The organism is Caulobacter sp. Root343 (assembly GCF_001425745.1).
Lineage (GTDB): Bacteria > Pseudomonadota > Alphaproteobacteria > Caulobacterales > Caulobacteraceae > Caulobacter.
The window spans coordinates 278,210-333,523 of the sequence record NZ_LMDF01000005.1; the positions used below are offsets into that span (position 1 = coordinate 278,210).

General features: G+C 67.5%; 52 protein-coding genes and 3 pseudogenes (2 of these 55 only partly in view). 33 read left to right on the forward strand and 22 right to left on the reverse strand.

The window, feature by feature from the left end:
• From ASC70_RS05365 to ASC70_RS05380, 4 genes are all read right to left on the reverse strand, one after another.
• On the reverse strand, positions 1 to 47 hold the start of the coding sequence (locus tag ASC70_RS05365) for an efflux RND transporter periplasmic adaptor subunit (protein WP_056047186.1). Its footprint begins 1,060 nt before the window's first position; 47 of the gene's 1,107 nt are visible here — the first part of the coding sequence; it begins with the start codon at positions 45 to 47; its stop codon lies beyond the left edge, outside the window.
• Positions 44 to 1,495, reverse strand: coding sequence for an efflux transporter outer membrane subunit (locus ASC70_RS05370; protein WP_056047189.1), 1,452 nt, complete (start codon positions 1,493 to 1,495; stop codon positions 44 to 46). The genes ASC70_RS05365 and ASC70_RS05370 overlap by 4 nt, the downstream gene beginning before the upstream one ends.
• A gap of 186 nt (positions 1,496 to 1,681) precedes the next feature.
• Positions 1,682 to 4,168, reverse strand: coding sequence for a TonB-dependent receptor (locus tag ASC70_RS05375; RefSeq protein ID WP_235519267.1), 2,487 nt, complete (start codon positions 4,166 to 4,168; stop codon positions 1,682 to 1,684).
• Between the two features lie 625 nt (positions 4,169 to 4,793).
• Positions 4,794 to 5,144 carry a hypothetical protein gene (locus tag ASC70_RS05380; protein WP_056047192.1) on the reverse strand — a complete coding sequence of 117 codons (351 nt, stop codon included), beginning with the start codon at positions 5,142 to 5,144 and terminating at the stop codon, positions 4,794 to 4,796.
• Between the two features lie 225 nt (positions 5,145 to 5,369).
• Here ASC70_RS05380 and ASC70_RS05385 point away from each other — a divergent pair, with 225 nt between their 5' ends.
• Complete coding sequence (locus ASC70_RS05385) at positions 5,370 to 6,053, forward strand: TetR/AcrR family transcriptional regulator (protein ID WP_056047197.1); 684 nt, start codon at positions 5,370 to 5,372, stop codon at positions 6,051 to 6,053.
• Positions 6,054 to 6,222: 169 nt separating this feature from the next.
• On the forward strand, positions 6,223 to 6,912 hold the full coding sequence (locus tag ASC70_RS05390; RefSeq protein ID WP_056047200.1) for a TetR/AcrR family transcriptional regulator: 690 nt from the start codon (positions 6,223 to 6,225) through the stop codon (positions 6,910 to 6,912).
• A 5-nt stretch (positions 6,913 to 6,917) separates the two neighbouring features.
• Here the strand turns inward: ASC70_RS05390 and ASC70_RS05395 are convergent, their stop codons facing one another.
• On the reverse strand, positions 6,918 to 8,456 hold the full coding sequence (locus tag ASC70_RS05395) for a hypothetical protein (RefSeq protein ID WP_235519269.1): 1,539 nt from the start codon (positions 8,454 to 8,456) through the stop codon (positions 6,918 to 6,920).
• A gap of 424 nt (positions 8,457 to 8,880) precedes the next feature.
• On the opposite strand from ASC70_RS05395, the gene ASC70_RS05400 reads away from it, so the two are divergent.
• Positions 8,881 to 12,252: a glycosyl hydrolase gene (locus tag ASC70_RS05400; protein WP_235519271.1), complete on the forward strand. Its 3,372-nt coding sequence runs from the start codon at positions 8,881 to 8,883 to the stop codon at positions 12,250 to 12,252.
• 215 nt (positions 12,253 to 12,467) lie between these two features.
• Here the strand turns inward: ASC70_RS05400 and ASC70_RS25250 are convergent, their stop codons facing one another.
• The 3 genes from ASC70_RS25250 to ASC70_RS05410 all read right to left on the reverse strand — a co-directional run bounded on the left by ASC70_RS25250 (position 12,468) and on the right by ASC70_RS05410 (position 16,922).
• The gene (locus ASC70_RS25250; protein WP_164468825.1) at positions 12,468 to 12,611 is read right to left on the reverse strand and encodes a hypothetical protein; all 144 of its coding nucleotides are present in this window, start codon (positions 12,609 to 12,611) and stop codon (positions 12,468 to 12,470) included.
• A gap of 248 nt (positions 12,612 to 12,859) precedes the next feature.
• Positions 12,860 to 15,943, reverse strand: a complete 3,084-nt coding sequence (locus ASC70_RS05405) for a TonB-dependent receptor (RefSeq protein ID WP_056047203.1) — start codon at positions 15,941 to 15,943, stop codon at positions 12,860 to 12,862.
• Between the two features lie 700 nt (positions 15,944 to 16,643).
• Entirely contained in the window at positions 16,644 to 16,922 is a 279-nt protein-coding gene (locus tag ASC70_RS05410; RefSeq protein WP_047407482.1) for a DUF1272 domain-containing protein, read from the reverse strand.
• Between the two features lie 274 nt (positions 16,923 to 17,196).
• On the opposite strand from ASC70_RS05410, the gene carA reads away from it, so the two are divergent.
• Complete coding sequence (carA, locus tag ASC70_RS05415; protein WP_056047207.1) at positions 17,197 to 18,363, forward strand: glutamine-hydrolyzing carbamoyl-phosphate synthase small subunit; 1,167 nt, start codon at positions 17,197 to 17,199, stop codon at positions 18,361 to 18,363.
• Positions 18,364 to 18,480: 117 nt separating this feature from the next.
• Here the strand turns inward: carA and ASC70_RS05420 are convergent.
• The 3 genes and pseudogenes from ASC70_RS05420 to ASC70_RS05425 form a co-directional block, all read right to left on the reverse strand.
• Positions 18,481 to 18,891 (reverse strand): annotated as a pseudogene (locus ASC70_RS05420) (DUF559 domain-containing protein); the annotation flags it as partial.
• A gap of 165 nt (positions 18,892 to 19,056) precedes the next feature.
• Positions 19,057 to 19,130, reverse strand: a pseudogene (locus tag ASC70_RS25905) (hypothetical protein); the annotation flags it as partial.
• A 95-nt stretch (positions 19,131 to 19,225) separates the two neighbouring features.
• Positions 19,226 to 19,465 (reverse strand): flagellar basal body rod C-terminal domain-containing protein, encoded by a 240-nt coding sequence (locus ASC70_RS05425; RefSeq protein WP_047407490.1) that lies wholly within the window; start codon positions 19,463 to 19,465, stop codon positions 19,226 to 19,228.
• A 397-nt stretch (positions 19,466 to 19,862) separates the two neighbouring features.
• Here ASC70_RS05425 and ASC70_RS05430 point away from each other — a divergent pair, with 397 nt between their 5' ends.
• The 4 genes from ASC70_RS05430 to ASC70_RS05445 all read left to right on the forward strand — a co-directional run bounded on the left by ASC70_RS05430 (position 19,863) and on the right by ASC70_RS05445 (position 23,856).
• On the forward strand, positions 19,863 to 21,569 hold the full coding sequence (locus ASC70_RS05430; RefSeq protein ID WP_056047210.1) for a M20/M25/M40 family metallo-hydrolase: 1,707 nt from the start codon (positions 19,863 to 19,865) through the stop codon (positions 21,567 to 21,569).
• Positions 21,570 to 21,875: 306 nt separating this feature from the next.
• Positions 21,876 to 22,523: a DUF998 domain-containing protein gene (locus tag ASC70_RS05435; protein ID WP_056047212.1), complete on the forward strand. Its 648-nt coding sequence runs from the start codon at positions 21,876 to 21,878 to the stop codon at positions 22,521 to 22,523.
• A 29-nt stretch (positions 22,524 to 22,552) separates the two neighbouring features.
• Positions 22,553 to 23,110 carry a hypothetical protein gene (locus ASC70_RS05440; protein WP_056047215.1) on the forward strand — a complete coding sequence of 186 codons (558 nt, stop codon included), beginning with the start codon at positions 22,553 to 22,555 and terminating at the stop codon, positions 23,108 to 23,110.
• Between the two features lie 62 nt (positions 23,111 to 23,172).
• Positions 23,173 to 23,856 (forward strand): FABP family protein, encoded by a 684-nt coding sequence (locus ASC70_RS05445; protein WP_056047219.1) that lies wholly within the window; start codon positions 23,173 to 23,175, stop codon positions 23,854 to 23,856.
• Between the two features lie 133 nt (positions 23,857 to 23,989).
• On the opposite strand, the gene ASC70_RS05450 is transcribed toward ASC70_RS05445, so the two are convergent.
• Entirely contained in the window at positions 23,990 to 24,562 is a 573-nt protein-coding gene (locus ASC70_RS05450) for a YbhB/YbcL family Raf kinase inhibitor-like protein (protein WP_056047221.1), read from the reverse strand.
• 243 nt (positions 24,563 to 24,805) lie between these two features.
• The gene (locus tag ASC70_RS05455) at positions 24,806 to 25,426 is read right to left on the reverse strand and encodes a TIGR02466 family protein (RefSeq protein WP_056048447.1); all 621 of its coding nucleotides are present in this window, start codon (positions 25,424 to 25,426) and stop codon (positions 24,806 to 24,808) included.
• Between the two features lie 76 nt (positions 25,427 to 25,502).
• Between ASC70_RS05455 and ASC70_RS05460 the strand changes: the two genes are divergently transcribed.
• The 3 genes from ASC70_RS05460 to uvrC are packed head-to-tail and all read left to right on the forward strand — an operon-like array spanning position 25,503 to position 28,012.
• Positions 25,503 to 25,793 carry a hypothetical protein gene (locus tag ASC70_RS05460; RefSeq protein ID WP_056047224.1) on the forward strand — a complete coding sequence of 97 codons (291 nt, stop codon included), beginning with the start codon at positions 25,503 to 25,505 and terminating at the stop codon, positions 25,791 to 25,793.
• A gap of 3 nt (positions 25,794 to 25,796) precedes the next feature.
• On the forward strand, positions 25,797 to 26,078 hold the full coding sequence (locus tag ASC70_RS24355) for a type II toxin-antitoxin system RelE/ParE family toxin (RefSeq protein ID WP_082547409.1): 282 nt from the start codon (positions 25,797 to 25,799) through the stop codon (positions 26,076 to 26,078).
• Positions 26,079 to 26,095: 17 nt separating this feature from the next.
• On the forward strand, positions 26,096 to 28,012 hold the full coding sequence (uvrC, locus tag ASC70_RS05465) for an excinuclease ABC subunit UvrC (RefSeq protein ID WP_235519289.1): 1,917 nt from the start codon (positions 26,096 to 26,098) through the stop codon (positions 28,010 to 28,012).
• A 3-nt stretch (positions 28,013 to 28,015) separates the two neighbouring features.
• On the opposite strand, the gene ASC70_RS05470 is transcribed toward uvrC, so the two are convergent.
• Together ASC70_RS05470 and ASC70_RS24810 are read right to left on the reverse strand one after the other, a co-directional pair.
• Entirely contained in the window at positions 28,016 to 28,453 is a 438-nt protein-coding gene (locus ASC70_RS05470) for a type II toxin-antitoxin system VapC family toxin (protein WP_056047230.1), read from the reverse strand.
• A 9-nt stretch (positions 28,454 to 28,462) separates the two neighbouring features.
• On the reverse strand, positions 28,463 to 28,642 hold the full coding sequence (locus tag ASC70_RS24810) for a hypothetical protein (RefSeq protein ID WP_156396128.1): 180 nt from the start codon (positions 28,640 to 28,642) through the stop codon (positions 28,463 to 28,465).
• A 218-nt stretch (positions 28,643 to 28,860) separates the two neighbouring features.
• On the opposite strand from ASC70_RS24810, the gene ASC70_RS05475 reads away from it, so the two are divergent.
• The 6 genes from ASC70_RS05475 (at position 28,861) to ASC70_RS05500 (ending at position 35,409) form a co-directional block, all read left to right on the forward strand.
• Complete coding sequence (locus ASC70_RS05475; protein ID WP_056047233.1) at positions 28,861 to 29,583, forward strand: hypothetical protein; 723 nt, start codon at positions 28,861 to 28,863, stop codon at positions 29,581 to 29,583.
• A gap of 55 nt (positions 29,584 to 29,638) precedes the next feature.
• Positions 29,639 to 30,829: an ImmA/IrrE family metallo-endopeptidase gene (locus tag ASC70_RS05480; RefSeq protein WP_082539857.1), complete on the forward strand. Its 1,191-nt coding sequence runs from the start codon at positions 29,639 to 29,641 to the stop codon at positions 30,827 to 30,829.
• A gap of 51 nt (positions 30,830 to 30,880) precedes the next feature.
• On the forward strand, positions 30,881 to 31,954 hold the full coding sequence (locus ASC70_RS05485) for an abortive infection family protein (protein WP_369815107.1): 1,074 nt from the start codon (positions 30,881 to 30,883) through the stop codon (positions 31,952 to 31,954).
• Between the two features lie 185 nt (positions 31,955 to 32,139).
• Positions 32,140 to 33,549: a family 43 glycosylhydrolase gene (locus ASC70_RS05490; protein ID WP_056047238.1), complete on the forward strand. Its 1,410-nt coding sequence runs from the start codon at positions 32,140 to 32,142 to the stop codon at positions 33,547 to 33,549.
• Positions 33,550 to 33,622: 73 nt separating this feature from the next.
• Positions 33,623 to 34,759 carry a TonB family protein gene (locus tag ASC70_RS05495; RefSeq protein WP_056047242.1) on the forward strand — a complete coding sequence of 379 codons (1,137 nt, stop codon included), beginning with the start codon at positions 33,623 to 33,625 and terminating at the stop codon, positions 34,757 to 34,759.
• 80 nt (positions 34,760 to 34,839) lie between these two features.
• Entirely contained in the window at positions 34,840 to 35,409 is a 570-nt protein-coding gene (locus ASC70_RS05500; protein ID WP_056047245.1) for a sigma-70 family RNA polymerase sigma factor, read from the forward strand.
• Positions 35,410 to 35,533: 124 nt separating this feature from the next.
• Here the strand turns inward: ASC70_RS05500 and ASC70_RS05505 are convergent, their stop codons facing one another.
• On the reverse strand, positions 35,534 to 36,715 hold the full coding sequence (locus ASC70_RS05505; RefSeq protein WP_056047247.1) for an aminotransferase class V-fold PLP-dependent enzyme: 1,182 nt from the start codon (positions 36,713 to 36,715) through the stop codon (positions 35,534 to 35,536).
• The gene (locus tag ASC70_RS05510; protein ID WP_056047252.1) at positions 36,691 to 37,482 is read right to left on the reverse strand and encodes a tryptophan 2,3-dioxygenase; all 792 of its coding nucleotides are present in this window, start codon (positions 37,480 to 37,482) and stop codon (positions 36,691 to 36,693) included. Before ASC70_RS05510 ends, ASC70_RS05505 begins: the two co-directional genes overlap by 25 nt.
• A 104-nt stretch (positions 37,483 to 37,586) precedes the next feature.
• Between ASC70_RS05510 and ASC70_RS05515 the strand changes: the two genes are divergently transcribed.
• The 3 genes from ASC70_RS05515 to ASC70_RS24815 all read left to right on the forward strand — a co-directional run bounded on the left by ASC70_RS05515 (position 37,587) and on the right by ASC70_RS24815 (position 40,905).
• Positions 37,587 to 38,045 (forward strand): Lrp/AsnC family transcriptional regulator, encoded by a 459-nt coding sequence (locus ASC70_RS05515; protein ID WP_056047255.1) that lies wholly within the window; start codon positions 37,587 to 37,589, stop codon positions 38,043 to 38,045.
• Between the two features lie 218 nt (positions 38,046 to 38,263).
• On the forward strand, positions 38,264 to 39,844 hold the full coding sequence (locus ASC70_RS24360) for an AAA family ATPase (RefSeq protein WP_162247184.1): 1,581 nt from the start codon (positions 38,264 to 38,266) through the stop codon (positions 39,842 to 39,844).
• Complete coding sequence (locus ASC70_RS24815) at positions 39,844 to 40,905, forward strand: hypothetical protein (protein ID WP_156396130.1); 1,062 nt, start codon at positions 39,844 to 39,846, stop codon at positions 40,903 to 40,905. Before ASC70_RS24360 ends, ASC70_RS24815 begins: the two co-directional genes overlap by 1 nt.
• A 47-nt stretch (positions 40,906 to 40,952) precedes the next feature.
• Here ASC70_RS24815 and ASC70_RS25255 read toward each other — a convergent pair whose 3' ends face one another.
• Entirely contained in the window at positions 40,953 to 41,342 is a 390-nt protein-coding gene (locus ASC70_RS25255; RefSeq protein ID WP_200939241.1) for a hypothetical protein, read from the reverse strand.
• Between the two features lie 118 nt (positions 41,343 to 41,460).
• Between ASC70_RS25255 and ASC70_RS25910 the strand changes: the two genes are divergently transcribed.
• The 4 genes from ASC70_RS25910 to ASC70_RS05540 are packed head-to-tail and all read left to right on the forward strand — an operon-like array spanning position 41,461 to position 43,833.
• A complete protein-coding gene (locus ASC70_RS25910; protein WP_369815106.1) occupies positions 41,461 to 41,568 on the forward strand; it encodes a hypothetical protein in 108 nt (35 codons plus the stop codon).
• Between the two features lie 50 nt (positions 41,569 to 41,618).
• On the forward strand, positions 41,619 to 42,659 hold the full coding sequence (locus tag ASC70_RS05530) for a glycosyltransferase family 2 protein (protein WP_056047260.1): 1,041 nt from the start codon (positions 41,619 to 41,621) through the stop codon (positions 42,657 to 42,659).
• Entirely contained in the window at positions 42,656 to 43,120 is a 465-nt protein-coding gene (locus tag ASC70_RS05535; protein WP_056047264.1) for a GtrA family protein, read from the forward strand. Before ASC70_RS05530 ends, ASC70_RS05535 begins: the two co-directional genes overlap by 4 nt.
• Positions 43,108 to 43,833, forward strand: coding sequence for a bifunctional 2-polyprenyl-6-hydroxyphenol methylase/3-demethylubiquinol 3-O-methyltransferase UbiG (locus ASC70_RS05540; protein WP_056047268.1), 726 nt, complete (start codon positions 43,108 to 43,110; stop codon positions 43,831 to 43,833). Before ASC70_RS05535 ends, ASC70_RS05540 begins: the two co-directional genes overlap by 13 nt.
• A gap of 33 nt (positions 43,834 to 43,866) precedes the next feature.
• Here ASC70_RS05540 and ASC70_RS05545 read toward each other — a convergent pair whose 3' ends face one another.
• Positions 43,867 to 46,026 (reverse strand): DUF6311 domain-containing protein, encoded by a 2,160-nt coding sequence (locus ASC70_RS05545; protein WP_056047271.1) that lies wholly within the window; start codon positions 46,024 to 46,026, stop codon positions 43,867 to 43,869.
• Positions 46,027 to 46,260: 234 nt separating this feature from the next.
• On the opposite strand from ASC70_RS05545, the gene ASC70_RS05550 reads away from it, so the two are divergent.
• Complete coding sequence (locus ASC70_RS05550) at positions 46,261 to 46,797, forward strand: hypothetical protein (protein WP_056047274.1); 537 nt, start codon at positions 46,261 to 46,263, stop codon at positions 46,795 to 46,797.
• Positions 46,794 to 46,980 (forward strand): annotated as a pseudogene (locus tag ASC70_RS24820) (hypothetical protein); the annotation flags it as partial. The gene ASC70_RS05550 and the pseudogene ASC70_RS24820, both read left to right, overlap by 4 nt.
• Here ASC70_RS24820 and carB read toward each other — a convergent pair.
• Entirely contained in the window at positions 46,973 to 50,263 is a 3,291-nt protein-coding gene (gene carB / locus ASC70_RS05555; protein ID WP_056047278.1) for a carbamoyl-phosphate synthase large subunit, read from the reverse strand. The pseudogene ASC70_RS24820 and the gene carB overlap by 8 nt on opposite strands.
• Before the next feature lie 240 nt (positions 50,264 to 50,503).
• Here carB and ASC70_RS05560 point away from each other — a divergent pair, with 240 nt between their 5' ends.
• From ASC70_RS05560 to ASC70_RS05580, 5 genes are all read left to right on the forward strand, one after another.
• Entirely contained in the window at positions 50,504 to 50,812 is a 309-nt protein-coding gene (locus ASC70_RS05560; protein WP_056047281.1) for an autorepressor SdpR family transcription factor, read from the forward strand.
• The gene (locus tag ASC70_RS05565; protein WP_056047284.1) at positions 50,809 to 51,444 is read left to right on the forward strand and encodes a hypothetical protein; all 636 of its coding nucleotides are present in this window, start codon (positions 50,809 to 50,811) and stop codon (positions 51,442 to 51,444) included. Before ASC70_RS05560 ends, ASC70_RS05565 begins: the two co-directional genes overlap by 4 nt.
• 113 nt (positions 51,445 to 51,557) lie before the next feature.
• The gene (locus tag ASC70_RS05570) at positions 51,558 to 51,962 is read left to right on the forward strand and encodes a metalloregulator ArsR/SmtB family transcription factor (protein WP_082539855.1); all 405 of its coding nucleotides are present in this window, start codon (positions 51,558 to 51,560) and stop codon (positions 51,960 to 51,962) included.
• Entirely contained in the window at positions 51,959 to 52,444 is a 486-nt protein-coding gene (locus ASC70_RS05575; RefSeq protein ID WP_056047286.1) for an SRPBCC domain-containing protein, read from the forward strand. Before ASC70_RS05570 ends, ASC70_RS05575 begins: the two co-directional genes overlap by 4 nt.
• Positions 52,441 to 53,115, forward strand: a complete 675-nt coding sequence (locus ASC70_RS05580; RefSeq protein WP_235519275.1) for a glutathione S-transferase family protein — start codon at positions 52,441 to 52,443, stop codon at positions 53,113 to 53,115. Before ASC70_RS05575 ends, ASC70_RS05580 begins: the two co-directional genes overlap by 4 nt.
• 125 nt (positions 53,116 to 53,240) lie before the next feature.
• Here ASC70_RS05580 and ASC70_RS05585 read toward each other — a convergent pair whose 3' ends face one another.
• Positions 53,241 to 53,450 (reverse strand): cold-shock protein, encoded by a 210-nt coding sequence (locus ASC70_RS05585; RefSeq protein ID WP_047407565.1) that lies wholly within the window; start codon positions 53,448 to 53,450, stop codon positions 53,241 to 53,243.
• 279 nt (positions 53,451 to 53,729) lie between these two features.
• Here ASC70_RS05585 and ASC70_RS05590 point away from each other — a divergent pair, with 279 nt between their 5' ends.
• Both ASC70_RS05590 and ASC70_RS25260 read left to right on the forward strand, forming a co-directional pair.
• The gene (locus tag ASC70_RS05590) at positions 53,730 to 53,909 is read left to right on the forward strand and encodes a hypothetical protein (RefSeq protein WP_047407568.1); all 180 of its coding nucleotides are present in this window, start codon (positions 53,730 to 53,732) and stop codon (positions 53,907 to 53,909) included.
• Positions 53,910 to 53,999: 90 nt separating this feature from the next.
• Positions 54,000 to 54,146, forward strand: a complete 147-nt coding sequence (locus ASC70_RS25260; protein WP_200940379.1) for a hypothetical protein — start codon at positions 54,000 to 54,002, stop codon at positions 54,144 to 54,146.
• Positions 54,147 to 54,277: 131 nt separating this feature from the next.
• On the opposite strand, the gene ASC70_RS05595 is transcribed toward ASC70_RS25260, so the two are convergent.
• A protein-coding gene (locus ASC70_RS05595) for an SLC13 family permease (RefSeq protein WP_056047293.1) crosses the window boundary here: on the reverse strand, positions 54,278 to 55,314 show its 3' portion. The gene runs 745 nt beyond the window's last position; only the last 1,037 of its 1,782 coding nucleotides appear in the window; the start codon falls outside the window, past its right edge; its stop codon occupies positions 54,278 to 54,280.

The window sequence follows — 55,314 nt, forward strand, 5'->3', positions numbered from 1 at the left end:
GCGGCGACGAACAGGGTCGCCGCCAGGAGCTTCTTGCAAGAGGTCATTTCGAGCTCGCGACAGACGAATAGCGATCGACGGGCCAGCCGCCGCCAAGGGCCTGATAGGCCTGCACCGCCCGCCGGACGGCCTGCACCTGAGCCGAGGTCAGCTGGGTGCGCGTCGTCCGCCAGGCCTGCTCGGCCGACAGGGTGGATTGAAGATCGGTGAGGCCGCGGCCGTAGTTGGCGCGGGCGGCGCGATAGGCCCGCGCGGCGCGGGCCTCGCCGTCGGCCAGCAGGGCGACTTGGCGCCGGTCGGCGTCCAGCCCAACCAGCGCGGCCTCTGAGTCCTTGAAGGCCTGGCGCAGCGTCCGCTCGTAGGCGATCGCCGCCTGGGTGGCCTGGGCCTTCTGAACGCCCGCCTGCGACAGCAGCCTGGGCATGTCGAACAGCGGCTGGCTCAGGGCCAGGCCGAGGCTGGTGGTGGTGGTCGCGCCGCCGGTCGAGGGGCGCGAATAGCCGAGGCCGGGAATGAAGCTGACCGTCGGCAGCAGCGCCAGCCGGGCCAGGTTGGCGCGTCCGGACGCGGAGGCCAGGCGCGCCTGCGCTTCGCGCACGTCGGGGCGGCGGGTCAGCAGGTCGCCGGGGACCAGGGCGGGCGGGGCCGGCGCGACCCCGACATCGGCGGCGACGGCGATCGAGGCGGTGGGATCGACCACCCGGCCGACCAGGATCAGCAGCGCCCGCTTCTGGGCCTGCAGCTGGGCCTCCAGCGACGCCACCCGGGCGTTGGACTGCGAGAGGTCTCCGGCCACCCGGTCGGCGTCGGCGAGCGCCGACAGGCCCGCCCGCGCCCGCCGCTCGGTCATGTCGTAGAGCTCTTTCTGGACCCGGGCGCTCTCGTGCGCGTCCTGCAGCTGGATGGCCAGACCGCGAGCCTGGAAGTAGCTGTCGGCGACCTCGGCGGCGATCGAGGCGCGGGACCCTTCATAGGCGAACCGCGCGGCGGCGAAGTCGGCCTTGGCGATCCGGCTGGCGGTGGGCAGCCGCCCGAACAGGTCGACCTGCCAGCTGACGTCGAAATCACCCGTTGTGATGCGCAGGTCCGTGGCGGCGCCGCCGGTCCTGGTGCGCTGCTTCAGGTACGAGGCGCTGGGATCGCCTTGCGGCAGGAAGCTGGTCAGGGCCCCGGACTTGGTGGCGCGCGCTTCAGCCAGGCGGGCGGCGGCGTCCCGGGCGTCCAGGCCGGTGGCCAGCGCCTCGTCGACCAGCTGGTCCAGCAGCGGGTCGCCGAACCGGGTCCACCAGCGATCCAGCGAGGCCGGGGCCGCCGCGTCAGCCGAAGGGCCTTCATAGGCGACCGGCAGCCTCAGGTCGGTCTTGGGCGCTGCGGCGCATCCGGCCAGCGCCAGGCCGGCCATCAGCGCCGTCAGCCGCACGGCGGCGAGGCAGGCGTCCGGACGTCGCGACGAAGCGCGTCGCCTCGTGCCGCCGATCAATGGCGCGCCGTCCATGGTTTCCTCCCGACCGTTCCGCGAGACCGTAATTGAACGGTACCGTTCATTTATCTGATCGTCGAGCGGGCCGGTATTGTCAAGCCTCGGTTTCGATATGCGGCGGCGACGTTCCTGACGGTCCGCCCTCAACGAAAAAGGGCCGGCGAAGCGCCGGCCCTTTCCGATCCTTTGAGCGTCGCCCGATCAGCGCGCGCCGAAGGCGTAGCGCAGCGACACGCCGATTTCCCGCGGCGACGTGTAGCTGGTCCAGCGATAGCCGCTCTGGCCGAAGAAGGTGGCCACCCCGCCGGCCGGGGTCGTGTAGTCCACGTCGCGGCTGGTCTCGACGCCCGTCTTGGTCAGGTTGCGGGCGAAGACGTTGAGGTCCCAGGCCCCGTCCGGCGAGCGCACGCCGGCGAAGACGTTCAGCAGGCCGTAGTTGGGAACCGTGTAGCCGGCGTTCCGGCGCTTGTTCTCCGGATAGTAGCTGAGCAGGCCCCGGACATAGGCCTCCACCCCGCCGACCGGGCGCCAGTATTCGCTTTGCAGCGTCCCGCTCCACAGCGGCTCGCGCGAGGTGGCCTGGTCGGACTTGCAGGTCGCCACGTGGATGTTGCGCGACCGGAAGTCGCTCAGGGTCGGGACGCCGGAGTCGGGCACGCCGTCGAAATTGCCGTCGCGGCACGGCACGGTGTCGTTGTCGACCTTGCCGTCGGCGTAGCTGATCCCGCCGTTGACGCTCCAGTTCGGCGTGACCTGGAACGCGCCGTCGAAGTCGAAGCCCTTGACCACCGAGTCGGCGCCGACATTGAACGTCGAGTTCGACACCGACACGGTCGCGCCGTTCGCCTGCAGGTAGGGGATCGAGGTCACCTGGAACAGCAGGCCGTCGTACTTCTGGTAGAAGGCGGCCAGGTTCAGGCGCAGGCGACGGTCGAGCCAGTTGGTCTTAATCCCCGTCTCGAACGACTTGGACTTCTCGTCCGGCAGGAAGATCAAGCTGGACAGGACCGGATCGTTCTCGGCGTTGGCCAGGGCGAAGTTGTTGGCCCCGCGCCGCCACGAGGTGGCGAAGGTGCCGTAGGACAGCACCTGGTCCGAGAAGCGGTGCGAGATCGACAGGTTGTAGACCGTCGGCTTCTCGGTGTTCTTCTGCGAGCTGTTCTGGACCGGCGTCGTGCCGGCCGCGATCGGGATGTCGCAGAAGCCGCCGCCATAGCTGCTGGCGAAGCCGGCCGCCGAGCACGGGAAGCCGATGGCGCGCGAGATCATGCCGGCGCCCAGGAACACGGTCTGGACGTTGTCGACCTTGGAAACGATGTGGCGCACGCCGCCCGAGATCTCGGTCGCCTCGCCCAGGTGTACGCGCACATTGGCGAACACCGAGTTTTCGGTCGCGTTGTTGTTGACGGTGATCAGGGTCGGCAGGCTGTAGCGACTGTCGAGCACGCGCGGATTGGCCGGGGCGCCGGGCGAGCCGAACGATCCGGCCAGGAACGAGGCGACCTGGGTGCCGCCGGTCTTGCTCGGCGCCTTCGAATAGAAGTAGCCGACCGTGTAGTCGATCAGGCGGTCGCTGCCGACCGACGACAGCCGGATTTCGTGCGTCGTCTGCGAGTTCTTGGTGTTGAGGTTCTGGAAGTAGCTGCGCCCGATCAGCACGTTGCCATAGTCCAGCGCCCCGACCGTGGTGGCGTCGCCCTTGGTGTAGCCGCCGACATAGCTGAGGCGCTGGCCCAGGACTTCCCAGTTCAGCTGGGCGCTCAGGAAGTCGTTGTCCGTGTAGTTGAAGCGCGGCGAGTCATCGACGTCCAGCCGCTGCGAGGCGGTGATCACCGGGCCGTTGTAGCCCGCCGGCGCGGCCGCCGAGACGCCGCCCGGCGCGCCATTGCCCTCGATCTGCGTGAACTGGCGCTTGTGGCTGTTCAGCTTCTGATAGGTGACCGTGGCGTCGAAGGTTTCGGTCGGCGTGAAGTTGACGCTGATCCGGCCGCTGCGCGTGCTCTTCGCCGGCAGGAAGGCGCTGTTGAGGCTGGTGACGAAGTCGCCCTTGTTCTCGTCGACGACGGCGGCCAGGCGCACGCCCAGGACGCTGTCGATCAGCGGGATGTTCGCCGCGCCCTGCAGGTTGCGACCGCCGTGGTCTGTGGCCTGGGCGCTGACATAGCCGCCGTAGTCGTGGGTGTCGGCCCGGCGCGTGGTCAGGGTGATGGCGCCCGACGGCGCGGTGCGGCCGCGCAGCGTGCCCTGCGGGCCGCGCAGCACTTCGATGGCCTGGATGTCATAGACCGCCTGGAAGGCCACCGTGCCGTCGATCGGCACGTCGTTCTGGTAGATGTCGACCGTCGGCGAGGCCTGGGTGCTGGCGTCGTAGGAGACGCCGCGGATCGACGGCGCGGGCGAGCGGCCGGCGGTGACGCTGGACGTGCCGAGGCTGAGGCCCGGCACCAGGGCCGCGACGTCCTGGAACTGGGTGATCGCCAGCTTCTTCAGCGAGTCGCCGCTGACCGCCGAGACCGTCGTGGGCACGTTCTGCAGGTTTTCCGATTGCCGGCGGGCGGTGACGATCACCTCGCCCACCATCAGCGGCTCCGCGGCCGCCGGCTTGGCGACCGTCTGCGCCTGGACCGCGCCGGCGCTCAGGGTCAGAACGCTGACCCCCGCGAGCATCATGATCCGAGTGTTGTTCATCTCACCCTCCCTGTTCTCGCCGGCCCGACGCCCGGCGATCGCCGCGCATGCCGATGGGCCGGCGACCTGTTTTGTTTTTCGAAGACGGCCACGAGCCTTCGCGCCCGGACCTGGCTCGCCCGCGCCCCCTCGGGCAAGGCGAACTCGGCGGTGGGCCGGACGGCGTTCACCGTCCACGAAGCGCGGAAGCACCCGTTCGTCTCCGTCCACTCGCGCCGGCCTTTAGAAGCCGGTCTCACCTTTGTCGTCGCGCCCGCACTGTTTGGACCGGCGAGAAATCCGCCCACGAACGTTTTTCGCGGGGCGTTCGCGGCGCCTGAAAGCTAGGCCGGCGCCGCTGACTTGCGTTGTAAACTGTCCTGACCAGTGGTCAACCAAAAAGAGACGGAACCGTTCAATAAGGTTCCGTAGACCCACTCGCCGACAGGGCGCGGGCCTGCGCGGCCCGACGAGACCACGCGAAAACACGGGCGTCAGGGCGACAATTTGACGCTGATGTATGATTGATGGCGACCGGCGCCCTGGCGACGGTCGCGGCGCGGTCAGCCGCAGGGGCGCCTGACCCGAGGACGGCTCGTGAAGACGCCCCGGCGATGCGATCGCCGAGGCGTTGGTCGTTAAGGTCCTACTTCGCGCCGAGCTTGGCGAAGTCGGTGTCGATCGCCGTGAGCTTCTGATCGGTCACGGTGTCGGCGGAGTACTGCTGGATGGCCTTCAGGGTCATGCCGCGCGCCATGTTGATCTGCTCGTTGGCGACCAGCTCAGGCAGGTGCTTCTTGACCACCGCCGTCGCGGCGGGGTTGTCCAGGATGTCGCCGACCGTGGTCTCGCCGGTCTTGAACTTGGCGGCCTGGGCCGCGCCCGGCAGGCTGGCGGGATCGGCGGCGGCCGCCGGCGCGGTCGGAGCGGCCTGGGCCAGGACGGTCGCCGGCGCGACCAGCAGCGCGGCGGCGAGGGCGAGGGAAGCTAGACGCATGGGGGTTCTCGTTGTTGTGGACGTTCCTCGGCGGCGATCATGGCAAGGGTCCGGACAAAGGCAACCGCAATTGTACGACACCGGTCGATTTTCTCGCGGAATGTTGTACGATCGCGGCTCGATGGCCCGGTCGGATGAATCGGGTTGCCCCACCCGCGACAATCGTGAGAGCTGGACTCACGGCTCGCGCCGAAAGATTTGGATACCGACTTGCCTAGAAGGTCCATGACCGCCGCGCTCCCGCAAGACACCGAAGGCCAAGACCCGAAGGACGCCGCGCCGCAAGCGCCGCTGCGCCCGGGCCGCCCGACCACCGCCCGCTCCGAGGCGATCAACCCGGCCATCCTGGCGGCGGCGCGAGAACATTTCCTGGCCCTGGGCTTCGACGCCACGCCGATGGAGTCGGTCGCCGCGGCGGCCGGGATCGCCAAGGGCACGCTCTATTCGCGCTATCCCACCAAGGAAGCCCTGCTGCACGCCGTGGTCGCCGACCGGGTCCAGGCCTGGCAGGCCGCGGCCGACGCCCGCAACGGGCCGATGCCGGCCGACCTCAAGCAGCGCCTCAACCATATCGCCCGCTCGATCCTGGAATCGCTGGCCTCGGAAGAGATCCACGCCTTCCAGCGCGTGCTGACCAGCAGCGCGGACGCCGGCGGCGAACTGGCCCGCGCGCTGCACGAGGCCGGCCATCGCAGCGCCATCGACCTGCTGACCCGCGGCCTGGTCGAAAGCACCAGCAACTTCCCCGCCCCGCCCCGCGATCCGGCCCGGGTCGCCGAGATGCTGATGGCCATGCTGACCGGCTGGTACGACACTCATCAGCGCGTGCGCGAGATCAGCCACGAGGAAGCGATGGCCTATGCCGAGCACGCGGTCGACGTGCTGTTCCACGGCCGCATGGCCTGGTAGCCGCGATTTAGACGTCTACGTCGAATTCGTTCGCTTTCTGACGCGCCGGCTCGCCCGAGCCGCACAATGCGCAAATTGGTCAGGCCAATTTCGGAAGCGCGACGCCGACAGCCCGGGTGACTCCCCTTCCCCGAGCCGCTAGCAAGAAGCAGGCGAGGGAGCGGGCGACATGGGCGCGGGTGACGAACAGGCGGGCGCGGCCGAGGCGAAGACGCGGTTCACGGCCCGGCGCGGGCGCCCCAGCGCCGCCCAGCTGGCGGCGATCGCCGACACCATCCTCTCGACCGCCCAGGCCTTGTTCCTGTCGCAGGGCTACGCCAACACCTCGATGGAGGCCATCGTCGCCGCCTCCGGCGTGTCCAAGGCCACCCTCTACGCGCGGTACGCCAACAAGCATGCGCTGTTCCAGGCCATCGTCGAGGCGCGGATAGAGGCTTGGCAGGCGGCCGCGGCGGCGGACATCGCGATCGAGGACGAACGGCTCGACGAGGATATCGCGGCCTGGCTGCGCCACCGCGCCGTCTCGATGCTGCGGGCCCTGAGGCAGCCGGAGATCCGCGCCTTCGACCATCTGGTCGTGTCCGAGGGGCCGCGCTTTCCGGAGCTGGCCCGCCTGTTCCACGAGATGGGCTACATGCTGAACGTCCGGGCGATCGCCACGCGCCTGTCGCGGGCCGACGGACAGGCCGCGCCGACCGAGCGGACCCTGCTGGCCGCCAAGCTGTTCGCCTCTGGCCTGGTCGGATGGATCCGCCAGGAGTCGGGCGTCGGCGAGGTGACCGACGCGGCCTGCGAGGCGGCGGCCGAGATGATGGCGCGCCTGCTGATCGACGGACAATCAGCCTGGCGCGCCGGCTAGGGCGGTCAAGCCAGCTCCAGCAGGGCCACGCCCTCGGGCGGCAGGTCGATGACCAGCTCGCGCGTGGCGCTCAGCTTCAGCACGTGCGGGGCCGGCAGCTCGGCGGCCGCGCGGATCTTGGCCAGCTGCTCGCGGGTGGGATACTGCGGCGAGCCCAGCGCGCGCCAGGCCGGATAGGGCGAGCCGCGTTCCATGTCGACATAGCTGACCTTGACGGCCTGGCCCGGCTTGGCGCCCTTCAACCGCACGCGATAGCGCTTGGCCTCGCCGACCACCTTGCGCACGCTGTTGGCGCCGGGGATGCCGCTGGCCTGCGGCGCGTCGGCCAGGTTCCAGACCATGACCGCGCTGCCGCCGCCCGTCCGCCGCGAGGCCAGGGCCGGCCCCTCGGCCTTCAGGCGCCGCGCGCCCAGCCTGTTGAGCAGCTTGAACGTGTTGAAGGTCGGGCGCGCGACGTTGCGGGCCGAGAACAGCCCCCAGGCGTTGTCGCCCTCCTTGAAGATGAAGTTGGGGACCAGCACTTCCTCGAACTTGCTGACCTGCCAGTAGGACATGCCCTTCAGATAGGGCAGGCAGCCCTTGATGATGTGGGCGATCATCGCCGGGCTGTCCGACGACCACTCGCCCAGCCACAGCTCGGCGTTCTTGTAGGCGCTGGCGGCGATCTGGTCGCTGACCTGTTTCATGGCCGCGGCGTAGATCTCGTTCTGGGTATATTTGCCCGCTTGGCCGAACACCTTGACCTGGTTGTCGCCGGCATAGAGGTGGGTCGAGACGAAATCGACCGGCAGGCTGTTCTGGGCGCAATAGGCCAGGAACTCGGGGATCCACTGGACCTTCGAGGTGGCCGGGCCGCCGACCTTCAGGGCCGGATCGACGCTGCGCACCGCCTCGACCGAGGCCTTGTAGAGCTCGAAATACTGCTGCTGGGTCCCGCTCCAGAAGAAGCCCAGGTCGGGCTCGTTCCAGACCTCGAAATACCACTGGCGCACCTCGGCCGCGCCATAGCGGTCGACCAGGTGGCGCACGAACAGGGCGACGAAGGCCTTCCAGTCGTCCAGCGACGCCGGCGGGGTGATGTTGCCGCGATAGGTGCCGAAATTGGCGGTCCCGCTGGCCAGCTTGCTGGGCATGAAGCTGAGCTCGACGAACGGCTTCATGCCGGTCTCGAGCACCCCGTCATAGACGGTGTCGACGTTCTGGAAGTTGAAGCTCTGCCCCGCGGCGCCGATCGCGCCCTTGGGCCGCACGGCCATCTCGTCGTCGTTGAAGATCCCGTGGAAGCGCACCCGCTTGATGCCGGCCTCCTTGCAGGCGCGCTTGGCGTCGAGCCGCCATTCCTCGCGCATGGTCAGGCCGGCCCGGTCGGAGCCGACGCACTCGGACCAGATGTGGGCCAGGGCGCCGACGTCGGCGGTCAGGTCGACATCCACGGTCTCGATGGGAAGCGCCGGCAGCGGAGCCTTCGCCCAGGCCGCGCCGGACAGGGCGGAGGCGCCGGCCAGGGCGCCGGCCGTGGCGATAAGGTCCCGTCGGTTCATCATGCTTCCTCCACACTGGCCTTGGCGCGCCCTCGGTGCGTCTTCGCGCGCTCGACGGACAGGCCGGGAGCCGCCTCGCGGCCCATGGCGGGATCATCAATGGCCGCGCTTTGGCTGGCAAGTTAAATTAAACGATCACGGTCAATTAAATGCGCTGCGGGGCGCGGAATGGCCCGTCTCGACGCAGCGACACGACGCCGCCTCGCGAGGCGGACAGCCTCGCGCGGGCGGGACCCGAGAGCCTGCCCGGAAAGCGCCAAGCGCCTATTCCAGACTGAGCTCAGCCCGATCAGCGCCCTCGCCAACGGTCGTTCGGATCCAAGCGAAGCCGTTTGACGAGGTGACGACGGTTATCGTACACATTCGTTCAATAACACGGCTCCAAAAGCGCCGTCAGACCGATGGCGGACGGGACGGGGAGGACGATTTGGCATCCACGGGCATCGGCCGCGCGCAGGCCAAGCGTCGTCTCCTCCTGGCGCTTCTCGGCGCTTCGGCCCTGATGGTCGAGCCGCGCGCGGCGCTGTCCGCGCCCGCCGGCGACGACCTGGCGGCCGGCTTCGCCACACCGCCCAACAGCGCCAAGCCCCGCGTCTGGTGGCACTGGATGAGCGGCAACGTCTCGGCCGAAGGCGCTCGCCTCGACCTGGACTGGATGCGGCGGATCGGGGTCGGCGGCGTCCACGCCTTCTCCGGCGGCAAACTTCCCGAGCCGATCGTCGTCGACAAGCCCATCCCGTTCATGTCGCCCGAGTGGCGGGCCATCTTCCGCCAGGCGTTGACCCAGGCCCGCGCGGCCGACATGGAGGTCGGGATCGCCGGCTCGCCGGGCTGGAGCGAGACCGGCGGCCCGTGGGTGACGCCCGCCGACGCGATGAAGAAGTACGTCTGGAGCGAGACCACCGTCGATGGCGGCGGAACCGCGCCCTTGGCCCTCCCCGCCCCGCCCCGCACGAGCGGCGGCTTCCAGGGCGCCAAGACCGGCAAGTCGGCGGTCGAGGCCTATGGCGAGGCGGCGGTGTTCGCCTATCCGACCCCGCCGCTGGAGACCGCCCCGGCCGCGCCGCTGTGGACCACCCAGGCCGGCCCCGCCACGCTGGCCGAGACAGTCCCCGGCGCTTCGACCGAGGGCCTGTCGCTGAAGCTGGCCCCCGCCCAGGGCGAGACCGAGGCCTGGCTGGAAGCGAGGTTTCCCACCGTCGTGACCTTGGGCGCGGTCTCGCTCAGCGTCCAGTTCGGTACGAGGCTCATCATCGAGGCCGAGACCGCGCCGGGGGTTTTCAAGGCCGTGGGCGAAGGCGTCGTCGAGGCCACCAGCGGCCCGCTGGCCCACGGCGCGCCGCAGCAGACGCTCGCCTTCACGCCGGTGAGCACCCAGCGGCTGCGGCTGCGCTTCGCCGCGCCGCCGGAGGACTTCCAGCCGCCCGTCGCCAAGATGATGGGACGCCCCAAGCAGGTCAGCTACGCGATCTCGCGCCTGGCCTTGCGGACCGGGGCGCGGATCGACGGCTTCGAAGCCAAGGCCGGTTTTTCGCCGAGCGCGCACGAGGGTCAGCCGCAGGCGGCGATCCCGGTCGGGGCGCTGATCGACCCGGCCAAGGTCGTCGACCTGACCGGCAAGCTCCGCCACGACGGGACCTTGGACTGGACCCCGCCCAAGGGCCGCTGGACGATCGTCCGGCTGGGCTGGTCGCTGACCGGCGCGGTCAACGCCCCGGCCGAGCCCGGCGCCACCGGCCTGGAGGTCGACAAGCTCGACGCCGCCGCCGTCGGCCGCTACCTCGCCCACTATCTGGACCTCTACCAGCAGGCCAGCGGCGACGCCCTGGGGCCCAAGGGCGTCCAGACCCTGCTCACCGACAGCTGGGAGGCGGGCGTGCAGAACTGGACGCCGGCCATGCTCGCCGAGTTCCGGGCCCGGCGGGGCTATGACCCGACGCCATGGCTGCCGGTGCTGACCGGCCGGCTGGTCCAGAGCGCCGACGCCTCCGAGCGCTTTCTGTTCGACTTCCGCCAGACGCTGAAGGACCTGGTGGTCGACAACCACTACGCCGTGCTGGCCCGGGCGCTGAAGGCGCGCGGGATGGGCTATTACACCGAGGTCCAGGGCGACTATCCGCGGGCCATCGTCGACGGCATGACGGCCAAGGCCCGCGCCGACATCCCCACCGCCGAGTTCTGGTACCGCCCCTGGTCCACCGCCCCCGGCCAGCCACCGCTGAAGGCCGACCTCGAGGAGGCCGCCTCCGCCGCCCACGTCTACGGCAAGCCGCTGGTCGCCGCCGAGGCCCTGACCGTGGCGGCCATGCAGGACCCGTGGTCGTTCTCGCCGGCCATGCTGAAGCCGGTCGCCGACGAGATCTTCGCGCACGGCGTCAACCGCATCCTGATGCACGAGTCGCACATGCAGCCGCTGGTCGACGCCAAGCCGGGGCTGGGCCTGTTCATCTTCGGCCAGTACTTCAATCGCAACGAGACCTGGGCCGAGCAGGCCGGGCCGTGGGTCAGCTATCTGAGCCGCACCTCGTACATGCTGCAGCAGGGCCGGTTCGTCGCCGACGTGGCCTATTTCTATGGCGAGGAGCGCAATCTCACCGAGCTGTTCAAGGACCGCGTCAACACCGACGCGCCCAGGGGCTACGCCTACGACTACATCAACCCCGAGGCGCTGCTGACCCTGCTGTCGGTCAAGGACGGGCGGCTGGTGACCCCTAGCGGCATGAGCTACCGCGTCCTGTTCCTGCCCGACACCGTCCGGCGGCTCAGCCTGCCGGCCCTGCGCAAGATCCGCGCCCTGGTCGCCGACGGCGCGGTGCTGGTCGGCAAGCGCCCGGTCGGCGGCCTGGGCATGGCCAGTCCGGACGGCGAGGTCGCCAAGCTCGCCGACGAGATCTGGGGCGACGGCGCGCCGGGGCGAAGCCTGGGCCAGGGCCGCGTCTATGCCGACCTGGCCTCGGCCCTGGCGGCCGAGAAGGTCGCGCCGGACGTCGCGTTCGGCGACGCCGCCGCCGGCGCCGACCTGCTGACCCTGCATCGCCGAACCGCCGACGCCGACCTCTATTTCGTCTCCAACCAGAGCGCCGAACCGCGCGCCCTCGACGCCGTCTTCCGGGTCGAAGGCCGCGCCCCGGAACTGTGGCGCGCCGAGACGGGCCAGCGGCAGGCGCTCAGCTACGAACAGACCGGCGGCGGCGTCCGTACGCGGCTGGACCTGGCCGGGCACGACGCGGTGTTCGTGGTGTTCGACAAGCCCGCGCGCCAGACGGCCTGGACCGCGCCGCCGCGCCAGGCCAGCCCGCTCGCCACCCTCGAGGGACCATGGCGCGTCGGCTTCGAAGCCAAGCGCGGCGCGCCCGACAGCGCGGTGTTCGACAAACTGATCTCGTGGCCGGAAGCGGCCGATCCGGGGATCAGGTATTTCTCGGGGGTCGCGACCTACCAGAAGGACGTCCGGATCCAGCGCGGCTGGCTCAAGGCGGGTCGGCGGATCGAGCTGGATCTCGGCGAGGTCAAGGAGCTGGCGTCCGTCTCGGTCAATGGCAAGCCGGTCGCCACCGCCTGGCACGCGCCCTATCGCGTCGACATCACGGACGCCCTGAAGCCCGGCAAGAACGCACTGGCGATCGCGGTGGCGAACCTCTGGCCCAACCGGCTGATCGGCGACAAGCAGCCCGGGGCCAAGCCCGTCGCCTTCGCGCCGGTCTCGCCCTATCGCGCGGGCTCGGCCTTGCTGCCGTCCGGTCTGTTGGGGCCTGTTCGCCTGGTCGGCGTCGCGTCCTCGCTTCGCGCGGAGCCCTAGGCCAATCGACATTCACCGCGGGTCAAATTTACCACGCCTTCCTGGGCCTTGTGCCCAGGACCCAGGGTTCAGATTCAACAGAATTGAGGCTGAGCTCACGGTCTTTCAGCGGCGCGAACCCAAAGAGTCCATACCGACCTCGAACATAGGTCCTGGGCACAAGGCCCAGGAAGGCAGTGGGATTTGACCCGCCCAAGATGAACGTCGGCCGAGCCCTAGAAGCTCAGCACCACGAAGACCACCGCGCTGACCGGGATCGCCGCCGAAAGGGCCATGTGCAGAAGGGACTCGCCAAGCCCGAGAACCGAGCGGTTGGACGCGGGAACCTTGACCGGGTTGGGGCTGGCGGCGTGGGTCATGGAAGTGCTCCTTGCACGCTCGGAGCTTAAGCTTGGCGCGGTTAACAATCCTGAATCCGCGAGGCCTCCAGCCTTGCGACAGATTGTCCGGCAAGGCCGCCCCCGGGGGCGCCGGAACAAGAGAAATGGGGAGTCCGCGGGCGCAAACGGGCAAAAAGAAACCCGCCGACTCCAAGGGAACGCGGAGGCGGCGGGCGGAGGGAACCGAGGAGGTTTAAGGCCGGCGCCGAGGCGCCGGCCTCGCGGCCTTAGAAGGTCGCCCGCAGGCCGACCAGGAACTGGCGGCCGGGCTTGTAGTAGGTGAACGTCGCGTTGTCGTACTGGAAGTGCGAGCGCAGCTTCTCGTTGGTGATGTTGGTCACGTTGAAGGTCAGCTGCGGCACGTTGCCCAGGCCGAACATCTTCTGCAGATCGAAGCTCGAAGAGAAGTCGGTCTGCTTGTAGTCGTCCGAGAACAGCGCCGCCGCGGTGACGCCGTTCTGGTTGGCGCCGCTGGATTGCGAGCCCTTCCGATAGACGTGGCTCAGGCGCAGGCTGACGCCGTTGTGCTCGTAATAGCCCGTCAGGTTGTAGGTGTACTTGGCCACGCCGAAGGCGGTCGCCGGACCGTTGCTGGTCTGGTCGACGATGGTGGCGTTGGCGTTGACGCCCAGCCCCTCGACGCCGAACCGGCTGGTCAGGAAGTCGAGCGGCTGCACCCACTGGAATTCCAGGCCGTTGATCGTCAGCTTGTTGGGCACGTTGATCTGCGACTGGATCTGGACCGACGCCGCGGTCGGGCCGCCGCGCGAGTTGATCGCCGTCTTCTGGGTGTCGTTCAGGGTGTCGTAGGTGATGCCGTACTGGGCCAGGTACGAGAACGGCTGGGTCACGACGTTGTTGGTCGTGAAGCCGGTCAGCGACTTGCGGAACGCGTTGACCGCGATCACGCCTTCCTGGCCGGTGTAGAATTCGAAGCCCAGGTCGATGTTCTTCGAGAAGTACGGCTTCAGGGCCGAGTTGCCGATGGTGGCCTGGTCGGCCGACGGCGCGCCGAAGCTGACGCCGGGCAGCTGGGCGGCCGGATCCGGACGGGTCATGGTCTCCGACACCGCCGCGCGGGCGACGGCGTGCTCGCCGACGTCATAGGCGATGTTGGCGGCCGGCAGCCACTTCGAATAGGTGTTCTCGGTGTAGACGAAGTTGGTGATGTTCGGATAGCGCGAGCCGTCCGGCAGCTGGGCGCCGCCCGGCAGGGTGTTGCGCGGATCGGCGATCGAGACGCGGCCGCCGATCGTCTGCTTGGTATGGACGTAGCGGACGCCGACATTGAAGCGCAGGTCGCTGTCCAGCACCTGGGTGACGCCGTTCAGCTCGGTATAGGCCGCGCTGTTCTTTTCGTTGATGTAGCCGCCGCTGGCGCCGGTGTTGGAGCCGCCGGTCTCGACATAGGCGTCATGCAGCTTGTCGTAGTTGGTGGCCGCCTTGACCTTGTCCCAGTCGACGGTGACGAAGCCGGCCGGGCCGGGCTTCAGGTAGCTGGCCAGGCTGGTGGTCGGGATCAGCGAGCCGGCATAGGTCAGCGTCCCGGTCTGGCCGGCCGTGGAACCCGTGCCGTAGCCCGGATAGGTCGGATAGCCGGCCGGCGCGGCGCCCGGCTGGTTCAGGCCCTGGCAGGGCGGCTGGCCGTTGGGCGAAGGCAGGTTGATGCTGGGATTGTTGCCGCAGGTCGCGTTCTGCCACGGCCCGGTGTTGTCGTAGCCGCGGATGGTGCGCGAGGCGTCGTCGTAGTTGCCGCCGAACTTCAGGTTCAGCTTCTCGTCGCCCCAGGTGACCACGGCGCGGGCGCCCTTGGTCTCATACCAGCGCTTCTCGTCCTGCATGTTCAACCGGCCGCCGGTCCAGACGAAATTGGCCGGGTTGTTCAGGTCGATGCTGCTCTTGATCGTCGGGATGCCGTTCGGATTGTAGGTGTAGTCGACGGTCGTGCCGACGCCCAGCGCGGTGACCGGACCGAAGGTCGGGCTTTCGCGGTGGAAGGTGCTCTTGGTGTAGTTGGCCTGGGCCTCGATCTTCAGCTTGTCGTTGATCTGCCACTCGCCGCCCGGATTGATCCCCCACAGCTCGGTCTTTTCGATGTAGGGACGGAATTCCAGGAAGAACTGCGAGTTGGCGTAGGTGCCCTGGGTGACCGTGCAGCCGGCCGAGCAGTCGGTCTTGTCGTACTTGGTGTTGGTCGGAATGATCGCGCCGTTGCGCACGATCCACGCCATGTCCTCGCGCAGCAGGTCGTTCTTCTTGTAGCCGTACATGCCGTCGACATAGAAGCTCAGGGCGTCGGTCGGCTTCCATTCCAGGCTGGTCACGGCGTTGAACCGGTCGCGGCGGCCATACTCGGCCGACGGACGGCCCAGGCGCGGCAGCAGGCCGTTGTCGATCTGCTGGATCGAGGCGCCGGGATTGTGGGCCAGCAGGAAGGCCTGGTCGATGGTCTGACCGGCCACCAGGCCGCCGCCCGCGCCGACCGGCACCGTGGTCGGGATCGTCCAGTTGCCGCCGCCCGTGGGGTTACAGCCCGTCGCCGCGCCGCACTGGGCCGCCGACAGGTTCGGGTTGGTGAAGCCGATCGTCTCGTAGCCGCGCGTGTCGGTCTTGAGCCGCTGGCCGGAAATCCCGAACAGGACGCCGAAATTCTCCCAGGTCTTGCTGGCGATCAGCGAGCCCTTGCCGCCGATATCCGCGCCGCTGGGCTTCACGCCTTGGATGTTGAAGGTCAGGTGCTGGCCGGGACGGTCGAACGGACGGGCCGAGCGCATGTCGATATTACCGGCCGCGCCGCCTTCCAGCAGGCTGGCCGAATAGCTCTTGTTGACCGTCAGCTTGGTGAACAGGTCGGTCGGGAAGAAGCTGAGGTCGACCGAGCGGTCGGTGCCCTGCGCGTCGGTGGCGCCCGACGAGGCCACGGCGATCGAGGCGCCGTTCAGCGTCACGTTGGTGAAGTTCGAGCCCAGGCCGCGGATGGCGACGTTGGTGCCTTCGCCCGTGATGTCGCGGGTGATGGTGATGCCGGGAATGCGGTTGAACGACTCGGCGATGTTGGAGTCGGGGAACTTGCCGATGTCCTCGGCGAAGATGGCGTCGGCGAAGCCGGTCGTCTCGCGCTTGGCGACGGTCGATTGCGCCAGGCTCTTGCGGTAACCGGTGACGACGACTTCCTCGACGACGTCGGTCGAGGCTTGGGCCGGAGCCGGCGCGGTTTGCGCGTGGGCCTCCACGGCGACCAGCCCGGACAGCATCGTGGCCCCGAGCAGCGCAGCGCGTCGCAGACGCGCAACCATACACAGCCGTTGCATTGTTGATCCCCTCTAACGAAGCCCGCCATCCGGCGAACATTTTGCTTTTTTGGGCGCCGACAGAAATTGTTAGCGCTACCAGAGCTTCTCCCAAATCGGTCCACGCGTCAACAACACGTCTGACACTGAGGTCTGACCTTGTGGGAAGAGGATCGCGGTCGGCAACTTGGCAGCAACCTGCTGATTAAGCTTAGATTTTTGTAGGGTGAGCGATGGACGCCCGCCGCGCGTTCAAAGAAGAACCGTCATTTTACCGGTGAATTCGAGGATTTCCGGGCCTGAGCGGACCAGAACAGTTCAGACCACTCGCACCGTTTTGACGACCGACCCGAGGCAACTGACCAGACCATATTGGCCTGACGATCGTGTGTTCAAATCCCTCTCTCTSAGAGAGAGGGAGGGGCCCGCGCGCAGCGTGGGAGGGTGAGTGGTTACGGTCTCGCAGATCGAAGCACTCATTACTCCCGACCTCCCCGGCGAAGGCCGGGGCCCAGATTCATCCGGAAAGTTTGGGGATGACGCGCCCTCGCGTGGCGCCGTCCGCGTGAAGGCGCGTGGGTTCGGCCTTCGCCGGGGAGGTCGGCGTTTGACGGTTGGGCAGAGCGCCGGAATTCCCGGCCGACAGTGTAACCACTCACCCTCCCACCGCTTCGCGGCGGGCCCCTCCCTCTCTCTSAGAGAGAGGGATTTTGGTCAGCTCCTACGCCCAGCCGGGCGGTCCCTCGGGTTCGCGGCGGACCATCGGCGCGCGGTGGGCCCTCGTCACCCGTCGCAGCGAGGCCGGATAGCGGTGCAGTTCCGCTTCGGGGCGGATGGGCCGCATGACCAGGCCGCCGCCGCAGTCGGGGCAGGTCTCGTCGAAGCGCAGGTCGGCGCAGTCGGCGCAGAAGGTGTGTTCGAAGGTGCAGATTCGGGCCGCGTCGCTGGCCGGGGGCAGGTCGCGGTCACAGCACTCGCAATTCGGGCGCAGTTCGAGCATGGGGCCGTCCTCCCGTGTTCGTCTGGTTTTCTTGCGTGGAAGCCTTTCACCATAAGGGCTTTTAAGGCCTCCGCGCGAGGGGGCGCGGTCGCATATCACGGGAATGTGGAGCCAAGCGAAAATCGCGTGATCGCCAAGGGTCCGGCAGGGGTTGACCCCCTCCCCCATACCCCCTAGACACCCCGCCGTTTGCTTGGCGGGCAGGGGGTTACCTCTGGCCCGCCTTTTTGCGAAAATAGACACCCGTCAACACGCGTTAGGAGCGCTCCACAGAATGTCCCAAGACCTTCTTCCCGGCGTTACCGGCGTACTGGCCCTGGCCGACGGCACGATCCTGCAGGGCGTGGGCTGCGGCGCGGTCGGCGACGCGGTCGGCGAGGTGTGCTTCAACACCGCCATGACGGGCTATCAGGAGATCCTGACCGACCCGTCCTACATGGCCCAGATCGTCGCCTTCACCTTCCCGCACATCGGCAATGTCGGCACCAATGTCGAGGACGTCGAGCAGGTCACCGGCGTGGCCGAGACCGCCGCCCGCGGCGCCCTGTTCCGCGAGGTCCCGACCCAGCAGGCCAACTGGCGCGCCAACAGCGACTTCGACGCCTGGATGAAGACGCGGGGCGTCATCGGCCTGGCCGGGATCGACACCCGCGCCCTGACCCGCAAGATCCGCGAGACCGGCATGCCGCATGGCGTCATCGCCCACGCGCCCGACGGCAAGTTCGACCTGGAGGCCCTGGTCGCCAAGGCCAAGGCCTGGGCCGGCCTCGAAGGCCTGGACCTGGCCAAGGACGCCTCGACCACCCAGACCTTCACCTGGGACGAGGGCCTGTGGTCGTGGCCGGAGGGCTACGCCAAGCTCGACAAGCCCAAGTACGAAGTGGTCGTCATCGACTATGGCGTGAAGCGCAACATCCTGCGCGCCCTGGCCCATGTCGGGGCCCGCGCCACGGTGGTGCCGGCCGACACCAAGGCCGAGGACATCCTGGCCCGCAACCCGGACGGCGTGCTGCTCAGCAACGGCCCCGGCGACCCGGCCGCCACGGGGCTGTATGCGGTGCCCGAGATCCAGAAGCTGGTCGAGAGCGGCAAGCCGGTGTTCGGCATCTGCCTGGGCCACCAGATGCTGGCCCTGGCGCTGGGCGCCAAGACCGTGAAGATGGAACAGGGCCACCACGGCGCCAACCATCCGGTCAAGGACCTGACCACCGGCAAGGTCGAGATCGTCTCGATGAACCACGGCTTCACCGTCGACAGCGAAAGCCTGCCCGCCCCGGTCCAGGAGACCCACGTCTCGCTGTTCGACGGCACCAACGCCGGCCTGCAACTGGCCGACAAGCCGGTGTTCTCGGTGCAGCACCACCCGGAGGCGTCTCCAGGACCGACCGACAGCCTGTACCTGTTCGAGCGGTTCGCCGGCCTGATGGATCGGGCGAAATAGTTCCCCTCTCCCTTGCGGGAGAGGGTGGCCCGCGCAGCGGGTCGGGTGAGGGGTTGATAAACAGATCCGCCGCGACAGCCTCACCGCCGTCGCGGCGGTTTTCGTTTGTGCGACCCCTCATCCGTCGACTTCGCCGACACCTTCTCCCGCAAGGGGAGAAGGGGGAATTGCGATGGCTTCGAGGATTTGGCCGAGGACCCTGTCGGGGTAGCTCAGCTGTTCGTTCCTGAAGCGCAGCACCCGAAAACCCTGGCCGTGCAGCCACGCGTCGCGCTGGGCGTCCCGTGCTTGATCGTGATGCGGACCATCGGCTTCCACGATCAGCCGATGGCGCAAGCACACGAAGTCCGCCACGTAGCGCCCGATCGGCAGTTGGCGACGAAACTTAAGGCCGTCGAGCCGCCGGTCGCGCAGCAACCGCCACAGCAACTGCTCCGTCGACGGCGCTTGGCCGCGCAGACGTCGAGCAAAGGCGACTTGTCGCGAGCGCTCCACCATGATGAGAACAATACATGAACATAAACACCCCACAACCCCTCTCCCCCTGCGGGAGAGGGTGGCCCGCGCAGCGGGTCGGGTGAGGGGTCGCACGAACAGAGCCGCCGCGACGGCGGACAGACCGGATACAAGCCGACAGGTCTATCGACCCCTCATCCGGCCCTTCGGGCCACCTTCTCCCGCAAGGGGAGAAGGAGACAAAAACTGGGGGCCGCCTCCCGCAAGACTAGGGGGCAAAGCGGGAGGCGGCTGCCGAACGCCCGCTGCAAGGGGGGCGCGCTTTGGGCGTCCGGCGGCTAGAGCCCGTCCGTTCCGGTGGAAGACCGAACCGTCTGGTCAGGCTCTAACGTCGTTGTGGCGGGGCTCAGGCCTTGAGGTCGAGCAGCGCGCCGGTCATCTGGTCGGCGGTTCGGATCACCGCCGCATTGGCCTTGAAGTCGTTCGCGGCGCTGATCTGCCCGACCCGCTCGCCAACATAATCCACGTCGCCAAGGGTCTCGGCCCGGTCGGCCTGCGCCCCGGCCGAAGCTACGCGCTGGGCGCTGGCCTGGAGCCGGTCGGCGGCGGCCATCATGCCGGCGGCGGCGATTGAAAGAGCCTGCATGGGATGTCCCCCTGGGTTGGCGTCTTGGTTGGCGTCTTTGCCGTTGCGTTCTTGACGTCGGTTTTCGCGCCATCTCGGTTAAGGAGATGCAACCAAAAATGGTAAAATTTACGGTTCGGTCATCTTTTTTAGCATCCGTTAACCCTGTTTCCGGCCCGCCTGGCCGGTCTCCGCCAGGGTTAATCTGCCGCTAACCGAACTTGGCGGGGAACGTTGCTGGCCTTGGCGCGCGGGGTGAATGAAGCCCATTGCGAGAACGCGGTTCTCGGCGACAATTCCTGCCCAACATTACAAAACGTTCAGGCGCGGCCGTCTCGACAAGCCGTCAGCACACCGACATGGTTCGGCCCCTGCGCGGGCCGGGGGCGGTCCGCTTTCCCGAGAGGCTCTCACAGACATGTCGTTCACGCGTCGCGCCGCGCTCGCCAGCGCCGCCCTGCTCATGGTCGCGCAACCCGTCCTGGCCGCCGCGCCGGCCAAGCCCGCCGCTTCCTCGATGAAGAAGGCCGCGGCTTCGGACTTCGTCCCCTCGCCCGAGGCCATCAAGGCCCACATGACCTTCCTGGCCGACGACGCCATGGAAGGCCGCGAGGCCGGCACGCGCGGCTACGACATCGCCGCCAACTACGTCGCCGCCCAGTACGCCCTGCTGGGCGTCAAGCCGGCCGGCGACAAGACCGCCGCCGGGACGTCCTACCAGCAGCACGTGCCGCTGCTGGCCTACCGCCCTAACGGCGAAGGCTCGGTCGCGATCACCGGCCCCGACGGCAAGGAAGCGGCGCTGAAGTACGGCGAGGACTACCTGCCCGGTCCTCAGGCCCAGGCGGCCGACCTGACGGTGAGCGCGCCGCTGGTCTTCGTCGGCTACGGCCTGGTCGACGCCGGCCGGGGCCGCGACGACTACGCGGGCCTGGACGTGAAGGGCAAGATCGTCGTCATGCTGAGCGGCGCCCCGACCTCCATCCAGACCGAGGAGCGCGCCCACTTCAGCAATCCCAACGTCAAGCGCCTGGAAGCAGCCAAGCGCGGCGCGGTCGGCGTGATGATCATGCCGACCACCAGCAGCGAGAAGCGTCGCCCGTTCGCGCGCGGCCTGATGGGCATGAAGGAATGGCGGGTGATCTGGCGCAACGCCCAGGACGTCGGCGCCATCCGCGCGCCTAGCGCGCCTAGCCTGGTGACCCTCAGCCTGGCCGGGGCGGAAAAGCTGTTCGCCGGCGCGCCGACGCCGCTGGCGACGGTGCTGACCGAGGCCGAGACCCCGGCCGGCGCGGTCAAGGGCTTCGCCCTGGCGACCAAGGCCAATGTCGTTCTCAAGACCGAGATCGAGAAGCGCGAGAGCAGCAACGTCGTCGGCATGATCGAGGGCGCGGACCCGACGCTGAAGGCCCAGACCGTGATCCTGTCGGCCCATCTGGACCACATCGGCATCAAGGACAACGCCAAGCCCGGCGAGGACCGCATCAACAACGGCGCCCTGGACAACGCCTCGGGCATCGCCACCCTGCTGGAAGTGGCGCGCGGCTTCAAGAACACCAAGGTCCGTCCCAAGCGCTCGATCATCCTGCTGGCGGTGACCGGCGAGGAGAAGGGCCTGATCGGCTCGGACTATTTCGCCAACAACCCGACGGTGACCAAGGCCGACATCGCCGCCGACGTGAACCTGGACATGCCGGTGCTGCTGTATCCGTTCACCGACGTGATCGCGTTCGGCGCCGACCGCTCGACCGTCGGCGAGGCGGTCAAGCACGCCGCCGGCCGCGTGGGCGTGGCCCTGTCGGGCGATCCGCTGCCGGAGGAAGGCCTGTTCACCCGCTCGGACCACTACCGCTTCGTCGAGCAGGGGATCCCGTCGGTGTTCCTGATGACCGGCTTCCAGAACGGCGGCGAAAAGGCCTTCACCACCTTCCTGAAGACCAACTACCACCATCCGGGCGATGACCTGAACCAGCCCATCGACTACCAGGCGGCCGCCAAGTTCGCCCTGGTCAATTACGAGATCGCCCGCGAGCTGGCCGACACTCCGGCCCGCCCCGTGTGGAAGAAAGGCGACTTCTTCGGCGCCGCCTTCGCCCCGGCGGGCCACCCGTCGGCGGCGAAGTGATTGGGGGTTATTCCCTCTCTCTGAGAGAGAGGGAGGGGCCCATGCGCAGCATGGGAGGGTGAGAGGTTACACCCTCCCAGAATGAAACTCCCCTTTACCGCTCCTGGCGAGAGTTGGGTTTGAGGCGGGAGCAAGTCGCGGGTCAGAGTTTCACCGGCTGACGGTGAAACCTCTCACCCTCCCACCGCCGATGGCGGCGGGCCCCTCCCTCTCTCTATGAGAGAGGGGTTTCGCGCCTTCCTCGAATGATCAGCCATTGATTTCGCCCGGATCAGGCCCAAAATCCGAAGCCTCCCTCTTGCGTCAATGGATCCCCCACGCGTGACCGCCCGCACCGGCGCATTCCTGAAGATCGGCGTGATCGCGCCGGCCATCATGGTGGCCGACGTGCTGGTCGCTCAGCGGTTGTTCCCCGGCTTCGACGCCGGCGCCCAGTTCATCAGCGAGCTGGGCGGCCCGGACGCGCCGATGCCGGCGGTGTTCAACTACGGCATGATGGTCGCCGGGATCGCCGGCCTGCTGGCCGGGGCCGGCTTCACCCACGCGCTGGAGCAGGCCGGCGGCCGGCGAGTGGTCTCGGCCTTCGCCGGGCTGTTCGTGGCCCTGACCGGCCTGGGCGCCTTCTTCGCCGGGGTGTTCCACTGGCCCGACCCGATGCACCGGGCCTGCGGCGTCGGCCTGGCGATCCAGTTCGCGCCGCTGTTCGCCGCCTGGGCCCTGTGGGGCAAGCCCGGCTACCGACGGCTGGCCCACTTCTCGCTGGGCTGGTTCCTGGGCCTGCTGATTGTCTTCGCCCTGCTGACCGGGGTGTGGAATGTCCGCACCGGCCACGACGTCGGCTACTGGCAGCGCGGCCACGCCTTCCTGGGCCTGCTGTGGCTGGCCATCGCCGCCTGGACCCTGGAGAAGGGCTGGAAGGCGAGTTCGATGGCGGCTGAACCGGCGGTCGTCTAGCGTCGTTCTCCAGACACAAGGGGGACGTCATGACCAACCACCGCCTCGCCACGGTGATCGCCGCCGTCCTGGCCCTGGGCGCCTGTTCGCCCCAGAAGACCGAGGATCAGCCCGCCGCCCCGGCCGCGCCGGACGAGGTGCGCACCCCCGCGGTCGCGCCGGCCGCGCCCGTCAACGCCACGCCGGCCGAGGGCGCCACGATGGGCGGGGACGGATCCCAGATCCAGCTGTCGGGCCTGACCCGCGCCGACTTCCAGGCCAACGACCTCGATGGCGAGCTGGGCTGCCACTTCCGGACCGACGCCACCGACCCCCTGCTGGTCGCCTATGGCTTCGTCGGCTCCAAGGACGCCGCCCAGGGCCTGGTCAAGGTGGGGACCTATGTCGAGCGGATCGCCGCGCCGGGCGGCTTCGACGGCCTCGTCAACGGCGCGACCTTCACCGGGGCCGGCAAGACGATCAAGATCGCCATCACCGGCCCGGCGACCGGCGGCGGCGAGTCCCCGGCCTACCCCGCCACCCTGACCTACGACCGCGCCGACGGCGCCAAGCGGGTCTATGCCGGGACCTGGACCTGCGGGCCGTAGGGCTTGACGCCGAGGGGCGTCACGCTAGACCCGGCGCTCAGCTTTGCCCTGACGCGGATCCGATGATCACCTTCTCCGACGACATCTTCACCGAACCGGCGGACGTGGATCCGGACACCCTGGCCAATCTGGGCCCCCTGCGACGGCTGGCCGGCGTGTGGGAGGGGACCAAGGGCGTCGACCTGAACCCCAAGGCCGAGGGTCCCGAGCGGCGCGACTTCCTGGAACGCATCGAGATGCAGCCGATCGACCCGCAGGCCAACGGGCCGCAGCTGCTCTACGGCCTGCGCTACCACGTCCACATCGTCGCCTCGGACGAGGACACCACCTTCCACGACCAGGTCGGCTACTGGTTGTGGGAGCCGGCCACCGGCCTGATCATGCAGACCCTGGCCATCCCGCGCGGCCAGGTGGCGCTGGCCAAGGGCCAGGCCGCGGCGGACGGTTCCGGGCTGATGGTCCGGGCCGAGCGGGGCGGGCCGGGCTATGGGATCTGCTCGACCGATTTCCTGGAGTGGGCGTTCCGCACCGACTCCTACCAGCTGGACGTCGCCTTCGAGGCCGACGGCGGCTGGTCGTATGTCTCCACCACCATGCTGCAGGTGCGCGGCCGCACCGCCCCATTCCGCCACGTCGACCGCAACACGCTGCACAAGGTCGCCGAGCCCCGACCCAATCCTTCCGCGCGGATCGCGGCGGGGATGACGCTGGCCGAGGCGCATGGCTTCGTGTCGATCGGCGACTGAGGCCTGCTCTCCTCCCCCTCCGGGGGAGGGGGACCGGCGAACGCCGGTGGAGGGGCCCTGTGAATGGGCCAACGCACGACCGCTTCGCGGACCCCCTCCGTCTCGCCGCGTATTCGCGGCGATCCACCTCCCCCTAATGGGGAGGCAGGGTCTCCGGCGCCTCGTAGGTCGCCACCAGCACGCCGTCGGCCAGGGTGTCGCCCTTCAGGGCGCTGACCAGGGTCTCCAGCGGGATGTTGGGGCCGAAGGTCAGCCGCTCGGCCAGGGCGAAGATCTGGAAGTGGTAGCGGTGCAGGCCGTGGCCGGGCGGCGGGCGCGGGCCGAACCAGCCGACCGCGCCGTTGTCGTTGACGCCCTGGACGGCCCCGCCGACCTGGCCCAGGCCGGGCGTGTTGGGCAGGCCCTCCGGCAAGCTGGTGGCCTCGCCCGGGATGTTCCAGATCAGCCAGTGGACGAACGGCCGCTCGCGCGGGGCGTCGGGATCCTCGACCACGATGGCATAGGCCGCCGCGCCCTCGACCGGCGTCCAGACCAGCGGCGGCGAGCGGTTCTCGTGATAGGCCGAATGGCGGTCCTCCAGATGGCCATCGACGTCCAGCGACGGCGTGGTCAGGACGATGCCGCCGTCACCGAACGGCTGGATCTTCTGGATGGTGATGGCGTCGCCGGAGTGGTCGGGTGGCGAAGGGTCGGGGGAATGGGCCATGGCGGGGTCTCCTCGCGGGAGAGAACCCGTGGGCCAACGGTAAAGTTCACAGCTCTGCCGAATGATGGTTCCCCCTCTCCCCTTGCGGGAGAGGGTGGCCGCCAGAGGCGGTCGGGCGAGGGGTCGCACGACCAGAACCGCCGCGACGGCCGTCGACGCCGGGTGCGAGCGGAGCCGGCTATCAACCCCTCATCCGGCCCTTCGGGCCACCTTCTCCCGCAAGGGGAGAAGGGCGCCTACGCCCTACCGCCAGGCGTAGTTGAAGCTGATGCTGATCCGCTGCTCGTCGGCCTGGTTCGGCGTCACCTCGTGGCGCAGCCAGCTCTCCCACAGCAGCACCGTCCCCGGCGCAGGCTGGACGTAGACGAACGGCCGCAGGTCCTCGGGCGCATCGTCGGCGCGGGTGGGGGCGGCCATCATCATCGGCAGGCGCGGATCCTCGAACTTCAGGGCCGAGGCGCCCGGCGGGATGGTCACATAGACCGTGCCGGAAATGACGCTGTGCGGGTGGATGTGGCCGCTGTGCTGGCCGCCCGGCTCCAGGATGTTGATCCACAGGCTGTCCATCACCAGCTTGCCCGCGCCCAGGTCGAAACAGAGGTCCTTGGCGAAGGCCGCGGCGTGCTTGTCGAGCTTCTTCTTGAGGTCGGCGAACAGGCTGTCGCGCTGCGGCAGGTCGTTCAGCGAGGCGTAGGAGGTGTAGCCCAGATAGCCCTTGTTATAGGCCCAGGCCTGGCCGGCCTCGTCATCCTCGGCGATGGCGACGCAGGCGTCGTGCAGCTCGTCGATAAAGGCCTCGAAGCCCTTCTCGCCGGCGAGGCTGGCTTCATAGAGCGGGGTGACGAAGAGCGGGCGCGTGGTCATGCGGTGGGTCATAGCGTTTGCGTGCGTTGACGACAAACCGGGATTGGAACATCATGGGAACATGGGTGATGACGGAATGATCTTGGAGCTCGACGCGGCGCTCACCCAGAGCCTCCTCGCGCGCGCTAAGGCGGCGGGGCAGACCGTGGAAGAGTACGCGCTCGACATCCTAAGGCGCGCCGTCGAAGAGCCGGGCTTGCAAGATAACGAAGCTCAATGGACCGGCGCGCGCGGCGATGGCTCCGGCGAACGCGACGCCGCCTACTGGCGGGAACTCGAAGCGATCTGCGATGAAGCCGATCAAACGGGCGGCATACCCTGGGAACAGGTCGAGGCTCGACTACTGAACTTCGGACAAAAGCGCTGATCGGTGCGGCGGATCGTTATTGCTGGCCCCGCCTGGGCTGATCTCGAACGCCTACAAGCTTGGCTTGCGGATCGCGACGCACCTTACGCTGAAGCGCTTGGCGTCACGCTTCGAATGGCCATCAACGGTTTGCGCGATTTTCCGGAACGCGGCCGGTCTTCCAAGATCAGCGAGATGCGCGAGTTCGTCGTTCGCTTCCGAACCTGGACCTACGTCATCAGCTATCGGGTTCGCCCGGACCGCGTGACAATCGCGCGGATTCACCACGCCCGAGAAGATCGCTGACTCCGCCGGACTCGCCTATATCTCCCCTCGTGACCGACACCACCACCGACACCTCCGCCTCGCCCCGCCTGTCCGGCGCCGCCCTGATCAAGGACGAGGTCACGCGCCTGCCCGACGCGCCCGGCGTCTACCGGATGATCGGCGAGGCCGACGAGGTGCTGTACGTCGGCAAGGCCAAGAGCCTGAAGAAGCGCGTCATCCAGTACGCGCAAGGCCGCTTCCACACCAACCGCATCGCCAACATGGTCGACGCGACGCGGGCCATGGAGTTCATCACTACCCGCACCGAAGCCGACGCCCTGCTGCTCGAGATCAACCTGATCAAGCAGCTGAAGCCGCGCTTCAACGTGCTGCTGCGCGACGACAAGAGCTTCCCCGAGATCGTCATCCGCCGCGACCACGACGCCCCGCAGCTGCGCAAGCACCGCGGCGCCCACACCATCAAGGGCGACTATTTCGGGCCGTTCGCCAGCGCCTGGGCGGTGAACCGCACCCTCAACACCCTACAGAAGGCCTTCCTGCTGCGCTCGTGCAGCGACAGCGTCTACGACAGCCGCGACCGGCCCTGCATGCTGCACCAGATCAAGCGCTGCGCCGCCCCCTGCACCGGCCTGATCGGCAAGGACGACTACCAAGCCCTGGTCGATCAGGCCGAGGCCTTCCTGCGAGGCAAGTCCCGTGCGGTCATGGCGACCATGGCCAAGGAGATGGAAGCGGCGGCCGAGGAGCTGGAGTTCGAGCGCGCCGCCCGCCTGCGCGACCGCATCCGCGCCCTGTCCTCGGTGGCCCAGGAAACCCAGATCAATCCCGAGACCGTGGACGAGGCCGACGTCGTCGCCCTGCACGTCGAGGGCGGCCAGGCCTGCGTGCAGGTGTTCTTCTTCCGGGCCGGCCAGAACTGGGGCAACCGCGCCTACTTCCCGCGCGTCGCCGGTTCCGCCGACGAGTCCGAGGACGAGAACACCACCGAGGAACAGCGGATCCTGACCGCCTTCCTGGGCCAGTTCTACGACGACAAGCCGATCCCGCGCCTGATCCTGGCCAACCTCGAGCCGGCCGAGGCCGGGCTGCTGGCCGAGGCCTTCTGCGTCAAGAGCGGCCGCAAGGTCGAGATCGCCGTGCCCAAGCGCGGCGAGAAGGCCGACCTGGTCCAGCACGCCCTGACCAACGCCCGCGAAGCCCTAGGGCGGAAGATGGCCGAGGGCAGCGCCCAGACCAAGCTGCTGGCCGGAGTCTGCGAGGCCTTCAAGTTGGAGGCCCCGCCCGAGCGGATCGAGGTCTACGACAACAGCCACATCCAGGGCACCAACGCCGTCGGCGGCATGATCGTGGCCGGGCCCGAGGGCTTCATGAAGGGCCAGTACCGCAAGTTCAACATCAAGAGCACCGAGCTCACCCCCGGCGACGACTACGGCATGATGAAGGAGGTGCTGAAGCGCCGCTTCGCCCGCCTCGTCAAGGAGGAGGAAGAGGGCGACAGCGATAACCGCCCCGACCTCGTCCTGGTCGACGGCGGCAAGGGCCAGCTGGACGCGGCCCTGGAGGTCATGGCCGACCTCGGCGTCGACGACATCGCCGTGGTCGGCGTCGCCAAGGGCCCCGACCGCGACGCCGGCCTGGAGCGCTTCTTCCTGCCCGATCAGCCGCCGTTCATGCTCGAGCCCAAGTCGCCCGTCTTGTATTACCTCCAACGCCTCCGCGACGAAGCCCACCGCTTCGCCATCGGCGCCCACCGCACGCGGCGCTCCATGGACCTGAAGAAGAACCCGCTCGACGAGATCGAGGGCGTGGGGCCGGGGCGCAAGAAGGCGCTGCTGCATGCGTTCGGGTCGGCCAAGGGGGTGGGCCGGGCGAGTGTCGAGGACCTGGTCAAGGTGGAGGGGGTGAGCCTAGCGCTGGCCGAGCGGATCCACGGGTTTTTCAGGAAGGGGTGAGGGTCAGCAGGCGACCGTGGCCAAATAACCGATGCGTGTCTGAGATAGGCCGAGAATGACGGCGTCCCGCGTCGCCAGCGAAAGACTCCGCGTCCGCGCCGTGGCGATCAGGAAGCAATCGCCGGGATCCTTGTGCCCGGTCTCGTTTACGACGCGCGCCGCCTCCAGAGAGATCTTTTGCTGGATGGGCGCCAACCGAGCGCCCAGAGCGCGGGTCGCCGATCTGAACCAGCGATCGACGGGGTCCGCGCCAAGGTGCGGTCGCCCGGCGGCCCTGGACTTCTGGGTCGCCACGGAAAGCTCCCACGCGGAGATCGGCGACACGAAAAGCTCTCCAGCCGCCTGAGCCCGCCCGACGGCGATCAAGGCTTGATCCGAAATGGCCTCTTCGCCGCTGGCGAGCCAATAGAGAGCGTGGGTGTCGAGCAGAAGCCCCGCCAAAGCCCGGCGCTAAGCCTTCGCGGACGAGCGGTCGCGCTTCAAGGCTTGGGAGGCGATCGGCTTGGTCAGGTCGACACCCTTCCTGAGCGCGAGCTGACCCTTCAGCGCGCCAACGCCTTTCACGGTCACGAACTGACCGGTGCTGGCGTCGCGCACGCTGCGCGGGGCCACGGGGGGACTATTTTCCATGGGCTTAGCCATGCTCTCAATATAGTTCGAGCCGAGGAGCTTGTCAGGCCCCTCGCCAAGCCCCGCCGAAGCCCATCTACGACATGCATGGCTGGAACCAGCACGGTGATGGACCGCCAATAGCCTCCGCGCGCAGAGAAGTCGATGGCGGTCATTGCTTTGCGCAAAAATAGAGAGCACAAATCAGGCTTAACGCACAGCAGGCGGAACTGATTCTAATGGGCGACGACCTGAAGAGCCACCTGATGACGCACCTGTCTCGGGATCTCCTGATCGATCTCTACGACATGGCCGGGGCCCAGGCGCTCAAGGCCTTCGAAGGGGTTCGCGACCATTTCGGCCTCGACGAGAAGCGGGCGCGTGAGCTGGTCGGCCAAGCCCGCTTCCGCATGCTCGAAAAGGGATTCGTCGACGTCTGCCAGCTCCACGGTGGCCAGCTTCTGCCCGATTGCGTTATCCCCGGCCGGGGCGTACGGGCTTTCCAGCCGTTTATGCGGTTCGGCGGCGAGGCGCCGGGTGTTGTACTGGGCATCGCCTCTATGCCCGTGGCCAAGGACATCCCGAACAAGAACCAATCACGCTCCGCCGGCGTCCTGCTCAACGACTTCCTGACGCCCCGGCTGGACCTCGGCGACGTCACCGCCAAGCCGGGCGACATCTTCGTCCTCTTCCTGTTCGCCCGCGACCGCGATCGTCCCGGGATGATCGAGGAAGTGGCCGTCGGCATCATCGACGCTGAATACAAGGCCTACCTGTTGTATGAGCCCGTCGACAATTTCCTGGCGGGCTACGCGCCGACTCCCACGCCCGAACCGGCGCCCGAGGAACCCGGTGCCGACAGCGCGCCGTTGGTGCGCCTGCGGCCCGGCCGCAAGGCGTTCAAGCCGCCCGAAACCTTGGAGCAAGACAAGACGGACGAAAGTGGTGGCGACGGCGCCTAGTATTTTCCGGGAGGTGCCCCTGGTCCTAACCGGCCAGGAGCAGTAGGGAACGACCATGCGCGTAGGTACACCTGGGTTCATCCCCGGCCGACTCTCGGAGGCCAGGGACGCAAGACGCATTCCGAGTATGTCTGCCTTGGCGCGACAGCTGGGGATCAATCCGAGCACGGTTTCGCGTTGGGAAGACGGTAGCGCCGCACCCGACCTCGATGTCCTGCAACGGCTCGCCAGCGAGCTGCGGGTGCGCCAGGAGTTCTTCCTGCGGCCGACGTTCGAGGCCGCGCAGCCAGTATTCTTCCGGTCCCTGGCAAGCACCTTGTCACGTGACCTAAACTACCAGCGGGCCCAGATGCGCTGGTTGCAGGAGATCAGCAGCACGCTCGAGCACTATGTCGACCTGCCGCCCCTCGACCTTCCCGATGTCCTGGAAGGCGCTAGCTACCGGCAACTCCGCGACGAAGACATCGAAAGCATCGCCCTGCGTCTGAGGCAACATTGGCGAGTGGGCGACGGGCCCTGCGCCGATGTGGTCAGCGTTCTGGAGCGGGTCGGCTTCGTCGTCGGCAGCATCGAGATGGGCACGGCCAAACTCGACGGCCTCTGCAGTTGGTCTCCCGTGGATGGCCGCCCGCATATCCTCCTGGCCAACGACAAAATGTCGTTCCCTCGCCGTCAGATGGACGCGGCCCATGAAATGGCCCACGCCGTGCTTCACCGCGGCGTCACCAGGGAGGAGTTCGCGCGGGATCTGAAGTTCATCGAGACCCAGGCGTTCCGCTTGGCCAGCGCCTTCCTAATGCCCTCGACGAGTTATCCGATCGAGGTTCGCAGCCCATCACTCGCCAGCCTGCTGACCTTGAAGGAGCGGTGGCGAGTGTCGATTAAAGCCCAGATCCGCCGGCTTGCCGATCTCGAAGTCATCCCGCCAGAATTTGCGACCCACCTCTACAAGCTCTATTCTGCCAAGGGCTGGTCACGCGAAGAGCCCCTAGATCGGCAGTGGGAGCCGAGCGAGCCTCGCGTCCTGCGGGAAGCCTTGCAGCTGATCGTCGACGAGGGCGTGCGCACCAAGGCCGACCTACTGGCCGTCGAATTCACGATCACCGCCGGCGATGTCGAGAACCTCTGCGGTCTTCCGAATGGCTGGTTCAGTCGCGACGCTGCCGAAGTTGTGCGGTTGAAGGCGCCGGCTGACCGCCCGCCGTCCGTCGGTGAGGGTTCGGTCATTCCATTCCGCAAGCGCTAGAACGGGACTGCGGGTGCGTCGCATTTGCATCGAAACGGCGAGTTGACGTTCATGGTCTCGGGTGCCGATACAGATTTCGCCGGCCTTCGCGACCGGCTGCTTCGCCTGTTGGCTTCGGGGCCTCGCGAAAGCGTCGGCCCCGATGTGCTTGGGTTCGATATCGACCAACCGTCTCAGGCCGACAGCCAAGGCTATGTCGGTTTCGAGCGCGCTATGATTTGGCTCAGGGACGAGGGGCTCATCCGTTACGGTGAAACCGTCCACGGCACGGTCGACGATCCCTGGTTCTACGATGTCGTTCTAACGTCCAGGGGAGAGGCGGCCGTCCGCGCCCCGGCCCAGCTCGCGACCGATGTGATCAAGCCGACGGACATGCGGTTCCTGGCCAAGGCTCTAAGTTTCGAGACTGGCTACGTGATGGACTTCAGCGACAGGACCTTCGGAGACTTCTTCCGGGACGAGGTCGGCGTCGACATCGACGAAGGGCGATATTCAGAGGGCGGCGGCTCAAAGGGCAAGCGCCTCCGCTGCTTCCTCCAAAAGGAAGCTTCAGCGCGAGTTGCCCGCGCGCTCCGGGCGCTATGGACCTACCGCTGCGATCTGCCTGACCACAGGCTGCCGACGGCGGACGACGAGGCCATCAAGCGGCGATACTTCGAAATCGTCGAGCGGGTGGAAAGGTCCCTAGATCGGCCGAGGACCGACGCCATCGAGCGCTTCGCCGCCGACGTGACGCTCGATGAGCTGGTCGCCTCGATCCAACGGGACATCGATGCGGGCAAGCCGCAGGCGGCGCTGGACCGGCTGCACACCTACTGCATGAAGAAGTTCGCTCACCTCCTGCGGGCGAAGGGCCTTGAGGTGCATGACAACGACACCCTGAATGGCCGCGTCGGTCGGCTGTTCAATCCGCTGCGTAAGGCCGGGAAGGTGTCGCCAATGTCCGATAAGATCATGAAGGGGTCGGTCGAGGCATTCGAAGCCTTCAACAAGGTCCGAAACGACGCCTCCTTCGCACACGACAATGAGATCCTTTCGACGGCGGAGGCGCACTTCATCTTCGACGGCGTGGTGAACCTGCTGCGCTTTGTGAAGGCCCTAGAGGCTGAGCACTTCGGCGCGTGACACACAGTGATACGGTCGGCGTGCGACAACAATCTCGAAGGTCCGATTTGGGGGATGAAAAGCCAATGGCGGTCTGACGTTCCTTCTCGGCGGCTTCCGCCCCCACCCTTGCGATCATCCTATTTGTCAGACAATAGGTAACCAGCCCCCGCTCCGACGAGGGCGTGGCGTGGTCAGGAGGCCTCATGTCGATCGGTAACCCCCAGGCCCCGTCCCCCTCCCGCAGGGCGATGCTGGCCGGCGCCGGGGCTCTGGCCCTTGCCCACCCCGCCGCCGCCAAGGCCAGCTCCGCCCCCACCCCGGCCAACCCCCTCGTCCGCCAACGCGCCGACGCCCAGATCTTCCGGCATCACGACGGCCAGTACTACATGACCGCCTCGGTCCCGGAGTACGACCGGCTGGCCATCCGCCGGTCCCCCACACTGGCCGGCCTCGCCACCGCCCCGGAGACGGTGATCTGGCGGCGGCCCGCGACGGGCAAGCTGGGCGGCTATATCTGGGCGCCGGAGCTGCACGCGATCGACGGCCGCTGGCACCTCTACTTCGCGGCCGGCGACAAGGACGCGCCGTTCCACATCCGCACCTATGTGCTGCGCTGCCGGGACAAGGACGCCCTGACCGGCCGCTGGGCGCTGGCGGGCCAGTTCCAGACGCCGTGGGACACCTTCACCCTCGACTCCACGATCTTCCGCCACAGGGGCGTGCGCTACGCCCTGTGGGCGCAGCAGGAGCCGGGGATCAAGACCAACAGCAACCTCTACCTGGCCCCGCTGGCGACGCCGACCACCCTGGCCCGGCCGCCGGTCCGCCTGACCGTGCCGACCTTGGATTGGGAGGTCCGCGGCTTCAAGGTCGCCGAGGGGCCGGCCCCGCTGATCCGCAACGGCAAGGTGTTCGTCAGCTATTCGGCCAGCGCCACCGACGAGCGCTACTGCCTGGGCCTGCTGAGCGCCGACGCGGACGCCGACCTGATGGCGCCGGAGGCCTGGACCAAGTCGCCGGAGCCGGTGTTCGTCTCGTCCGAGGCGACCGGCGTCTGGGGGCCGGGCCACAATTCGTTCACCGTCGACGAGCAGGGCCGCGACGTGCTGGTCTATCACGGCCGCGACTACCGCAAGATCCAGGGCGATCCACTGTTCGACCCCAACCGCCACACGCGCGCGCAGCGGCTGTACTACAAGGCCGACGGGACGCCCGACTTCGGCGTGCCGGTCGGCGCGGGGGCGGTCCCCGACCGCTTCGCCCCGCTGGACCGGCCGGGCGTCTTCTTGCGCCACGAGAGCGACCGGGCCGTGGTCGGGACCGGGCCGTTGGCTGCCACCCAGTTCCGCCAGATCCCCGGCCCGGCCGGGACGGTGTCGCTGGAGCCGATCCTCAAGCCCGGCCACGTGCTGAGCGTCGGCTCGGATGGGGCGGTGGCGATCGTCCTTGCGGGCGGCGATCCGAAGGCCTCGAGCTTCCGCCGGGTCCCCGGCCTGGCGGGCGGCAAGGGCGTGTCGTTCGCGGCGTCAAGCGGCGGCCATCTGCGCCACCGCGACGGCGCGGTCGTGGTCGGGACGGGAAATCCGGCGGCGGCGACGTTCTTGGTGACCTGAGGGGTTTCCCTCCCCCCTTGACCAACCCCGCCCCGCTAGGGCCAATACCTCAACCCTAGATCGCGGAGCGTCCATGCGCGGCTTGCTGCTTCTGGCCCTGGCCTTCCTGACGCCCGTCACCGCCCTCGCCAACCTTCCCCCGCTGGTCGGCGATCCCAAGGCGCCGGTGAAGCTGGTCAGTTTCGCGGCCCCGCCTTCCAGCATCGCCTGCGCCGGGACCTCGGCGCGGCTGATCGAGGCCGCGGCCCTGCCGCCCAAGGTCTGGCAGGTGTGGACGCCGCCCGTTCCGCCGGTCGGCGTGGCGGCCTATGTGCCGCCGCCCCCGCCCTCGACCGAGGTCTACAGCTTCTCGGTCGACGCCGATGGCCACGTGACCGACCTCAAGCGCGCCAGCGGCCCGGGCGGGACGATCCCCTGGGCGATCGACGAGCCGGCGGCCATCATCGCCAGCTGGCGGTTCGCGCCGGGCGCGCCGGCCAAGGACTGCACGATCGACCTGGCGCCCCGCTATTCGCCGATCGCCGAGGCCTCGCCCGCCCGGCTGTTCGAGGCCCTGGCCGACGACCCGCGCGCGCCGAACCCGCCGTTGCGCAAGGCTCTGGCGGCCGGGAGCGACTGCGACGGCCCCACGCGCCGGCGACCGCAGACGATCGTCTATCCGGACCTGCGGCCGTTCGACGACAAGACCGTCGACCCCGCCTGGGCCGGTCTGCGCTTCGACATCGACGCCGCCGGGGCCGCGCGCAACGTGCGGGTCGTGGCCCAGCACGGCGAGCCCGCCTTCGCCGACGCCGTCGCCAGCGCGGTGGCCGAGGCCAGATACTTCCCCGGCCCGCCGCGCGCCGGCTGCGCCGTCGCGTTCAAGGCCATGCCCAAGGCGACGCCGCCGCCCCAGCATGCGCCACCGCCCGCCGACGACGATGCGTGCAAGATCACCCAGGCCGAGCTGAACCTGCCCGAGACCAAGTTCTTCCCGCCCACCTTCGGCAAGCGCCGGGTCGGCGGGCGCGCCGTCCTGCGCTTCGACGTGGCGCCCTGGGGCCAGATCGGCGCGATCGAGGTGCTGGAGGCCCAGCCCGCCGCCGCGTTCGGCGACGCCGCCCGCATGTTGCTGATGAGCGCACGGCCCAAGGCCCCGCCCACCGGCTATCGCGGCTGCGTCGTGCCGATCGTCTACGCCATCCCGGCCATTCCGGAAGACGAGTACTGACGGCTTTCGTTAACCGCCACTGCAACCAAACGCCCCCGCCACCCGTTCTTAGCTTGAGCATATTCCCAACGGGGGCCGTCATGGACCATCACGACCAGAAGACCTTCGAACGCGACCTGATCGCCCTGATCCCGCACCTGCGGGCCTTCGCGCGGTCGCTGTGCGGCGACGCCACCGCCGCCGACGACCTGGCGCAGGACGCCGTGGCCAAGGCCTGGGCCAGCCGCGACAGCTTCACCCTGGGCACCAACATGAAGGCCTGGACCTTCATGATCCTGCGCAACCAGTTCTATTCGGACAAGCGCCGCAGCTGGCGCTCGGTCGCCCTGGACCAGGAGACCGCCGAGCGGACCCTGGTGGCCAACACCAATTTCGACAGCGCCATCGCCCTGGACGACCTGCGCCAGGCGATGATGATGCTGCCCGAGAACCAGCGCGAGGCGCTGATCCTGATCGGGGCCGGCGGCTTCTCGTACGAGGAGGCGGCCGAGGTGATCGGCGTCGCCGTCGGCACGGTCAAGAGCCGTGTCAGCCGGGCCCGCGCCGACCTGGTCCAGATCTTCGAAGGCGGCCACTACGAACGCGACGGCAAGCCGGTGCACGAGGCGATGAGCTCGATGCTGTGGGCGCTGGAGCGGCTGTCGGCTTAGGCCATAAAAACTGTCATCCCGGACAAGCGCGAAGCGCGCAGATCCGGGACCGCCGGAAGCGCTGAGCTTGCCGCGGTCCCGGCTCTCCGCTGCGCTGCGGCCGGGATGACACGTTGTTTTTGAGCTAGCTGAGTTCGCGACAGACTTCGCAGAACGCCGCCACATCCCCCTCGTCGTGGTACGCCGACAGCCCCACCCGCAGCACGTCGTCGCGGACGTCGACCACCACGCCGCGCTCCGCCAGCGCCGTCTTCCACGCTAGCGCCGAGCCGTGCCGCAGGGCCACGAACCGGGCCGAGGGCCCGTCGCCCGGCGGGTTGACCACCGTGGCGTCGCGCAGCGGCCCCGCCTCGCCGGCCGCGATCTTCGCCAGCAGCAGATCCCGCAGCCCCGCCACATGGGCGGCCACCGCCGCCGTGGTCAGGCCCTCGGCTTCCAGCATCCGGCCCGCCGCCACGAAGCGGTACAGGCCCGAGGGGTCGAAGGTCGCGCCCATGAAGCGGCTGGCGTCGCGGGCGTAGCCGACTCCGCCGGGCGGACCCTCCAGATCGCCGAACTCGGCGTACCAGCCGGTCAGGGCCGGACGGGGTCCGAAGCCTGGCGGGGCGTGCAGGAACGCCGCTCCCTCCCCGGCCATCGCGTACTTGTAGCCGCCGGCCAGGTAGAAGACCCGGTCGGCCACGGCCGCCAGGTCGGTCGGCACGGCGCGGAAGCCGTGATAGCCGTCGACCACGACCCACGGGCCTTCGGGCCGGGCCAGGGCGGCCAGCTCCCAGACGCGGTCGAACACCAGGCCGGTCTTGAAGAACACGTGGCTGACGAAGATCAGGTCGTAGGTCCCGCTGCGCGCCGCCGAGAAGAACCGCTCGGCGAAGTCCGAACGCTCGGTCTCGACCAGGGTCAGCTCGATCTCGCCCGCCTCGACCCAGCGCTGGGCCTGGCGGCGGAACGAGTGGAACTCGCCGTCGGTGGACAGCACCCGCACCGGCCGCCGGCCGACCGCCGAGACCAGCCCGGCCAGCAGGGTGTGGGTGTTGGGCGCGAAGACCACGGTGTCGGCGGAAGGCAGAGAGAGCTCGCGCGCCACCAGCCCCTGGGCGGCCGGATGGACCTCGCCCATCACCTTGTCCCACTTGTGGTCGGCCAGGACGACGGCGTCTTCCCAGGCCTGGACCTGGGCGGCCAGGGTGACGTCGGGCCAAAGGTGGTGGCTGTGGGCGGCCATGTGCAGCCGGCCCGGTACGGAAAGCGCCCTCGAAAAGAGATCCTTGCGCGCCGCCACTACAGCTTGGTCCTCAGCGACCACAGCTCCGGAAACGCCCGCCGGCGCAGGGTCGAGGTCAGGTAGCCCACCCCGTCGGTGCCGCCGGTGCCCGGCCGGCCGCCGATGATCCGCTCGACGGTCAGCACGTGCTTGTGGCGCCAGGTGACCAGGGCGTCGTCCAGGTCGACCAGCTTCTCGGCCAGCTGGTACAGCTCCCAATAGCGCTTGGTGTCGCGATAGACCTCCAGCCAGGCGGCCTCCACCTCGGGCGAGGGCGCGTAGGTCTGGCTGAAGTCGCGAGCCAGCACCGCCTCGGGCACCGCCAGCCCCGCCTTGGCCAGCTGGGCGATGGCCAGGTCGTACAGGCTGGGGGCCGCCAGCGCCGCCTCCAGCTGGGCCAGGGCGCTCGAGCCCTCCTGCTGGAACTTCAGGAAGCTGTTGTCCTTCAGGCCCAGCAGATATTCCAGGGTGCGGAACTGGTGCGACTGGAAGCCCGAGCTGGACCCCAGCTCGCCCCGGAAGCTGAGGTAGTCGGCCGGCGTCATGGTCGCCAGCACGTCCCACGACAGGGTCATCACCGTCTGGATCCGCGACACCCGCGCCAGGGCCTTGTAGGCCGGCTCCAGGTCGTGCGCCGCCACCAGCCGCATGGCCAGCATCACCTCGTGGATGATCTCCTTGAGCCACAGCTCCTTGGTCTGGTGGATGACGATGAACAGCAGTTCGTCGTGACGGTCGCTCAGCGGCTGTTGCGCCGCCAGCAGCTGGTCCAGCGCGAGGTACCGCGCGTAGGTCATGTCTTGCGCCATGCGACGACCCTAACCGCTCGAAGGCGGGACATTGTGCGCGTTCGCCCCGCCGCCGCCTACCGTGTTAGAACGATGTCCCGTAAAAACCGCCAAGAGCAGAACGAATGGCCGCCCTGAACCGCATCGACCTGTCGATCCTCCGGATTCTCGAAGCCGACGCCCGGATCTCGTTCGCCGCCCTGGCCGAGCGGGTCGGCCTCTCCAAGTCGCCCTGCTGGTCGCGGGTCCAGGCCCTGGAGAAGCAGGGCGTCATCACCGGCTACCACGCCCGCATCGACGCCGCCGCGGTCGGCAAGGGCCTGACCGTCTTCGCCCTGGCCACCGTCGACTTCGCCCGCGCCGAAGCCTTCGAAGCCGCGGTGCTGCGGCACCCGGCCATCACCGACTGCCACTCGACGGCGGGGGCGGGGGACTACCTGCTGAGGATCGTGGCGGCCGACGTCGCGGACCTGGACCACCTGCTGCGCAAGGAGCTCAGCCAGCTGCCGGGGGTGCAGCGGTACACCACGACGGTGTGCATGAAGGCGATCAAGGAAGGCGGGATGGTGATGGCGGGGGTGTGACCCAAAGGCCACAATTGAAAACGTCCGTTTTGGTGCCGAACTGCATATGCCGGAGCGCTGGCGCAGGCAACTCGAAGCCAAGTGCAATAGGAAAGCCGCATTGGCACGCGAGCTATGGCTTTTGATCTGGCAGGCCCGCCAGAGTTCGCAGGTTTGCGCGCAATAGAAGCTGTGCCACAGTAGCCGCAACTGCGACGCGATGCGTACGGGAGGTGGGCTTGCTCCGAAGTATTGGTGTAGAAAATTACCGGACTTTCCCGCAGCCCTCTAGCTTCGATCTAGCTCCCATTACCATCATGCTGGGAGCAAATAGCAGTGGAAAAAGCTCGATAACTCGACTTCTTCCGCTATTTGCGCAAAGCATGTCCTTGAGGAGCGCAGCACCCATTCTATGGGTCTCAGATAATTTAGATTACGGCTCATTCTACGACAATGTTCACAACCATGACACCAGCGGAAGTATATCATTTTCTTTTGAGGGTATGTTTTCCCAGATTTCGAGAAGAGGTAGAAGGACCTTCTTAAATGCAAGCACAAGCAGCGCTATAAAGGATTATGTGCATTTTAAATATTCAATAAGCGTTTCTGGTGACAGCGAAAAAACTGATATCAATTGTATTGAGATCAAGATACACAATATTGCGATAAAACTTCCAGTAAGTGGCGGGTCGATAATAGATAAGGTATTTTTCGACGGCGTTGAATTTTCAGGAATCCTAAAAGATAGGAATATATTCTATCAGGATGGCTTATTTCCGAACTTGTTTTACGTAAAACAAGATCAAGGAAATCTTAGCGTGGTGGGAAACGACACCTTCCTTATGGATGCAGCTAAGATTTTACGGAAGTACGCACACCAAAATACAAGTATAGAAAAAATAAAAAACTTATTAACTGGCCTTCAAGTTAGGCCAATTGGCGAAATGATGGCGCTCATCACCTCCAGATCTTTCGATATACCATCTTTACAAAAAAATCTTGGAGTCATCTCTGTATTAGATAGAAGCAAAATATGGTCCCTTTGTTTCCTGGCAGCACTACCCATACTTATGGAAGATATAAAGGAGGCAATATCTTCCGATATAGTTTCGGGAGGTTATCTTGGACCTATTCGTGCAAGAGCTTCACGATACTACAGACGACAGGAATTGGCGGTCGAACAGATCGACCCTTCCGGCGAAAATCTGGCAATGTACCTGAATTCACTTCATCAATATGAACGCGATGAAATTAATCGAGACTTAGAGGAATTTTTTGGCCACAAGATCAAGGTTCATCCCGGCGAAGGTCATATAAGCCTCAGGATTTCTGCTTCTGGCGAAGATCACGAGGACAACCTCGCTGATGTGGGCTTTGGATTTTCTCAGCTTATTCCGGTTGTCGCTCAGATACATGCGACAGCGCGCTCCCTGAACCGATTTAGCGGAAGAGTAGCATCGACCCTGCGAGCTGACTCGCCTTTGATTGCCGTTGAGCAGCCTGAGTTGCACCTACATCCGGCGTACCAATCGAAGTTGGGGGCCTACTTTGTCCATGCCGCCACGCGAACTAGACACGGGGTTCCGCCCTTCCGGTTCTTGATTGAGACACACAGCGAGCCGCTCGTTAACGAGGTGGCCGCCATGGTCGCCAGGGGCGCCATCCCCGCCAGCGACGTACGCCTCTATCTCTTCGAGCGCCCTACGGGGCGAAGCGGCACCACAGTGGTGCAGGCGGATATCCTGCCAAACGGCACGATCCCGAACTGGCCCTTCGGTTTCTTCACGAGTGGAAAAATTAGGCCGTCGGCTAAGCTGTAATGATCGTTGTTATCGATGATGCGACGTTTGCCGAAGAGATCACACCAAGCCTTGTATCGGCGGTTCAAAGCGCCCTGGCTGCGGCACAGTTGGGCCTCCACAGGGTGCTAGTGTCGCCTGTAGCCCTGGAGATAGCCGAAGCGGTCGCGCCGGAGCTACCTTTCCTTCAAGGGTTGCGCATTGCGCAGGGAGGCTGGGTCGAGGGGAATGCTATGGCGCGGCTTGCATCCCGCGTTTTGGTGCTCACAGCCAACCCAGACCGAAGAAGCCACCAAGAGGAAAACAGGTATTTCGTACATTGCGACGATGTAGAGGAGCGAGGCCTGTTCCGAGAACCTTCGGTTGTCATGGAATCCATGGCTACAGATGCGAAATGGTTAAAGATATGCATGCGAGCTATACTTCAATTGTCATCATCTGAATTTAGACGATATTGGCACGCAAAACCGGAGCAGGGCGGCGGAAGCACGCTGTTTAATTTTGTGCATCGCTACGCGGATGATGACCCAAATCCTATGGCTATTGTCGTGGACAGGGACGCAAATGGTGAACCACCGCGTCACTCTACGGCAGACAAAGTTCTTCGATCTTCAGTCTCTAAGGGAATTTTTGCTGACAGAAACACAGCCCACGCTGGAGGCTTTAGCTCGAGCATGCCAAATATATCTATACATGTATTGAATTGCTGGTCTATTGAGAATTTAATATTTCCAAAAGTCATGGAGATATTTTTCAACGAATTGGCCAATGGAATTGGTGACACATCAAGGCGCGAAACGATAGTGAGGATATTTCCTTCATTCCCCGACATCGCGAACGATCGAGCTGAAGATTGGTTATTTTTGAAATTCAAGAACAATCCTACGCATGGTGGAGGCAGTATATTTGACAGCGGATGCATCGATAGACTGATCGCCTGGATTGATCAGAATGAGAGTAACTATTCGAGATTTGCTGCGACCTTGCTGGAGGAGGCAAATAAGCCGGTTTTTGATGCCGCCTTGAGAGGCGCGTTGCGCGACTTCTGGAGTGTCGGGCAGCGCCTCAAAACCCTTGCCTAGGGACATCGTCGCCTGCAGGCGGTTCGATGACCGGCACCTCACAAATCTCACAACCTCCCCCGCCCTCTCCCCTTCAACCGCCCCAGCTTCCCCGCCCCACGCCCCGTCCCACGCCCCGCCACCGGCAATACCCCCGCCACCTCGGCGATCATCGCCGCGGCTTCGATTTCGGCGGCCATCGCCTCGTCCTCGCCTGCCGGCAAGCCCACCCGCCGCGTCCCGGCCGCCCGGACCAGCGACAGCGCCGCCACCTTGCGCACGCAGGCCGCCAGTTCCCCGCAGGCCTTGGCCTTGTCGCGGGCGGCGCGGACCTTGGCGGGGTCGGGGTCGGTGTCGATGGTGGTCCAGGCCCGGTCGAGGGCGGCCATCAGCTTCTGTTGGACGGCGTCGCGCCAGCGGGCGACCTGGTCGGCTCGGGTTTGGGAGGTCTGGGTCATGGCTCTAGCTTGCGCCCGGGCTGAACACCGGGGACAGGAAACGTGCGTTTTCCTGTAAGGCGTTGGATTCGTTGAGGCGGGCGCGGAAAAGTACGGGGATTGAGCGGGGTGAATGCTCGTGCTTTTGGGGTGGGTGAGCCGGCCTGGGCCCCTCCACCGCCGTTCGGCGGTCCCCCTCCCCCTGAGGGGAGGAAGGTGGAACCCTCGCGCGCCAGCCTGTGGATAACTTTCGCGGGTCTTTCCCCGTCGCGCCCGAGGCGGCTAAGAGTACGACCCATGGTTCAGTCCGCCGTCTCGCCGCCTATCGCGGCCCCCGTTTCGCCCGCGTCCGCCGCGCCGCCCGCCTCGCCCGCGCCGCGCACGCGGGCCGGCAAGCGGCTGTCGATCGTCGCGCCCTGCTTCAACGAGCAGGAGGTGCTGGACATGTTCTTCGCGCGGATCGAGGCGGACCTGGCGGCGCTGGGGGTCGATTACGAGATCGTCTGCGTCAATGACGGCAGCCGCGACCACACCCTGGCGGTGCTGCTGAAGCACCATCAGCGCAACCCGCGCGTCAAGGTCATCAACCTGGCCCGCAACTTCGGCAAGGAGACCGCCCTGTCGGCGGGGCTGGACGCGGCGACCGGCGACATGATCGTGCCGATCGATGTGGACCTGCAGGACCCGCCCGAGCTGATCGGCCAGTTCCTGGACGCCTGGGAGGCCGGGGCCGACGTGGCCTATGGCGTGCGGATCGACCGCAGCGCCGACTCGCCGCTGAAGCGGCTGACGGCCCAGGGCTTCTACAAGGCCTTCAACCGGATGTCGGACGTCGACTTGCCCTACAACGCCGGCGACTACCGGCTGATGGACCGGCGGGTGGTCGAGGTGATCCGCCAGCTGCCCGAGCGCAACCGGTTCATGAAGGGGCTGTTCGCCTGGGTCGGCTTCAACCAGGTGGCCGTGCCCTATGCCCGGCCCGAGCGGGCGGCGGGGACCAGCTCGTTCCGCTATTGGAAGCTGTGGAACTTCGCCCTGGACGGCATCACCTCGTTCAGCACCGCCCCGATCCGGGTGTGGAGCTATGTCGGCCTGGTGGCGGGGGTGCTGGCGGTCGGGGTGGCGGGGATGATCGTGCTGCGCACCCTGCTGTTCGGCCGCGACGTGCCCGGCTATCCGTCGCTGATGGTGGTGATCCTGATGAGCTTCGGCCTGCAGATGCTGGCCATCGGCTCGCTGGGCGAATACGTGGCCCGCATCTATCAGGAGGTGAAGGGCCGGCCGCTGTACGTGGTCATGGACCGCTACGGGTTCGATCAGGCAGGCGACGGGGCGTGAGCGTGGCGGCGCTGCTGACTCCGGCGCGGCGGGAGCTGCTGCTCTCGGCCGTCCGCTATGGCCTGGCGGGGATCCTCAACACTCTGGTCGGGTTCACCGTGATCGTGGGCCTGGACGTGGGCCTGCACCTGTCGGCCCACCTGGCCAACGCGATCGGCTACGCGGTCGGGATCTGCGTCAGCTTCGCCCTGAGCAAGCTGTTCGTGTTCAAGGCCCGCCAGGCCAAGCCCCGCGCCTCGCTGCGCTATGGCGTGGCCGTGGCGGTGGCCTTCGCCGTCAACCAGGGGGTCCTGAGCCTGGCGCGGCTGGTCGCCCCGTCCGGCCCGGTCTGGGACGTCGCCGCCCAGGGCGCGGCCGTCGTCAGCTATACCGGGACCCTGTTCCTGCTGGCCCACTACTGGGTCTTCGCCCACCACCCGGACGCCGCCTCCGGCAAGGATACGCCTTCATGGACCGCCTGATCTACGACCGCATCCGCGAGCTGGAGAGCGACCACTGGTGGTTCGTGGGCCGCCGCAAGGTCCTGCGCCGCCTGCTGCGGCGCCTCGCCCCGCCGGCCGGCGCGCGGATCCTGGAGGTCGGCTGCGGGGCCGGCGGCAACGTGCCGCTGCTGCGCGAGTTCGGCGCGGTCGCGGCCCTGGAGCCGGACGACGAGTCGCGCGCCTACGCGTCCGAGCGCCTGGGCCTGGCCATCGACACCGGCCTGCTGCCCGACGGCCTGCCCTATGACCCGGAGAGCTTCGACCTGGTCTGCGCCTTCGACGTGGTCGAGCATGTCGACGACGACGCCGGCTCGGTGCGGGCCCTGGCGCGGCTGGTCAAGCCGGGCGGGGCGATCCTGACCACGGTGCCGGCCTATCCGTGGATGTGGAGCCACCACGACGTGCTGCACCACCACAAGCGCCGCTACCTGCTGCCGGCCTACCGCGCCCTGTTCGAAGAGGCCGGGCTGACGGTGGAGAGCGCGACCTATTTCAACACCCTGCTGTTCCCGCTGGCCGCCGTGCAGCGCACCGCCAAGCGCCTGCTGGGCGACAACAGCGCCGACGACGCCATGCCGCCGGCCTGGCTGAACAAGGCCCTGGCCGGGGTGTTCAGCCTCGAGGCCCCGCTGGCGGCCGGGCCCGGCCTGCCGTTCGGCCTGTCGATCGCGGTGATCGCCCGCAAGGCCTAGGGCCCGGCGGCCGCGCCCGGAGGCGCGAGCCGCCTACCGCAGGACCTTGATCTCCTGCACCGCGATGCCCAGCATCCGAGGGTCGCTGCCGCCGACCCGCGCGTCCGGCAGGTCGAAGGCGAAGCGGACCGTCTCGCCCGGCTTGGCGACGTCGGCCGGCACGGCGAAGCGGTAGGTGTAGAAGGTGGCGGCGCCGATCTCGTGGCTGCCCAGGCGGCGGCCATCGGCATACAGCGTGACCCGCTGCGGACGGATCGGCAGGTCCGAGAAGCCGATCGCGACGATCTCGACGAAGAAGCCGCCGGGCCCGATGGTCTGGGGCGCGTCCAGCTGGAACTCGGCCTTGTGGCCCAGGGTCCACAGGCCCTTGCCGCCGGGGTCCAGCTCGGCCCAGCCCGAGACCAGGGCGGGCGACCGGGGCAGCTGATCCAGGCGGATCGACTGGATCGAAACCCGCGCCGCGCCCAGCTCGCCGGGCGCCACGTGGGTCAGGTCCGCTATGCCGCCCAGGTCGCGGCCACAGATCACCCCGCGCGCGAAGCGATAGCAGTCCGTGCGCTTGGTCACCGGCTGCAGCGAGCCGCCCTCCATCCGCCCCTCGGACAGCACGATGGTCATGCGGCGGTCGCCGGGCGCGGCGGTCTTGGTCACGGACGGATCGATGACGGCGCAGTCGACGGCGTCATTGCTGCGCGCCGTGCCGAAGGTGTTGAGCGTGCCGCCGGTGCGGACGGCCACCAGCGACATCTGGCTCATGACCCGCAGGTCGCCCCAGTCGAGGTTGCAGAAATAGGTCGGGCGGAACACCCACGGCCGGCCGCGGATGGCCGGGCTGTGGGCGAAGCCCGCCGGCACGGCCAGGCTGTCCGGCTCGGCGAAGGTCTTGCGCACGCCCTCGCGCAGGGGACTGGTGTCGTAGGCCTGGACCAGCAGGGCCGCGACCAGCAGGCCCAGGCCGATCGGCCGGCGCAGGCGGCTGACCCAGTTGATGGCGATCGCGGTCAGCAGATAGGCGGGGGCCCAGAAGAAGCGACCGTGGGCGCGGTAGATCGCGACGATGTCGGCCAGCTTGCCCCTGGGCTTGGGGACGTCGAACAGATGCCACGGGCCGGCATAGACGATCCAGCCGATGGCCCAGGCGGTCAGGCACGCCATGGCCAGGATCAACGGCGTCCAGCGCGTCCAGAAGCCGAACTCCGGCCGCCGGCCAGCCGACAGATCCTTGACCGTCAGGCCCAGCATGATCGCCACCAGCAGCAGGACGCCCACGCCCATGAACTGGAAGCCTTCGAAGTACTGGCCGGTGGGGGCCAGCGTCTTGTTGAACCAGGCGCCGTTCCAGGCCTGGCCGAACAGGTTCGAGGCCTGGGGCCAGACCGGCGCCAGGGCGTTCATCGAATAGACGCCCAGCGCGTCGGCGCCGCCGGTCGAGCTGGTTCCGTCGGCATAGCCCAGCAGGAAGGCCGACCCCGCGACCACGGTCAGGACGGCGACGGCGGCGATCGGCATACGCTTCCAGGCGTCGATCCGGCGCTGAGACAGTTCGGCCAGCAGGGCCGCGCCGAAGCAGGCTCCGATCGGAACCAGGTGATAGGCGTGGATCCCCGTGGCCAGTGCGGCCAGGAGCACGAAGCCCGCCACGCGCTTGGCCGTCATGCCGAACCGCGCCGACGACACCGACAGGGCCAGGGCGAACAGCACCAGCCAGTGGCCGCTCAAGGCGATGTGGCCGAACTGGCGCGCGAACCAGGTCGGCATCAGCAGGGCGATGAATCCGCCGATGGCCAAGGCCACCCGGTCCTTCACGCCCAACGACCGCAGCAGGGCCACCATGCTCCAGGCCTGAAGCGGATACGAGATCATCAGAAACAGGCCGAGCGGGTTGAAATAACGGCCCAGGCCCGAGGCTTTCAGCAGGATCGACAGCCAGGGGATGCTGTCGGTGAAGACGATCGACACCGGATGCGGCAGCAGGCCCGACACCATGGTCAGCGGGAAGGTCCAGGGCTGACGGACAAAGGCCTCGTAGGCCGCCGTCATGACCAGCATGTCGTTCTTGGGATTGCTCCAGAACTTCGCCGAGGCCAGCGGGATGTCGAAGCCGAACATGAAGCCGCACAGCAGGATCGGCACGATCGTTATCGCGGCCGCGAACGCGAGCTGCTCAAGCGACGGTTTCTTCGGAAAACGCATGGAATCCCCTCGACTACGAGCGCTGCATAGCATCGAACTCGCGCCTGAACACCCCTGCGGCGGTAACGGCGAGCATGCCTCCGGGGGTTGCAGCGCGCGCGGGGCGGACGGGCGCCAGGTCATGCGGATCACGCCCACGCCGAGGGGCGCGGCTCGACCCATTTAGATTTAGACTTGTAAATTTTACAAGCGCGGGCAACCTGCCGCTTCGGTCCGGAGCGGTGGGAGAGCGTCATGGCGGTGAAGGATTTCGGGACGCGACGGACGCGGCGGCTGCTGGTCCCGTTGATCATCTCGGGGATCGCCGTGGTCGGGATCCTGGGCGCCTTCCTGTTCACCGGCTTCGACCTGGCGCGGTTCGAGCGCGCCCAGGGCTTGATGCCTTCGCCCTCCGCCGCACAGCAGGCGCGCTACCAGCCGCTGGCGCGGACCGAGTGGCGGATCGTGCGGGCCAATCTGGAGGCGCGGCTGAAGCAGACGAACCCGCTGGAGCTGGGCGCGGTGTGGTCCACCCGCACGGGCCAGATCTGCGGCCTGGTCAACGGCCGCGGCAGCTTCGGCGGCCTGACCGCCATGACCCGGTTCTACACCGTCGACCAGCGGCCGGTGTTCCACCAGGACGTCGAGCACGTGCTGTTCCAGAAGACTTGGTTCCAGTGCCGCCGCGACCAGTACGTGATGCTGCACCAGGGCACTGAGGAGCCGGGCTTCTGCGGCACCGAGCTGGGGCGGCGGCGGTGCTACCACGTGCGAAACGGTGTTAGAGAATAGCCCCCCTTCTCCCCTTGCGGGAGAAGGTGTCGGCGGAGCCGACGGATGAGGGGTCGCACGAACGAAGACCGCCGCGACGGCGGTTAGGCTGTCGCGGCGGTTCTGTTCTTCAACCCCTCACCCGACCCGCTTCGCGGGCCACCCTCTCCCGCAAGGGGAGAGGGAAAGCGGGCGTTTAGTAGCTCTGCAGCGGCCTCACGTCCAAGACCTCTTCCGGAGCCACGGCGATGGCTTGCGCCGCCGCCAGGGCGCCGGCCGAGGTGGTGTAGTAGGGCACCTTCATCATCAGGGCCGTCCGGCGGATCTCGAAGCTGTCTTCCAGCGCCTGCTTGCCTTCGGTGGTGTTGAACACCAGCTGGACGCCGCCGTTCTTCATCACGTCGACGATGTGCGGACGGCCTTCCAGGACCTTCTTCACATAGTCGACCTTGACGCCCTGGGTGGCCAGGTAGGCTTGCGTGCCTTCGGTCGAGAGCACCGTGAAGCCGGCCGCCTGCAGCAACTTCACCGGCTCGACGATCCAGGGCTTGTCGCTTTCCTTGACCGAGACGAAGGCCGCGCCCTTGGTCGGGAGCTTGACCCCGCCGCCGAGCTGGCTCTTGGCGAAGGCGCGGGCGAAGGCGGGACCCATGTCGGCCTCGCCGTCGCGCTTCCAGTCCAGGCCCATGACCTCGCCGGTCGAGCGCATTTCCGGGCCCAGCACCGTGTCGACGCCGGCGAAGCGGGCGAACGGGAAGACCGCTTCCTTGACCGCGATGTGGTCGTAGGGAACGTCCTTCAGGCCGAAGCTGGCCAGGCTCTCGCCGGCCATGATCTTGGCGGCGATGGCGGCGACCGGCTGGCCGATGGTCTTGGCCACGAACGGCACCGTGCGCGAGGCGCGCGGATTGACCTCCAGCACATAGATGCGCGGGTTGGCCGAGTGCGGCTCCTCGATGGCGAACTGCACGTTCATCAGGCCACGGACGTTCAGGGCCAAGGCCATCTTGACGGTCTGGCGCTTCAGCTCCTCGACGGTCTCGGCCTTCAGCGAGAAGGGCGGCATCGAGCAGGCGCTGTCGCCCGAGTGGACGCCGGCTTCCTCGATGTGCTCCAGCACCCCGGCCACGAAGACTTCCTTGCCGTCGCACAGGGCGTCGACGTCCACTTCCGTGGCGCGGCTCAGATAGTGGTCCAGCAGGATCGGGTGCTCGAACGAGATCTCGCCGGTGTTGGCGATGTAGCGTTCCAGGTGCTCGTGGTCGCGGATGATCTCCATGCCCCGGCCGCCCAGCACGTAGGACGGGCGCATCACGAACGGGAAGCCGATCTGCTCGCCGGCCGCGCGGGCCTCTTCCCAGGTGCGGGCGATGGCGTTCTCGGGCTGGGCGATGTCCAGGCCGTTCAGCAGCTGCTGGAAGCGCTCGCGGTCCTCGGCCAGGTCGATGGCGTCCGGGCTGGTGCCCAGGATCGGGACGCCCGCCTCTTCCAGCGCGTGGGCCAGCTTCAGCGGCGTCTGGCCGCCGAACTGGACGATGACGCCGGCCAGCTCGCCCTTGCTCATCTCGACATGCAGCAGCTCCAGCACGTCCTCGGCCGTCAGCGGCTCGAAGTACAGGCGGTCGGAGGTGTCGTAGTCGGTCGAGACGGTCTCGGGGTTGCAGTTGACCATGATCGACTCGATGCCGATGGCGTCGAGCGCGAAGGCCGCGTGGCAGCAGCAGTAGTCGAACTCGATGCCCTGGCCGATCCGGTTGGGACCGCCGCCCAGGATCACCGCCTTCTTGCGGTTCGACGGCTCGCTCTCGCACTCGGGGACCTGGCCCAAAGCGCCGGTCTCATAGGTCGAGTACATGTAGGGCGTCGAGGCCAGGAACTCGCCGGCGCAGCTGTCGATGCGCTTGAACACGGGGCGGACGCTGAGCTCCTGGCGCAGGCTGCGCACGGCGGCTTCGGCCTGGCCGGTCAGCTTGGCCAGGCGGGCGTCGGAGAAGCCTTGGGCCTTCAGGGCGCGGAAGCCTTGGGCGTCCTTGGGCAGGCCGCCGGCGCGGACCCAGCCTTCCTGGCGGATCAGCTCGGCGATCTGGCGCAGGAACCAGGGCTCATACGAGCAAGCGGCATTCACTTCCTCGACGGTCAGGCCGTGGCGGAAGGCCTGGGCGATGACGCGCAGGCGGTCGGGCGTGGGGGTGCCCAGGGCGCGGATCACCGCGGCCTTGCCGGTGTCGGGATCGTCGGCGCCGTGGATCTCGACCTCGTCGAAGCCCGACAGGCCGGTCTCCAGGCCGCGCAGGGCCTTCTGGACGCTTTCCTTGAACGTGCGGCCGATGGCCATGACCTCGCCGACCGACTTCATGGCCGTGGTCAGCAGGGGCTCGGAACCCGGATACTTCTCGAAGGCGAAGCGCGGGATCTTGGTGACGACGTAGTCGATCGACGGCTCGAACGAGGCCGGGGTCGCGCCGCCGGTGATGTCGTTCTTCAGCTCGTCCAGCGTGTAGCCGACGGCGAGGCGGGCGGCGACCTTGGCGATCGGGAAGCCGGTGGCCTTCGACGCCAGGGCCGACGAGCGCGACACCCGCGGGTTCATCTCGATGACGACCATGCGGCCGTCGGCCGGGTTCAGGGCGAACTGGACGTTCGAGCCGCCGGTCTCGACGCCGATCTCGCGCAGCACGGCGATCGAGGCCGCGCGCATCCACTGGTATTCCTTGTCCGTCAGGGTCAGGGCCGGGGCGACGGTGATCGAGTCGCCGGTGTGGACGCCCATCGGGTCGATATTCTCGATCGAGCAGACGATGATGCAGTTGTCCGCCGTGTCGCGGACCACTTCCATCTCGTATTCCTTCCAGCCCAGGACGCTCTCTTCGATCAGCACCTCGGTGGTCGGCGACAGGTCGAGGCCGCGTTCGACGATCTCCTCGAACTCCTCGACATTGTAGGCGATGCCGCCGCCGGTGCCGGCCAGGGTGAACGACGGGCGGATGATCGCCGGCAGGCCGACGAACGCCAGGCCTTCGCGGGCCTCGTCCATATTGTGGGCGGCCTTGGACTTGGGGCTCTCGAGGCCCAGCTTGTCCATGGCGTCGCGGAACTTCTGGCGGTCCTCGGCCTTGTCGATGACCTCGGCCTTGGCGCCGATCATCTCGACGCCGAACTTCTTCAGGGTGCCGTCGGCTTCCAGAGCCAGGGCGGTGTTCAGCGCGGTCTGGCCGCCCATGGTCGGCAAGAGGGCGTCGGGGCGCTCCTTCTCGATGATCTTGGCGACCATCTCGGGCGTGATCGGCTCGATATAGGTCGCGTCGGCCACGTCCGGATCGGTCATGATCGTGGCCGGGTTCGAGTTGACCAGGATGATCCGGTAGCCCTCGGCCCGCAGCGCCTTACAGGCCTGGACGCCCGAATAATCGAACTCGCAGGCCTGACCGATGACGATCGGGCCGGCGCCGATGATCAGGATCGAGGAAAGGTCGGTTCTCTTGGGCATGGCTAACTCGCGCGAAGACACGGTCGCGCACATCCGCGCGCCCGCTGTCGACCATCTTGCTGGTTAAGCCGCCCGTTTAGAGACGGAGTCGGATCGGCGCAACCCTTGATCCGGAGAGCATGGTTAGGGGAAGGGAACGTCGATTGAACCGCCCTCTCCCCCGCGGCTCGAAGCCGCGCCGTGGAAGGCGGCGCGAAAAAGGGCTGGACTCTTATTTCGTTGATTAGCTAAATAACGAACATGAGCATCGTCTTCAAAGCCCTGTCCGATCCGACCCGTCGTCGCGTCCTTCAACTGCTGAGGGAGCGCCCCATGACGGCCGGCGAACTGGCGGGCCATTTCCCGAGCTCCAAGGCGACCATGTCGGCCCACTTCGCCGCCTTGCGCGAAGCTGGCCTGATCGTCGCCGACAAGCAGGGAACCACGATCACGTACGCGCTGCGGCTGTCGGTCCTGGAAGACGCTTTGCTAGGCTTCGCCGAGTCCCTCGGGATCGGCCTTCAGGTTCAGGGCGATCCGGCTCTGTCCGCCAAGGAGAGTTCCGAATGACCGACAGGAACAAGCTCGTCGTGTTTCTCGCCGTCGGCGAAATGACGCTCGTCGCGCTAGGGAGCCTGGCCTGGAAGTATCCGCTTCTGGCGCACCTGACCGCGTTCGACGGCTCGGAAACCTGGCGACGCATCTTCGGCCAGGCGGCGGTCATCGTGTTCTGCCCGATATGGCTAGCGCTTGGATGGCTGGTCGCCCAGCATCGTCTAGCCACGGCCGTTCCCCGCCTCTCCGACGACTATCGGCGCTGGACCGAGGTCAGTCTGGTGGCGTCCGGCTTGGCGCTCCTCGTCATGCAGGCCTGGACGGCCCGGAATTTCATTGCTGAGGAAAACCTGGGGCGCGTGGCCTTGCTGCGGGCGATCACGCTGTTCCTGGGCGCCTTGACCGCGGCCCAGGGCAATTTCTTCGCCAAGCTGGAGCCGCCCAGCGGCGTGGGCGCTCCGGCGCCCGGCGTCTGGACCCGGATCGCGCTGCGCATGGGTTGGGTCATGTCCCTGACCGGTCTGGGGGTGATGGCCTGCTCCCTGACGCTCAAGATGCCCGCCCTGTTCTTCGTTCCCGTGGCGGCGATGTTCGCCTTGCTCGCCAACGCCGTCCTGAGCCGTCGCGCGCTGCGCCTGCCGGCCTGAACCCCAACCTCGAGCCTGACTGAAGCCGGAGGGACGCCCTCCGGCTTTTTTGTATTTGACAGCCGCTCATTCTCAATTTAACAAGTCCGTTAATTAACACAGACGTTAAATGAATGACCGATCATCTCTCCACCACCTTCGCCGCCCTGGCCGACCCCACACGCCGCGCCATCCTGGCCCGGCTGGCCACCGGCGAGGCGTCGGTCAACGAATTGGCCGAGCCGTTCGAGATCAGCCTGCCGGCCGTCTCCCGCCACCTGAAGGTGCTGGAAGGCGCGGGCCTGATCAGCCGCACCCGCGAGGCCCAGCTGCGGCCCTGCAAGCTGGAGCCCGAAGCGTTGAAACAGGCGTTCTCATGGATGGAGACCTATCGCCGCTTCTGGGACGACAGCTTCGACCGCATGGCCGCCTATCTGGCCGAGCTGCAGGCCCAGAGCGCCCAGACCGCCCAAACCAAGGCCGCCCAACCTTCAAATCTCAAGCCCCCCACTTCCAAGCGTACGGAGCCCAAGGCATGACCGATGTCGCCTCCCCTACCCCCTCGCCGGCGACCTCGGTCGTGCAGGACGACGAGCTGCTGATCGAGCGGATCTTCGACGCCCCCCGCGACCTGGTCTTCTCGGTGTGGACCCAGCCCGAGCACCTGATGCGCTGGTGGGGGCCCAAGACCTTCACCGCGATCGGCATCGAGCAGGACTTCCGCGTCGGCGGCGCCTACCGCTTCGGGATGCGCAGCGAGGAAGGCCGCGAGATCTGGAAGTCGGGCGTCTACCAGGAGATCGTCCCCGGCGAGCGCATCGTCATGACCTTCCGCTGGGAGGACGGGGCCTGGGACGTCGACAACCTGGTCACCGTCACCTTCCTGCCCATGGCCAGCGGCCGGACGCTGCTGCGCTTCCACCAGACCCCCTTCAAGACCGTCACCGCCCGCGATTCCCACATCGGCGGCTGGACCAGCCTGTTCGAGAAGCTCACCACCTATCTGGAGACCGTCCAATGAACGCCATGACCACCACGCCCCCTGTCGTTTCCGCCTTCGCCTGGGTGCCCGACTTCGCCCGCGGCCACGTGCGCGACCTTCGCGTCCGCTGGGCTCACGAGGAAGCCGGCCTGCCCTATGGCACCCAGAAGCTGGCCACCGGCGAGAACGCCGGCGCCTATCGCGACCAGCAGCCGTTCGGCCAGGTGCCGGCCTATCGCGACGGCGAGGTCGAGATGTTCGAGAGCGGCGCGATCGTGCTGCACATCGCCGAGCAGTCGGAGGCCCTGTTGCCGCGTGAACCCGCGGCCCGGGCCCGGGCCCTGACCTGGATGTTCTGCGCGCTGAACACCATGGAGATCCCGATCGGCAACCTGGCCGACATCGACATCTTCAACGCCGGCGCGGAGTGGACCAAGGAACGCCGCCCGGCCGTCGAGGCCCATGCCCGCAAGCGGCTGGCCGAGCTGGCCCTGCGCCTGGGCGACAACCTCTATCTGGACGGCGACCGCTTCACGGCCGGCGACCTGCTGATGGCCGACGTTCTGCGCAACGCGCCCGCCGCCCTGCTGGCCGAACAGCCCAAGCTGGCTGCCTATGTCGAGCGCTGCACGGCCCGCCCGGCCTTCCAGAAGGCCCTGGCCGCCCAGCTGAACGACTTCACCGGCTCGCCGCCGCCCGGGTGGAACTGAGGGGGCGAGCAAAATCCCTCTTCCATAGGGAGAGGGAGGGGCCCATCGCCATACCCCCAAACGAAAATAGGCCAGCGCAAGCGCTGGCCTATTCTTTTGGACCAAGGTCCAGATGCGAGGGTCGATTAGACCGCTTGCAGCTGGCCGGCCGAGGTCTTGCCGCTGCGGCGGTCTTGTTCCAGCTCGTACGAGACCTTTTGGCCTTCGTTCAGCGAGCCGAGACCAGCGCGTTCAACGGCCGAGATGTGCACGAACACGTCAGCGCCGCCGTTGTCGGGTTGGATGAAGCCGAAGCCCTTGGTGCCGTTGAACCACTTCACGGTGCCGGTAGCCATGGATGAAATCCTTTTAGTCATAGGTGTTCGTCACCCGGAAACGTTCCGGTTGACGATCAAATTTCGTTGGAAGTTCGGGGGGCGCGTCCGGCGCTCCACAGGGGGAGCAAGGAATAGCAGGCCGAGCGGCAGCGAATTCGATGACTCATCTAGCCTCAAATTATTTTCGGAATCAAGAAGAATAATTTCGCCGACTTTTCGAGGATAGCCGCACCCAAAGCTCTGCTTCGCGCGTTTTCGTCTTGGGACGACCTTTTACGACGGGACCGGAGCTTTGGCATGACCTTGATCGAGAAGATCCCCACGCTCAGCGACGCCGAGCTGAAGATCCTGCTGTCCAACGCCCGCCGGCTGGACGTCACCGGCACCCCGGCCCAGCGCCGCGAGGTCGCCATCGTGATCACGCCGCTGGAACGCGAGGCTTCCCGCCGCCGCGCCCTGAACGCGCCGCGCCGCTAGGCGGCGCATTGCGTCGACCCCACGCTTAGGGCCTTGCGGGAGTCATAATTGCAATTCATTCTCAGGAGCATCATCGCGAAGGAGACGACGATGGTTCTGCGGATGACGGGCGCCAGCTGGCTGGCCACGATGATGCGATCCGAACGCGCGCCCGACGAACAGCCCGCGCCGGCCCCGGCCTGGCTGCTGGACGGCGCGGCCGAACCCGAGGTGGTGGAGGCCCCTCCTCCCCATTAGGGGGAGGTGGATCGCCGCGAATACGCGGCGAGACGGAGGGGGTCCGCGAAGCGGTGGTGAACTCGCCACCGCACAGGGCCCCTCCACCGGCGTTCGGCGGTCCCCCTCCCCCAGAGGGGGAGGAAGGTTCCTCACCCCCCGAACGGCCACACCCAGGCGATCAGCCAGGGCGCGACCAGCAGGATCAGCGCGCTGAGCGGCGCGCCCAGGCGGGCGTAGTCGCCGAACCGGTAGCCGCCCGGCCCCAGCACCAGGGTGTTGCACTGGTGGCCGACGGGCGTGAGGAAGTCGCAGCCCGCGCCCACCGCCACGGCCATCAGGAACGGGTCAGGGGATAGCCCCAGCCTTTGCGCCACGCCCATGCCGATCGGGGCGGCGATCAGCACGGTGGCGGCGTTGTTCAGGAACGGCGTGGCGGCCATGGCCACGGCCATCATCGCCGTCAGGGTGGCGATCGGCGGCAGGCCGTGGAACGCCCCCGACAGCCAGCCGGCGATCAGGTCGGCGCCGCCGGTCTTCTGCACCGTGTCGCTGACCGGGATCAGCGCCGCGACCAGCACCAGCACCGGCGCTTCCAGGGCGGCGTAGGCCTCGCGCATCCGCAGGGCGCCGCTGGCCACCACCAGCACCGCCGCGCCGAAGAAGCCCGCCGCCACCGGGATGACGCCAGTCGCGACCAGGGCCATGGCCGCCGCCAGGATCACCACCGGCAGCGCCGCGTGGCGCACCCCGCCCAGCCGCACCTCGCGCTCGGCCAGCGGCAGAAGGCCTAAGGCCTGCAAAGCGCCGGGCAGCGACTGCTCGGCCCCCTGCAGCACGACGATGTCGCCGGCCCGCAGGCGGATGGTGGCCAGGCGGCCGCCCAGCCGGTGGCCGCGGCGGCTGACCCCCAGCAGGTTGACGCCGTGGGTGTCGTTCAGGGTGACGCTGCGGGCCGACTGGCCGATCAGGTCGCTCTCGCCGCCGATCACCGCCTCGACCACCCGCACCTCGTCGGTCGGCTCGTTCATGACGACGGGCCGGTCGGCGTCGCGAAGCCGCAGCTTGGCCGTGACGATCAGCTGGTTCAGCTCCTGTTGCTCGCCCTCCAGCAGCAGGACGTCGCCGGGCTGGATCTTGAGATTGGCGTGCGGCGTCTCGATCCGTCGGCGGCCGCGCAGGATGGCCA

Excerpts from the sequence above, each read along its gene's own strand:
- ASC70_RS05475 (WP_056047233.1), top strand. The coding sequence starts at position 28,861 with ATGGGCGACGACCTGAAGAGCCACCTGATGACGCACCTGTCTCGGGAT.
- ASC70_RS05500 (WP_056047245.1), top strand. The coding sequence starts at position 34,840 with ATGGACCATCACGACCAGAAGACCTTCGAACGCGACCTGATCGCCCTG.
- ASC70_RS05440 (WP_056047215.1), top strand. The coding sequence starts at position 22,553 with ATGACCAACCACCGCCTCGCCACGGTGATCGCCGCCGTCCTGGCCCTG.
- ASC70_RS05480 (WP_082539857.1), top strand. The coding sequence starts at position 29,639 with ATGCGCGTAGGTACACCTGGGTTCATCCCCGGCCGACTCTCGGAGGCC.
- ASC70_RS05510 (WP_056047252.1), bottom strand. The coding sequence starts at position 37,482 with ATGGCGCAAGACATGACCTACGCGCGGTACCTCGCGCTGGACCAGCTG.
- ASC70_RS25255 (WP_200939241.1), bottom strand. The coding sequence starts at position 41,342 with ATGACCCAGACCTCCCAAACCCGAGCCGACCAGGTCGCCCGCTGGCGC.
- ASC70_RS05450 (WP_056047221.1), bottom strand. The coding sequence starts at position 24,562 with ATGGCCCATTCCCCCGACCCTTCGCCACCCGACCACTCCGGCGACGCC.
- ASC70_RS05380 (WP_056047192.1), bottom strand. The coding sequence starts at position 5,144 with ATGCGTCTAGCTTCCCTCGCCCTCGCCGCCGCGCTGCTGGTCGCGCCG.
- ASC70_RS05445 (WP_056047219.1), top strand. The coding sequence starts at position 23,173 with ATGATCACCTTCTCCGACGACATCTTCACCGAACCGGCGGACGTGGAT.
- ASC70_RS24810 (WP_156396128.1), bottom strand. The coding sequence starts at position 28,642 with ATGGAAAATAGTCCCCCCGTGGCCCCGCGCAGCGTGCGCGACGCCAGC.
- ASC70_RS05585 (WP_047407565.1), bottom strand. The coding sequence starts at position 53,450 with ATGGCTACCGGCACCGTGAAGTGGTTCAACGGCACCAAGGGCTTCGGC.
- ASC70_RS05375 (WP_235519267.1), bottom strand. The coding sequence starts at position 4,168 with ATGAACAACACTCGGATCATGATGCTCGCGGGGGTCAGCGTTCTGACC.
- ASC70_RS05455 (WP_056048447.1), bottom strand. The coding sequence starts at position 25,426 with ATGACCACGCGCCCGCTCTTCGTCACCCCGCTCTATGAAGCCAGCCTC.
- ASC70_RS05530 (WP_056047260.1), top strand. The coding sequence starts at position 41,619 with ATGGTTCAGTCCGCCGTCTCGCCGCCTATCGCGGCCCCCGTTTCGCCC.
- ASC70_RS05430 (WP_056047210.1), top strand. The coding sequence starts at position 19,863 with ATGTCGTTCACGCGTCGCGCCGCGCTCGCCAGCGCCGCCCTGCTCATG.
- ASC70_RS05395 (WP_235519269.1), bottom strand. The coding sequence starts at position 8,456 with ATGATGAACCGACGGGACCTTATCGCCACGGCCGGCGCCCTGGCCGGC.
- ASC70_RS05545 (WP_056047271.1), bottom strand. The coding sequence starts at position 46,026 with ATGCGTTTTCCGAAGAAACCGTCGCTTGAGCAGCTCGCGTTCGCGGCC.
- ASC70_RS05410 (WP_047407482.1), bottom strand. The coding sequence starts at position 16,922 with ATGCTCGAACTGCGCCCGAATTGCGAGTGCTGTGACCGCGACCTGCCC.
- ASC70_RS05460 (WP_056047224.1), top strand. The coding sequence starts at position 25,503 with ATGATCTTGGAGCTCGACGCGGCGCTCACCCAGAGCCTCCTCGCGCGC.
- carA (WP_056047207.1), top strand. The coding sequence starts at position 17,197 with ATGTCCCAAGACCTTCTTCCCGGCGTTACCGGCGTACTGGCCCTGGCC.
- ASC70_RS05405 (WP_056047203.1), bottom strand. The coding sequence starts at position 15,943 with ATGCAACGGCTGTGTATGGTTGCGCGTCTGCGACGCGCTGCGCTGCTC.
- ASC70_RS05490 (WP_056047238.1), top strand. The coding sequence starts at position 32,140 with ATGTCGATCGGTAACCCCCAGGCCCCGTCCCCCTCCCGCAGGGCGATG.
- ASC70_RS05565 (WP_056047284.1), top strand. The coding sequence starts at position 50,809 with ATGACCGACAGGAACAAGCTCGTCGTGTTTCTCGCCGTCGGCGAAATG.
- ASC70_RS05590 (WP_047407568.1), top strand. The coding sequence starts at position 53,730 with ATGACCTTGATCGAGAAGATCCCCACGCTCAGCGACGCCGAGCTGAAG.
- ASC70_RS05575 (WP_056047286.1), top strand. The coding sequence starts at position 51,959 with ATGACCGATGTCGCCTCCCCTACCCCCTCGCCGGCGACCTCGGTCGTG.
- ASC70_RS05435 (WP_056047212.1), top strand. The coding sequence starts at position 21,876 with ATGGATCCCCCACGCGTGACCGCCCGCACCGGCGCATTCCTGAAGATC.
- ASC70_RS05515 (WP_056047255.1), top strand. The coding sequence starts at position 37,587 with ATGGCCGCCCTGAACCGCATCGACCTGTCGATCCTCCGGATTCTCGAA.
- ASC70_RS05425 (WP_047407490.1), bottom strand. The coding sequence starts at position 19,465 with ATGCAGGCTCTTTCAATCGCCGCCGCCGGCATGATGGCCGCCGCCGAC.
- ASC70_RS05580 (WP_235519275.1), top strand. The coding sequence starts at position 52,441 with ATGAACGCCATGACCACCACGCCCCCTGTCGTTTCCGCCTTCGCCTGG.
- ASC70_RS25250 (WP_164468825.1), bottom strand. The coding sequence starts at position 12,611 with ATGACCCACGCCGCCAGCCCCAACCCGGTCAAGGTTCCCGCGTCCAAC.
- ASC70_RS05540 (WP_056047268.1), top strand. The coding sequence starts at position 43,108 with ATGGACCGCCTGATCTACGACCGCATCCGCGAGCTGGAGAGCGACCAC.
- carB (WP_056047278.1), bottom strand. The coding sequence starts at position 50,263 with ATGCCCAAGAGAACCGACCTTTCCTCGATCCTGATCATCGGCGCCGGC.
- ASC70_RS05560 (WP_056047281.1), top strand. The coding sequence starts at position 50,504 with ATGAGCATCGTCTTCAAAGCCCTGTCCGATCCGACCCGTCGTCGCGTC.
- ASC70_RS25260 (WP_200940379.1), top strand. The coding sequence starts at position 54,000 with ATGGTTCTGCGGATGACGGGCGCCAGCTGGCTGGCCACGATGATGCGA.
- ASC70_RS05485 (WP_369815107.1), top strand. The coding sequence starts at position 30,881 with ATGGTCTCGGGTGCCGATACAGATTTCGCCGGCCTTCGCGACCGGCTG.
- ASC70_RS05495 (WP_056047242.1), top strand. The coding sequence starts at position 33,623 with ATGCGCGGCTTGCTGCTTCTGGCCCTGGCCTTCCTGACGCCCGTCACC.
- ASC70_RS24815 (WP_156396130.1), top strand. The coding sequence starts at position 39,844 with ATGATCGTTGTTATCGATGATGCGACGTTTGCCGAAGAGATCACACCA.
- ASC70_RS05570 (WP_082539855.1), top strand. The coding sequence starts at position 51,558 with ATGACCGATCATCTCTCCACCACCTTCGCCGCCCTGGCCGACCCCACA.
- ASC70_RS05385 (WP_056047197.1), top strand. The coding sequence starts at position 5,370 with ATGACCGCCGCGCTCCCGCAAGACACCGAAGGCCAAGACCCGAAGGAC.
- ASC70_RS05390 (WP_056047200.1), top strand. The coding sequence starts at position 6,223 with ATGGGCGCGGGTGACGAACAGGCGGGCGCGGCCGAGGCGAAGACGCGG.
- ASC70_RS05370 (WP_056047189.1), bottom strand. The coding sequence starts at position 1,495 with ATGGACGGCGCGCCATTGATCGGCGGCACGAGGCGACGCGCTTCGTCG.
- ASC70_RS05550 (WP_056047274.1), top strand. The coding sequence starts at position 46,261 with ATGGCGGTGAAGGATTTCGGGACGCGACGGACGCGGCGGCTGCTGGTC.